The sequence below is a fragment of the Streptomyces smyrnaeus genome (assembly GCF_017676345.1).
GTDB classification, from domain to species: Bacteria; Actinomycetota; Actinomycetes; order Streptomycetales; family Streptomycetaceae; genus Streptomyces; species Streptomyces smyrnaeus.
In genome coordinates, this window is sequence record NZ_JAFFZM010000018.1 from 1 (window position 1) to 57,671 (window position 57,671).

At 71.0% G+C, this 57,671-nt stretch carries 44 protein-coding genes; 10 read left to right on the forward strand and 34 right to left on the reverse strand.

Translation table 11 applies throughout. The annotated features are described in order from the left end of the window. Positions 1-212 precede the first annotated feature (212 nt). The 3 genes from JW613_RS26340 to thyX form a co-directional block, all read right to left on the reverse strand. The gene (locus tag JW613_RS26340) at positions 213-1,898 is read right to left on the reverse strand and encodes a ribonuclease J (RefSeq protein ID WP_209213404.1); all 1,686 of its coding nucleotides are present in this window, start codon (positions 1,896-1,898) and stop codon (positions 213-215) included. 174 nt (positions 1,899-2,072) lie between these two features. After that, positions 2,073-2,972, reverse strand: a complete 900-nt coding sequence (dapA, locus tag JW613_RS26345; protein WP_209213405.1) for a 4-hydroxy-tetrahydrodipicolinate synthase — start codon at positions 2,970-2,972, stop codon at positions 2,073-2,075. A gap of 234 nt (positions 2,973-3,206) precedes the next feature. Continuing rightward, positions 3,207-3,944 (reverse strand): FAD-dependent thymidylate synthase, encoded by a 738-nt coding sequence (thyX, locus tag JW613_RS26350; RefSeq protein ID WP_209213406.1) that lies wholly within the window; start codon positions 3,942-3,944, stop codon positions 3,207-3,209. A gap of 286 nt (positions 3,945-4,230) precedes the next feature. Between thyX and JW613_RS26355 the strand changes: the two genes are divergently transcribed. Both JW613_RS26355 and JW613_RS26360 read left to right on the forward strand, forming a co-directional pair. Next, positions 4,231-4,467, forward strand: coding sequence for a hypothetical protein (locus JW613_RS26355; RefSeq protein WP_099884727.1), 237 nt, complete (start codon positions 4,231-4,233; stop codon positions 4,465-4,467). 129 nt (positions 4,468-4,596) lie between these two features. Further along, positions 4,597-5,148, forward strand: a complete 552-nt coding sequence (locus JW613_RS26360; protein WP_209213407.1) for an SCO5741 family PH domain-containing membrane protein — start codon at positions 4,597-4,599, stop codon at positions 5,146-5,148. 27 nt (positions 5,149-5,175) lie between these two features. Here JW613_RS26360 and JW613_RS26365 read toward each other — a convergent pair whose 3' ends face one another. The 6 genes from JW613_RS26365 to eccD form a co-directional block, all read right to left on the reverse strand. After that, positions 5,176-5,625, reverse strand: a complete 450-nt coding sequence (locus tag JW613_RS26365; protein WP_209213408.1) for a tetratricopeptide repeat protein — start codon at positions 5,623-5,625, stop codon at positions 5,176-5,178. Positions 5,626-5,648: 23 nt separating this feature from the next. Further along, the gene (dapB, locus tag JW613_RS26370; RefSeq protein ID WP_209213409.1) at positions 5,649-6,401 is read right to left on the reverse strand and encodes a 4-hydroxy-tetrahydrodipicolinate reductase; all 753 of its coding nucleotides are present in this window, start codon (positions 6,399-6,401) and stop codon (positions 5,649-5,651) included. Positions 6,402-6,474: 73 nt separating this feature from the next. Further along, on the reverse strand, positions 6,475-7,869 hold the full coding sequence (locus JW613_RS26375) for a M16 family metallopeptidase (RefSeq protein ID WP_209213410.1): 1,395 nt from the start codon (positions 7,867-7,869) through the stop codon (positions 6,475-6,477). Further along, positions 7,866-10,142 (reverse strand): polyribonucleotide nucleotidyltransferase, encoded by a 2,277-nt coding sequence (locus JW613_RS26380; protein WP_209213411.1) that lies wholly within the window; start codon positions 10,140-10,142, stop codon positions 7,866-7,868. Before JW613_RS26380 ends, JW613_RS26375 begins: the two co-directional genes overlap by 4 nt. A 329-nt stretch (positions 10,143-10,471) precedes the next feature. After that, positions 10,472-10,762 (reverse strand): 30S ribosomal protein S15, encoded by a 291-nt coding sequence (gene rpsO, locus JW613_RS26385; protein WP_016470189.1) that lies wholly within the window; start codon positions 10,760-10,762, stop codon positions 10,472-10,474. Between the two features lie 94 nt (positions 10,763-10,856). Further along, complete coding sequence (gene eccD, locus JW613_RS26390; protein WP_209213502.1) at positions 10,857-12,383, reverse strand: type VII secretion integral membrane protein EccD; 1,527 nt, start codon at positions 12,381-12,383, stop codon at positions 10,857-10,859. Positions 12,384-12,679: 296 nt separating this feature from the next. Between eccD and eccCa the strand changes: the two genes are divergently transcribed. Continuing rightward, positions 12,680-16,651: a type VII secretion protein EccCa gene (gene eccCa, locus JW613_RS26395; protein ID WP_209213413.1), complete on the forward strand. Its 3,972-nt coding sequence runs from the start codon at positions 12,680-12,682 to the stop codon at positions 16,649-16,651. Positions 16,652-16,743: 92 nt separating this feature from the next. Beyond that, positions 16,744-17,010, forward strand: coding sequence for a DUF397 domain-containing protein (locus tag JW613_RS26400; protein WP_099884714.1), 267 nt, complete (start codon positions 16,744-16,746; stop codon positions 17,008-17,010). A gap of 153 nt (positions 17,011-17,163) precedes the next feature. Here the strand turns inward: JW613_RS26400 and JW613_RS26405 are convergent, their stop codons facing one another. From JW613_RS26405 to eccB, 7 genes are all read right to left on the reverse strand, one after another. Next, a complete protein-coding gene (locus JW613_RS26405; protein ID WP_209213414.1) occupies positions 17,164-17,475 on the reverse strand; it encodes a WXG100 family type VII secretion target in 312 nt (103 codons plus the stop codon). A 100-nt stretch (positions 17,476-17,575) separates the two neighbouring features. Next, positions 17,576-17,956 carry a WXG100 family type VII secretion target gene (locus JW613_RS26410; protein WP_209213415.1) on the reverse strand — a complete coding sequence of 127 codons (381 nt, stop codon included), beginning with the start codon at positions 17,954-17,956 and terminating at the stop codon, positions 17,576-17,578. A 63-nt stretch (positions 17,957-18,019) separates the two neighbouring features. Continuing rightward, on the reverse strand, positions 18,020-19,258 hold the full coding sequence (locus JW613_RS26415) for a S8 family serine peptidase (RefSeq protein ID WP_245226319.1): 1,239 nt from the start codon (positions 19,256-19,258) through the stop codon (positions 18,020-18,022). Between the two features lie 9 nt (positions 19,259-19,267). Next, positions 19,268-21,103 carry a hypothetical protein gene (locus tag JW613_RS26420; protein WP_209213416.1) on the reverse strand — a complete coding sequence of 612 codons (1,836 nt, stop codon included), beginning with the start codon at positions 21,101-21,103 and terminating at the stop codon, positions 19,268-19,270. Positions 21,104-21,136: 33 nt separating this feature from the next. Next, positions 21,137-21,649 carry a DUF2563 family protein gene (locus JW613_RS26425; RefSeq protein WP_209213417.1) on the reverse strand — a complete coding sequence of 171 codons (513 nt, stop codon included), beginning with the start codon at positions 21,647-21,649 and terminating at the stop codon, positions 21,137-21,139. A 224-nt stretch (positions 21,650-21,873) separates the two neighbouring features. After that, positions 21,874-23,181, reverse strand: coding sequence for a type VII secretion-associated serine protease mycosin (gene mycP / locus JW613_RS26430; RefSeq protein WP_209213418.1), 1,308 nt, complete (start codon positions 23,179-23,181; stop codon positions 21,874-21,876). A 17-nt stretch (positions 23,182-23,198) separates the two neighbouring features. Next, the gene (gene eccB / locus JW613_RS26435) at positions 23,199-24,713 is read right to left on the reverse strand and encodes a type VII secretion protein EccB (RefSeq protein WP_209213419.1); all 1,515 of its coding nucleotides are present in this window, start codon (positions 24,711-24,713) and stop codon (positions 23,199-23,201) included. 247 nt (positions 24,714-24,960) lie between these two features. On the opposite strand from eccB, the gene eccE reads away from it, so the two are divergent. The 3 genes from eccE (at position 24,961) to JW613_RS26450 (ending at position 30,442) form a co-directional block, all read left to right on the forward strand. Beyond that, positions 24,961-26,340, forward strand: coding sequence for a type VII secretion protein EccE (gene eccE / locus JW613_RS26440; RefSeq protein WP_209213420.1), 1,380 nt, complete (start codon positions 24,961-24,963; stop codon positions 26,338-26,340). Continuing rightward, the gene (locus tag JW613_RS26445; protein WP_209213421.1) at positions 26,340-27,044 is read left to right on the forward strand and encodes a hypothetical protein; all 705 of its coding nucleotides are present in this window, start codon (positions 26,340-26,342) and stop codon (positions 27,042-27,044) included. The genes eccE and JW613_RS26445 overlap by 1 nt, the downstream gene beginning before the upstream one ends. A gap of 113 nt (positions 27,045-27,157) precedes the next feature. Further along, the gene (locus JW613_RS26450; protein ID WP_307866041.1) at positions 27,158-30,442 is read left to right on the forward strand and encodes an SCO5717 family growth-regulating ATPase; all 3,285 of its coding nucleotides are present in this window, start codon (positions 27,158-27,160) and stop codon (positions 30,440-30,442) included. A 100-nt stretch (positions 30,443-30,542) separates the two neighbouring features. Here JW613_RS26450 and JW613_RS26455 read toward each other — a convergent pair whose 3' ends face one another. The 9 genes from JW613_RS26455 to rimP form a co-directional block, all read right to left on the reverse strand. Continuing rightward, positions 30,543-31,490 carry a bifunctional riboflavin kinase/FAD synthetase gene (locus tag JW613_RS26455; RefSeq protein WP_099884694.1) on the reverse strand — a complete coding sequence of 316 codons (948 nt, stop codon included), beginning with the start codon at positions 31,488-31,490 and terminating at the stop codon, positions 30,543-30,545. Between the two features lie 149 nt (positions 31,491-31,639). Beyond that, entirely contained in the window at positions 31,640-35,464 is a 3,825-nt protein-coding gene (locus tag JW613_RS26460; RefSeq protein ID WP_209213422.1) for a serine protease, read from the reverse strand. A 304-nt stretch (positions 35,465-35,768) separates the two neighbouring features. Continuing rightward, positions 35,769-36,695, reverse strand: a complete 927-nt coding sequence (gene truB, locus JW613_RS26465; protein ID WP_209213423.1) for a tRNA pseudouridine(55) synthase TruB — start codon at positions 36,693-36,695, stop codon at positions 35,769-35,771. 3 nt (positions 36,696-36,698) lie between these two features. Then, positions 36,699-37,247, reverse strand: a complete 549-nt coding sequence (gene rbfA, locus JW613_RS26470; RefSeq protein WP_209213424.1) for a 30S ribosome-binding factor RbfA — start codon at positions 37,245-37,247, stop codon at positions 36,699-36,701. Between the two features lie 122 nt (positions 37,248-37,369). Beyond that, entirely contained in the window at positions 37,370-37,666 is a 297-nt protein-coding gene (locus JW613_RS26475) for a DUF503 domain-containing protein (protein WP_099884690.1), read from the reverse strand. 196 nt (positions 37,667-37,862) lie between these two features. Beyond that, positions 37,863-40,928, reverse strand: a complete 3,066-nt coding sequence (infB, locus tag JW613_RS26480) for a translation initiation factor IF-2 (RefSeq protein WP_209213425.1) — start codon at positions 40,926-40,928, stop codon at positions 37,863-37,865. A 154-nt stretch (positions 40,929-41,082) separates the two neighbouring features. After that, positions 41,083-41,379, reverse strand: a complete 297-nt coding sequence (locus tag JW613_RS26485; RefSeq protein WP_209213426.1) for a YlxR family protein — start codon at positions 41,377-41,379, stop codon at positions 41,083-41,085. Positions 41,380-41,536: 157 nt separating this feature from the next. Then, on the reverse strand, positions 41,537-42,559 hold the full coding sequence (gene nusA, locus JW613_RS26490) for a transcription termination factor NusA (protein ID WP_099884684.1): 1,023 nt from the start codon (positions 42,557-42,559) through the stop codon (positions 41,537-41,539). A 2-nt stretch (positions 42,560-42,561) separates the two neighbouring features. Continuing rightward, on the reverse strand, positions 42,562-43,122 hold the full coding sequence (gene rimP / locus JW613_RS26495) for a ribosome maturation factor RimP (protein ID WP_209213427.1): 561 nt from the start codon (positions 43,120-43,122) through the stop codon (positions 42,562-42,564). Between the two features lie 323 nt (positions 43,123-43,445). On the opposite strand from rimP, the gene JW613_RS26500 reads away from it, so the two are divergent. The 3 genes from JW613_RS26500 (at position 43,446) to JW613_RS26510 (ending at position 45,648) form a co-directional block, all read left to right on the forward strand. Next, positions 43,446-44,156: a hypothetical protein gene (locus JW613_RS26500; RefSeq protein WP_209213428.1), complete on the forward strand. Its 711-nt coding sequence runs from the start codon at positions 43,446-43,448 to the stop codon at positions 44,154-44,156. Then, the gene (locus JW613_RS26505; protein WP_209213429.1) at positions 44,153-44,632 is read left to right on the forward strand and encodes a ferritin-like domain-containing protein; all 480 of its coding nucleotides are present in this window, start codon (positions 44,153-44,155) and stop codon (positions 44,630-44,632) included. The genes JW613_RS26500 and JW613_RS26505 overlap by 4 nt, the downstream gene beginning before the upstream one ends. Before the next feature lie 62 nt (positions 44,633-44,694). Next, on the forward strand, positions 44,695-45,648 hold the full coding sequence (locus JW613_RS26510) for an aminoglycoside phosphotransferase family protein (protein WP_209213430.1): 954 nt from the start codon (positions 44,695-44,697) through the stop codon (positions 45,646-45,648). A gap of 94 nt (positions 45,649-45,742) precedes the next feature. Here JW613_RS26510 and JW613_RS26515 read toward each other — a convergent pair whose 3' ends face one another. The 9 genes from JW613_RS26515 to JW613_RS26555 form a co-directional block, all read right to left on the reverse strand. Further along, the gene (locus JW613_RS26515; RefSeq protein ID WP_209213431.1) at positions 45,743-47,452 is read right to left on the reverse strand and encodes a proline--tRNA ligase; all 1,710 of its coding nucleotides are present in this window, start codon (positions 47,450-47,452) and stop codon (positions 45,743-45,745) included. Between the two features lie 123 nt (positions 47,453-47,575). Continuing rightward, a complete protein-coding gene (locus JW613_RS26520; protein ID WP_209213432.1) occupies positions 47,576-48,154 on the reverse strand; it encodes a GNAT family N-acetyltransferase in 579 nt (192 codons plus the stop codon). Between the two features lie 73 nt (positions 48,155-48,227). After that, entirely contained in the window at positions 48,228-49,073 is an 846-nt protein-coding gene (locus JW613_RS26525; RefSeq protein ID WP_209213433.1) for a GNAT family N-acetyltransferase, read from the reverse strand. Between the two features lie 224 nt (positions 49,074-49,297). Continuing rightward, entirely contained in the window at positions 49,298-50,455 is a 1,158-nt protein-coding gene (gene ispG / locus JW613_RS26530) for a flavodoxin-dependent (E)-4-hydroxy-3-methylbut-2-enyl-diphosphate synthase (RefSeq protein WP_099884670.1), read from the reverse strand. 169 nt (positions 50,456-50,624) lie between these two features. Continuing rightward, positions 50,625-51,929: a M50 family metallopeptidase gene (locus JW613_RS26535; protein ID WP_209213434.1), complete on the reverse strand. Its 1,305-nt coding sequence runs from the start codon at positions 51,927-51,929 to the stop codon at positions 50,625-50,627. Then, positions 51,926-53,230, reverse strand: coding sequence for a 1-deoxy-D-xylulose-5-phosphate reductoisomerase (gene dxr / locus JW613_RS26540; RefSeq protein ID WP_209213435.1), 1,305 nt, complete (start codon positions 53,228-53,230; stop codon positions 51,926-51,928). Before dxr ends, JW613_RS26535 begins: the two co-directional genes overlap by 4 nt. Before the next feature lie 149 nt (positions 53,231-53,379). Continuing rightward, on the reverse strand, positions 53,380-55,311 hold the full coding sequence (locus JW613_RS26545; RefSeq protein WP_209213505.1) for an acyl-CoA dehydrogenase family protein: 1,932 nt from the start codon (positions 55,309-55,311) through the stop codon (positions 53,380-53,382). Between the two features lie 245 nt (positions 55,312-55,556). Beyond that, positions 55,557-56,258, reverse strand: a complete 702-nt coding sequence (locus JW613_RS26550) for a response regulator (protein ID WP_209213436.1) — start codon at positions 56,256-56,258, stop codon at positions 55,557-55,559. 22 nt (positions 56,259-56,280) lie between these two features. Further along, entirely contained in the window at positions 56,281-57,651 is a 1,371-nt protein-coding gene (locus JW613_RS26555; RefSeq protein WP_245226320.1) for a sensor histidine kinase, read from the reverse strand. Between the last annotated feature and the right edge of the window lie 20 nt (positions 57,652-57,671).

Sequence of the window (57,671 nt, forward strand, 5' to 3'; positions counted from 1 at the left end):
CGGTGTCTCCAACCTTACCAGAATCTTTTCCCGGCTCGTTTCCGAGCTGATTTCGGATTCCTGGCAATCGGTCGCCCTCAGACCGTAGTTGGCCCGGGTTCCCGATGCGGTGGAGATGTAAACGTACTGGAGCGGGGCGCCCGGAGGCAAATCGAGGCGCCCCGCTCGTCGTGGGTCCGCGCTCGTGCCTCGAGCGCGGACCCGACGGAGGGTCAGACCTCGACGACCACAGGGAGGATCATCGGGCGTCGGCGGTAGGTGTCCGAGACCCACTTGCCGACCGTGCGGCGCACCAGCTGCTGCAGCTGGTGGGTCTCCGCGACGCCGTCCTGGGCCGACTTGGCCAGGGCCTCATCGAGCTTCGGGATGACCGCGGCGAAGTCGGAATCGTCGATGCCGGAGCCACGGGACTGGAGATGAGGGCCGCCCACGATCTTGCCGGTGGTGCTGTCGACCACGACGAAGATCGAGATGATGCCCTCGTCACCGAGGATGCGCCGGTCCTTGAGGGAGGACTCGGTGACGTCGCCGACCGAGAGGCCGTCGACATACACATAGCCGGCCTGGACCTTGCCGCTGATCTTGGCCTTGCCGTCGACCAGGTCGACCACGACGCCGTCCTCGGCGATCACGATGCGGTCATGGGGTACCCCGGTCGCCGCGCCCAGTTCCGCGTTGGCGCGCAGGTGACGCCATTCACCGTGGACGGGCATCAGATTCCGGGGCTGGCAGATGTTGTAGAAGTACAGCAGCTCGCCGGCGGAGGCGTGCCCGGAGACATGGACCTTGGCGTTGCCCTTGTGGACGACGTTGGCGCCCCAGCGGGTCAGTCCGTTGATCACCCGGTAGACGGCGTTCTCGTTGCCCGGGATGAGGGAGGACGCCAGGATCACCGTGTCGCCCTGGACGATCCGGATCTGGTGGTCGCGGTTGGCCATCCGGGAGAGGGCGGCCATGGGCTCGCCCTGGGAGCCGGTACAGACGAGCACGACCTCGTCGTCCGGCAGGTCGTCGAGTGTCTTGACGTCGACGACGAGGCCGGCCGGGACCTGGAGGTAGCCCAGATCGCGGGCGATGCCCATGTTGCGAACCATGGAGCGGCCGACGAAGGCGACGCGGCGGCCGTGTTCGTGGGCGGCGTCCAGGATCTGCTGGATGCGGTGCACATGGCTGGCGAAGCTGGCCACGATGATCCGCTTCTGGGCGCTGGAGAAGACCTGGCGCAGCACTGCGGAGATCTCGCGCTCGGGCGGCACGAAGCCGGGGACCTCGGCGTTGGTCGAGTCGCTGAGCAGCAGGTCGATGCCCTCTTCGCCGAGGCGGGAGAAGGCCCGCAGGTCGGTGAGGCGGCCGTCCATCGGCAGCTGGTCCATCTTGAAGTCGCCGGTGTGGACGACCATGCCGGCCGGGGTGCGGATCGCGACGGCCAGGGCGTCGGGGATGGAGTGGTTGACCGGGAGGAATTCGCAGTCGAAGGGACCGATGCGCTCCCGGTGCCCTTCCTCGACCTCCAGGGTGTAGGGCCGGATGCGGTGCTCCTGGAGCTTGGCCTCGATCAGGGCGAGGGTCAGCTTGGAGCCGATCAGCGGGATGTCCGCCTTCTCCCGCAGGAGGTAGGGGACACCGCCGATGTGGTCCTCGTGGCCGTGGGTGAGGACGATGCCGTCGATGTCGTCGAGGCGGTCCCTCAGACAGGTGAAGTCGGGGAGGATCAGATCGATACCGGGCTGCTCCTCCTCGGGGAAGAGGACGCCGCAGTCGACGATCAGAAGCCTGCCGCCGTACTCGAATACGGTCATGTTGCGGCCGATCTCGCCGAGGCCGCCCAGCGGGGTGACGCGTAGGCCCCCCTCGGGGAGGTTCGGCGGCGGGCCAAGCTCGGGATGCGGATGACTCAAAAGACTCTCCTTACCACGCGCGCCACGCACCCGCCTGGGCACGTGGCGCGCGATATTCATGATGCGCACGCAGACGCACGTGTCGTACGTACGTGTCGTGCTTGTTCCGAAGGGTCATGCACTGTCGTGCACTGCTGCCGTTGTCCGGCGGTATGCAGTTGTGAAGTCTGAGACCTACAGATGTACCCCGCCGTGGGCGAGATCGTGCTTGAGCTGCTCCAGCTCCTCCGGGGACAGCTCGACCAGCGGAAGGCGGAGCGGACCCGCGGGAAGGCCCAGGCGGGCGAGCGCGGCCTTGGTCGTGATGACGCCCTGGGTGCGGAACATGCCGGTGAAGACCGGGAGCAGCTTCTGGTGGATCTCGGTCGCCTTGGCGACGTCACCGCTCAGGTGCGCCTCCAGCAGGGCGCGCAGTTCCGGCGTGACGACGTGGCCGACCACGGAGACGAAGCCGACGGCGCCGACGGACAGCAGCGGCAGGTTGAGCATGTCGTCGCCGCTGTACCAGGCGAGGCCGCTGGTGGCGACGGCCCAGCTCGCACGGCCGAGGTCGCCCTTGGCGTCCTTGTTCGCGACGATGCGGGGGTGCTCGGCGAGCCGGACGAACGTCTCGGTGTTGATCGGGACACCGCTGCGGCCCGGGATGTCGTACAGCATCACCGGGAGGTCCGTCGCGTCGGCGATGGCGGTGAAGTGCCGGAAGAGACCTTCCTGCGGGGGCTTGCTGTAGTAGGGCGTCACCGCCAGCAGGCCGTGTGCGCCCGCCTTCTCGGCGGCGCGGGCCAGCTCGAGGCTGTGTGCCGTGTCGTTGGTACCGGCTCCGGCGACCACGTGTGCCCGGTCTCCCACGGCCTCCACGACCGCCTTGACCAGCTGGGCTTTCTCCGCATCGGTGGTGGTCGGGGACTCACCTGTGGTGCCGTTGACGACGAGGCCGTCGTTGCCGGCGTCCACCAGGTGGGCGGCGAGCTGCTGCGCGCCGTCGAGGTCGAGCGCGCCGTCCGCGGTGAACGGCGTGACCATCGCGGTCAGGACCCGCCCGAAGGGCGTCTGCGGTGTGGAGGTCGGAGCCATAAGGTCCACGCTACTCGCAGCGCACCCCGCGACGCTCCCTCGGGGCCGCGGATACGGCGGGGATCTGCCGGGGAAGCGGTGGGGTTCCGGCTCCGGAGGAGTGCGAAGAGGGCCCCGGCACTGCCTGCTCGGGGGTTCAGGCAGTGCCGGGACCGCACAATCACCCTAGATGAAGTTCTTCAAACGTCGCAATACGGACACCTCTCGCACCCCGCCGACCGGGGGCAGGCCGGCTCAGGGTGCAACGCGGCCGTTGGCGTTGAACGCGGCGTACGTCAGCGGCATCAGCTTGGCCCACTGCTCCTCCATCAGCTCCCCCACCATCTCGATCTCGCGCTGCGGGAAGCTGGGCACCTTGGCCTGCTCGTGCTGGGTGCGCAGCCCCAGGAAGTGCATCAGCGAGCGGGCGTTGCAGGTGGCGTACATGGAGGAGTAGAGCCCCACCGGCAGCACCGCACGGGCGACCTCGCGGGCGACGCCGGCCGCCAGCATCTCCTCGTACGTCTCGTAGGCCCTGCGGTAGACCTCCTCCATGGAGCGGCTCGTCAGCTCGTGCTGCTCCTGGGTGCCTTCCACGAATTCGTACTTGCCCGGGCGGCCCTGCTGGACGAGCTTGCGGGACGGGTCGGGGACGTAGAACACGGGCTGCAGCTGCCGGTAGCGGCCCGACTCCTCGTTGTAGGACCACCCGACGCGGTGACGGTGGAACTCCCGGAAGACGAAGAGCGGGGCGCTGATGAAGAAGGTCATCGAGTTGTGCTCGAAGGGGCTGCCGTGGCGGTCCCGCATCAGATAGTTGATCAGGCCCTTGGAGCGCTCCGGGTCCTTCTGCAGCTCGTCCAGGGACTGCTCGCCCGCGGTGGAGACCCGGGCCGCCCAGAGCACATCGGTGTCGGACGCGCTGTGCTTGACCAGCTCGACCGTCATGTCGCTGCGGAAACTGGGGGCGGGCGGGGCGGGGGTTTCGGTCACCGGCTGGTCCTTCCACGTACGTCTGCCAGAGCGGGAGCCAGCCTACGGGGAGGGTCCGACAGCGGGAGCCGGGACGGATGGATAGTCCGCTTTGACCACTCTTAATAGGACAAACGAGTCTCAGGGAGGAAGAAACGCGACCCCGGTGACATAGCTCTGCGTCCCGGTTGATATTTTTCACATGCGTCCGTCGGCAGCGGGCACTCAGACGCCGACCCGGACGTTCACCTCATATCCAACCCAGCTACATGACCGACCCAGAACGATCACGCAGGAGCGCACCTTCATGTCCCGCCGCGGAGAATCCGTTCCGTTCGCCTTCATAGCCGAGGCAGACCGGTTCCGCAGCAATGTCACCCCGCCGCCCCCTGCCCGCCGCAGCTTCCGCCAGGTCGCAGGCAGCGCCCTGGTGGGGCTGACCATCGTCGCCGGGCTCGTGGGCTCGGTCCTGCTCGGCCTACCGGCACTCAGCGACAACCAGACCCCGTCGCACGAACCCCCGGCAGCGGCCGAGGGCCGCTGACCCGACGGCCACCCCCGGCAACGGCACCCGGGGGTGGCCGCCTCGTTCGGGCCTCGCTAATGTCACCGCTCACACCGCTGCGGCGAGCAGCCGCGTGCCAGACCCGTCGTGAGCGAGCGAGGACGTGCCGTGCCCCTGCCCTTTGTGACAGCCGACCGCGAAGACGCCGTGCACGCGGCCCAGTCGGTCACCCTCGCCGAGGCCGACCGCGATCTGTGGCGGCGCCCCTACCGCCCGGGCCCCTGGCGGGTCGGCGGCGGCGCGCTGCTGCTTCTCCTCGCGTCCTATGTGCTCTTCTCCGCTCTGATCATCGCTCTCGCCGGCGGGCTGCCGAGCGGGGCGATATGCGCGGGCGGCGGACTGCTGCTGATCGCCCTCGCGGTGCGCCTGCTGCGCGCCGGGGTGTGGGTCAGCTCGTACGGGCTGCGTCAGGTTCGGGTGCTGCGTACGACGACGCTGCGCTGGGCCGAGGTGGGCACGCTGCGTACGCTGCAGCGGCCGGTGCGGTGGCTCGGGATGCCGCGCACGGTGCAGGGGCAGGCCCTGGTGCTGGTCCCTGCGGGGCGGGCCGTCGGCGAGCGTACGCTGCTGACCAACCAGAATGCTGATTTCCTCTCCCGGCCGCGGGCGTTCGACCGTGCGGCCGATGTCATCGAAGGCTGGGCCGCCGAGTCGCGGTGAGCGGCCAGGGCTCGCCGGCCGGCGGCGCTAGTCGCGGCGAGCGGCCTCGTGCAGGGCGATCGCGTGCTGCATGGCCTTGCGGGCGCGGGGGGTGTCGCGGGCGTCGTGGTAGGCGACGGCGAGCCGGAACCAGGAGCGCCAGTCGTCCGGGTTCTGCTCCGCCTCGGCCTGCCGCCGGGCGAAGACCGCGTCCGCCGAGGCCCGGTCGATTCGGCCCGAGGGCGTGCGTTCCAGCTCGTCCACGGGCAGGCCGCCCTCCGCCTCCAGCTGTCGCGCCAGCCGTCCGGCCCGCCGTGCGAAGCGCGTGGTGTGCCACAGGAACCAGGCCCCGATGAAGGGCAGCACCAGCACGGCGACGCCGAAGGCGATGGTGACCGCTGTGCCCTGCTCGATCAGCAGCACGCCCCTGCTGCCGACCAGGACGAAGTAGACGACCAGGACGGCGGCCAGGAGAAAGTAGGTGATCTTCGCGCGCATGCTGCTGTGCTCCGTCGGTCCGGTCAGTCCAGGTCGAGGAAGTGTTCGAGCCCGAAGGTGAGCCCCGGCACCGAAGGCACCTTGCGCACACCGAGCAGCACACCGGGCATGAACGAGCTGCGGTGCAGGGAGTCGTGCCGGATGGTGAGCGTCTCGGCCTCGTCGCCGAAGAGGACCTCCTGGTGCGCGACCAGCCCCCGCAGCCGCACCGCGTGCACGGGCACTCCGTCGACGTCGGCGCCGCGCGCGCCCTCCAGTGAGGTGGTGGTGGCGTCCGGCTGGGCGGGCAGCTCCGCCGCCTCGCGGGCCTGTGCGACGAGCTGCGCGGTACGCACGGCGGTGCCGCTGGGTGCGTCCGCCTTGCCGGGGTGGTGCAGCTCGACGACCTCGACGGACTCGAAGAAGCGGGCGGCCTGCTGCGCGAAGCGCATCGTCAGCACGGCGCCGATCCCGAAGTTCGGGGCGATGAGCACGCCGGTGCCGGGCGACTGGGCCAGCTGGGCGCGTACGGTCGCCAGCCGCTCGTCCGTCCAGCCGGTGGTGCCGACGACGGCGTGGATGCCGTGGGCCAGGCAGAACTCCACATTGGCCATGACGACGTCCGGGCGGGTGAGGTCGACGGCGACCTGTGCGCCCGCCTCGGTCAGCGTGCTGAGCGGGTCGCCACTGCCGAGGGCCGCGACCAGTTCCATGTCGTCGGCGCCCTCGACGGCCCGTACGGCCTCGGAGCCCATGCGGCCCTTCGCGCCGAGAACGGCTACCCGCAGCTTGCTCATTGTGCTCGTTCCTTACGTGAGACGTGTGAGACGTGGTGAGACGTGATCGAGGAGGAGGGGGACGCCCGAGTCGTCAGGCTACGGCCTCGTGGAGATGAGCGGTCTGGCGGTCGGTGAGCCGCCCGATGGCGGCCACCGACGGGCGCCGGTCCAGCACGTCACGGGCGACCTCGCGGATGTCGTCAGGGGTGACGGCGGAGATCTTGGCGAGCATGTCGTCCGTGGACATCTGCTCGCCCCAGCACAGCTCGCTCTTGCCGACGCGGTGCATCAGCGCCCCGGTGTCCTCCAGACCGAGCACCGTGGAGCCGGACAGCTGGCCGACGGCACGGCGCACCTCGTCGTCGCTCAGCCCGTGCCGTGCGACGCTGTCGAGCTCCTCACGGCAGATCTTCAGCACATCGGGCACCTGGCTGGGGCGGCAGCCCACATAGACGCCGAAGAGGCCGCAGTCGGCGTAGCCGGAGGTGTAGGCGTACGTGCTGTAGGCCAGGCCGCGCCGTTCGCGGATCTCCTGGAAGAGCCGGGAGCTCATACCGCCGCCGAGCGCGGTACTGAGCACCGCGAGCGGCCAGCGGCGTTCGTCGTGCCGGGAGACGCCGGGCATGCCGAGCACCAGGTGCGCCTGCTCGGTCGGCCGGTCGAGGAAGTCGACACGGCCGCTGGTGCGCAGGGTGCGGCTGCCCGAGCGGGGGCCGACCGGGTCGGCGCCCTCGGTGCGTTCCAGGGCTCCCGCCCGGTCGAAGGCGGCCCGCACCTGCCGTACGACCTTCTCGTGGGAGAGGTTTCCGGCGGCGGCGACCACCAGCCGGGTGGGGTCGTAGTGCTTCTTGTAGAAGCGGGCCACCTGGTCGCGGGTGAGCGCGTTGACGGTGTCGACGGTGCCCAGCACGGGGCGGCCCAGCGGGGTGTCGCCGAACATGGTGTGCGCGAACAGGTCGTGCACGCAGTCGCCCGCGTCGTCCTCCGTCATCGCGATCTCTTCGAGGATGACGCCGCGCTCGGACTCGACCTCGTCCGGGTCGATGACCGAGCTGGTGAGCATGTCGGAGACGACATCGATGGCCAGCGGCAGATCGGCGTCCAGGACCCGCGCGTAGTAGCAGGTGAATTCCTTGGTGGTGAACGCGTTCATCTCGCCCCCCACCGCGTCCAGCGCCGCCGAGATCTCCAGCGCGCTGCGCCGCTCGGTGCCCTTGAAGAGCAGGTGCTCCAGATAGTGGGTGGCGCCACTCAGCGCGGGTGTCTCGTCACGGGAGCCGACATGCGCCCAGATGCCGAACGTCGCGGAGCGGACCGTCGGCAGGGTCTCGGTGAGCACGCGGAGTCCGCCGGGGAGCACGCTCTTGCGGACGGTACCCGCGCCGTTCTGCCCCGGGATCAGGGTCCGGGTGCGGGTCTTGGTACGGGCGACGGCCCGCCCTGCCGGGGTGGCGGGGCGGGCCGTCGTACGGAACGTACGCGTCACTTCGCGGTCTCGTCCTCGGTGTCTGCGGAGCCGGACTCAGAACCCGCAGCGGCCGAGCCGGCCTCGGAAGCCTCGGAGCCGCTGTCGGACTCGGACTCGTCCATGACGGGGATCAGCGAGAGCTTGCCGCGCTGGTCGATCTCGGCGATCTCGACCTGGACCTTCTGGCCCACGCCGAGGACGTCCTCGACGTTCTCGACCCGCTTGCCGCCGGCCAGCTTGCGGATCTGCGAGATGTGCAGCAGACCGTCCTTGCCGGGCAGCAGCGAGACGAACGCGCCGAAGGTGGTCGTCTTGACGACGGTACCCAGGTAGCGCTCGCCGACCTCGGGCATCGTCGGGTTGGCGATGCCGTTGATGGTGGCGCGGGCGGCCTCGGCGGCCGGACCGTCGGCGGCACCGATGTAGATGGTGCCGTCGTCCTCGATGGTGATGTCGGCGCCGGTGTCCTCCTGGATCTGGTTGATCATCTTGCCCTTGGGGCCGATGACCTCACCGATCTTGTCCACCGGGATCTTCACGGTGATGATCCGCGGCGCGTTCGGGGACATCTCGTCCGGGACGTCGATGGCCTCGTTCATCACGTCGAGGATGTGCAGCCGGGCGTCGCGGGCCTGCTTGAGGGCCGCGGCCAGCACGGAGGCCGGGATGCCGTCCAGCTTGGTGTCGAGCTGGAGAGCCGTGACGAACTGCTTGGTACCGGCGACCTTGAAGTCCATGTCACCGAACGCGTCCTCGGCACCGAGGATGTCGGTGAGGGTGACGTAGTGCGTCTCGCCCTCGATCTCCTGGGAGATCAGGCCCATGGCGATACCGGCGACCGGCGCCTTGAGGGGCACACCGGCGTTCAGCAGCGACATGGTGGAGGCGCAGACCGAACCCATGGACGTCGAGCCGTTGGAGCCCAGTGCCTCGGAGACCTGCCGGATCGCGTACGGGAACTCCTCGCGGGTCGGCAGCACCGGCACCAGGGCGCGCTCGGCCAGCGCGCCGTGGCCGATCTCGCGGCGCTTGGGCGAACCGACGCGGCCCGTCTCACCGGTGGAGTAGGGCGGGAAGTTGTAGTTGTGCATGTAGCGCTTGCGGGTCACCGGCGAGAGGGTGTCCAGCTGCTGCTCCATGCGCAGCATGTTCAGCGTGGTGACGCCCAGGATCTGGGTCTCACCGCGCTCGAACAGCGCCGAGCCGTGCACCCGCGGGATGGCCTCGACCTCGGCGGCCAGCGTACGGATGTCCGTGACGCCGCGGCCGTCGATGCGCTTCTTCTCCTTGATGACGCGCTCGCGCACCAGGGTCTTGGTCAGCGCGCGGTAGGCGGCGGAGATCTCCTTCTCGCGCCCCTCGAACTGCGGGAGCAGCTTCTCGGCGGCGAGCGCCTTGACGCGGTCCAGCTCGTTCTCGCGCTCCTGCTTGGCCGCGATGGTCAGCGCCTGGGCGAGCTCGTCGCGGACGGCCTCGCTGAGCGCCTGCAGGACGTCGTCCTGGTAGTCCAGGAAGATCGGGAACTCGCCGGTGGGCTTGGCGGCCTTCGCGGCGAGGTCGGCCTGCGCCCGGCACAGCACCTTGATGAACGGCTTCGCGGCGTCCAGACCGGCGGCCACGACCTCTTCGGTCGGCGCCTCGGCCCCGCCCTTGACCAGCTCGATGGTCTTCTCGGTGGCCTCGGCCTCGACCATCATCACGGCCACGTCGCCGTCGGGCAGCACGCGGCCCGCGACGACCATGTCGAAGACGGCCTCCTCCAGCTCGGTGTGGGTCGGGAAAGCGACCCACTGGCCCTTGATCAGGGCGACACGGGTGCCGCCGATCGGGCCGGAGAAGGGCAGGCCCGCCAGCTGCGTGGAGCAGGAGGCGGCGTTGATGGCGACCACGTCGTAGAGGTGGTCGGGGTTGAGCGCCATGATCGTCTCGACGATCTGGATCTCGTTGCGCAGGCCCTTCTTGAAGGAGGGGCGCAGCGGGCGGTCGATCAGGCGGCAGGTGAGGATCGCGTCCTCGGACGGGCGGCCCTCACGACGGAAGAAGGAGCCGGGGATCTTGCCCGCAGAGTACATCCGCTCCTCGACGTCGACCGTCAGGGGGAAGAAGTCCAGCTGGTCCTTGGGCTGCTTCGAGGCGGTGGTGGCCGACAGCACCATGGTGTCGTCGTCCAGGTAGGCCACGGCCGAGCCGGCGGCCTGCTTGGCGAGGCGGCCGGTCTCAAAGCGGATGGTGCGGGTGCCGAAGGGGCCGTTGTCGATGACGGCCTCGGCGTAGTGGGTCTCGTTCTCCACCAGGAATATCTCCTCGTCTGCGTCCGCTGCTCGTCTGCGGCGGACTGTGTGCTCAAGGAGCGCTCCCGGTGCGGGCCGGTCTTCGATCGAAGCTCCCGGTGCCTCCGCGGGGTTTCCACGGGTCCGGGGGCCACTACCGAGGACCGGCGTCTCGGGTGCGCTCCTCCTCATGCTGTCAGTGATGTCTTACGGCTTTGTCTCGCGTGACAAGACTACAAAGCTTCCACGTTCCGCGAGAGGCCGTCGTACTGCGATATGGGGAGCGGCCGTACTGCGATACGGCGAAGGGAGCGGCCCCCGGGTCCGGGAACCGCTCCCTTCGTCACGTACTAGCGGGCGCCCGCCGCGCCGCGGCGGATGCCGAGGCGCTCGACCAGCGCACGGAAGCGCTGGATGTCCTTCTTGGCGAGGTACTGCAGCAGGCGGCGGCGCTGGCCGACCAGCAGCAGCAGGCCACGGCGCGAGTGGTGGTCGTGCTTGTGGGTCTTCAGGTGCTCGGTCAGGTCGCTGATGCGACGGGAGAGCAGCGCCACCTGGACCTCGGGGGAGCCGGTGTCACCCTCCTTGGTGGCGAACTCGGAGATGATCTGCTTCTTCGTCGCGGCGTCGAGAGACGACACTCGTACTCCTCGGGGTTTCATGCCGCCGAGCGCCCCTGGTCTTCTTCACAGGGGAGGCTTCGATACTCGGGAGGCCGGTACAGAGTATCAGTGGCTAGCTGGTGAGACTGCGGGCCGCCGAGTAGACGTTCATCACCGCCAGGCACAGCGGCACCAACGTGAGCAGGAAGAACGTCTCCAGGATCTCCAGGAACCGGCCCCAGAAGGGGGTCAGGCCCTTGTTGGGGACCGTCAGCCCGATGGCGACGGCCAGCAGCGCGGTGACGGCGAGCGCAGCACTCAGCCACACGGTGCGCACCGCGTCACCGTCGGCGGGGAAGTCCACAGCGAGCCCGGTGCCGAGCAGCAGCAGCGCCGCCAGACCGGCGACCAGGGAGCTGCTGACCTGTGAGGTGTAGCGGAAGAGGCGGGAGCGCAACAGCATGGCGATGCCCGTGGCGAGAGTGAGCAGCTGCCCCCAGCCGGAGGAGGAGAAGCTGAGCACCGCGCTGGAGACGACGACCACGGCCGCGCAACCGCCGACCAGGCCGACGAGCAGTTCGTGGCCGCGCCGGGCCTGGGCCGCGATCCGCTCGGCGTCGATCGGTCCCTGCGTCTGCGGTGCGGCGTCCGGGTCGGTGTCGTAGTCGCTCATCCGGGTGCGGGTGGCCTCGAAGCCGATGGGCAGCCGCGCGAAGCGGGTCGAGAGGCCCGGAAGGAACGCGAGGACACCGACGGCGACGGGCGCGCAGATGGCGGCCGTCTCCACCGGACGCAGTTCGGTGACGATCGCGATGAAGGTGATCAGGGTGCCGATGGTCGCGGTGAATGCGGCGGCGACGAACGGGCCGTCCCCGTTGGGGGTGAGCGCGACCAGGATGGCCGCCCCCAGCAGCACGGCCACACAGCCGAGCAGGAACTGGAGCCTGCCGATGCCGAGCCCGTCCTCCAGGGGCAGCAGGCCGCTGCCCGCGACCATCAGGTGCGGCATGGCGGCGAGGCCCAGGGTGACGGCGGTCGGCCGGTCGTCGTAGACGCGGGCCCGTACGGCGGACAGCGCCAGCAGCAGCACCCCGGTGACGGCCGCCAGGACGCCCGCCAGCCCATGCATGTCGTGCCCGGCCGGGTCGGAGAACCACAGCACCACCGCCATCAGCGCCAGCAGCACACCGCCGCCGATCAGTCCGGCGGCGCGCAGCATGTCGTCGCCCCACAGCCGGCGGTCGCGGGTGACCGCGGAGGCGACCGCGTCGGAGACGTCGTCGAAGACGGCGGGCGGCAGCGACTCGGCGAACGGGCGCAGGCTGAGCACCTCGCCGTCCAGGATGCGCTGGGCCGCGAAGGAGCGGGAGCTGTCCAGGACCGTGCCGTCGCGGCGCACCAGGTGGTAGCCGACGGGCGCGCCCTGCGCCGGGCTCTGCCCGGAGAGCCGGAGGATCTCCGGGTACAGGTCGGCGACCGGGATGTCCTCGGGGAGCGCGACGTCGATCCGGCTGTCCGGTGCCACGATGGTCACCCGGCAGAAGCCGGTGTCCAGTGCCGATCCGGCCGCCCGGCCGGACGGACCGGCCGCACCTCGGGCACCGCCGGAGCCCGGCTGCCCGCCGGATCCGGTGGCCGCGGCGGAAGCCGTCGTACTCACCTGTGTGTCCCCCTCGAAGAGCCTGCTGGGCACCTGCTCGAAAGTGTGCTGGGCGTCGGTGTGCCGGGCTGAGCCAGAAAGCCCGCCGGGCAGCGCCGCGGTCATCGCGGCAGCGCGCGACACCCTACCGCTCCCGGTCAACTCACCGGGCCACTAGGATCGCCAGCCGCGGAGGGGGACCGTCCAGAGGGGACCGTCGCCACGGGGTGCCTGCACCGACCGTCCCTTCCGCACCAGGGACGCAGGGAACCTAGCCGCAGGGAACCCAAGGGAACGCAAGGGAAATTGGTGCGCGAGTGACCCAGATCGTCGTCAAGCGTCCGCCTCGGGCACTGCCCCCCGAAGTGCCCGAAGCAGAGCTCAGGCTGGAGCCGCCGCCCGAGCTGCCCAAGGGGCAGCAGGAGGGCATGTGGATGCAGTTGCTGCCGATGCTCGGCATGGGCGGCTCCAGCGTGTACTTCCTCATGCCCGGCATGAACTCGCACCCGATGATGAAGATCATGGGCGTCCTGATGCTCTTCTCGACGCTCACCATGGTCATCGCCATGGTGGTCCGGATGCGTCGAGGCACCCAGGGCGAGATGGCGCAGTCCCGGCGCGACTACCTCAGATATCTGGCCCAGACCCGCCGCACCGTCCGCAAGACGGCACTCAAGCAGCGCGACGCCCAGTTCTATCTGCACCCCGCGCCCGACCAGTTGTGGTCCCTGGTGGCCGAGGGCAGCAGGGTGTGGGAGCGGCGCCCCTCCGACGTGGACTTCGGACAGGTGCGCGTCGGGCTGGGTGTACAGCAGCTGGCCACCCCGCTGATCAGCCCGGAGACGGCACCGGTGGACGAGCTGGAGCCGCTGACGGTCGGCGCGATGCACCAGTTCATCAACACCCACGCCACCGTCGACGGGCTCCCCATGGCCGTGTCGCTGCGCGCCTTCTACCACATGACCGTCAGCGGCGACCCCGACTCGGTGTACGCCTCCGCGCGCGCCATGCTCTGCTCGCTCGCCGCGACGCACTCCCCCGAGGACCTGGTGATCGCCGTCGCCGCGGGCCGCGAGTCCTACGACGCCTGGGACTGGGCCAAGTGGCTGCCGCACGCCCAGGCCAAGGACCAGTCCGACGGCGCGGGGACACGTCGGCTGATCGTCAACGACACCCTGGAACTGGAGGAGCTGCTCGCCGCCCGGCTGGAGGGCCGGCCCCGGTTCAGCTCCGCCGCCGAGCCGGTGCTGGAGCAGCCGCACATCGTCGTCGTCCTGGACGGCACAACGGTGCTCCCCAACTCGCTGCTGGCCGCGCAGGAGGGGCTGCAGGGGGTCACCATCGTCGAGATCGTCCCCGGCGACATCGACGTGGCACGCGGCGGCCTGTCCGTCGTCGTCCAGCCGCGCACCCTGCGGCTCGAATCGGGCCAGGGCATGGTCTACGACGGGACCCCCGACTCCCTCTCCTACCAGGCGGCCGAAGCGGTGGCCCGGCAGCTCGCACCGCTGCGGGTCGGCTCCGGCGACGACGGCGACGAACCCCTGCTGGCCAAACTGGAGTTCACCGACCTGCTCAATCTGGGCGACGCCGCCTCGGTGGACGTCTCCCGCACCTGGCGACCGCGCTCGCAGGCCGAGCGGCTGCGGGTGCCCATCGGCGTGGGCGAGGACGGCCAGCCGGTGATGCTCGACCTCAAGGAGGCCGCACAGGACGGTATGGGCCCGCACGGGCTGTGCGTGGGCGCGACCGGTTCCGGCAAGTCGGAACTGCTGCGCACCCTGGTGCTCGGCCTGGCCGTCACCCACTCCTCGGAGACGCTGAACTTCGTCCTCGCCGACTTCAAGGGCGGTGCCACCTTCGCCGGCATGGCACACATGCCGCACGTCGCCGCCGTGATCACCAACCTCGCCGACGACCTGACCCTCGTCGACCGCATGGGCGACTCCATCCGCGGCGAGCTCAACCGGCGCCAGGAGATGCTGCGCGACGCCGGCAACTACGCCAACATCCACGACTACGAGAAGGCCCGCGCGGCCGGCGCCCCGCTCTCCCCCATCCCCTCACTCGTCCTGGTCATCGACGAGTTCAGCGAGCTGCTCACCGCCAAGCCGGACTTCATCGACATGTTCATCCAGATCGGCCGCATCGGCCGCTCCCTGGGTGTGCACCTGCTGCTGGCCTCGCAGCGCCTGGAGGAAGGCCGGCTGCGCGGACTGGAGACCTACCTCTCCTACCGGGTCGGTCTGCGGACCTTCTCCGCCGCCGAGTCCCGTGCCGCGCTCGGCGTCCCCGACGCCTACCACCTGCCCTCGGTGCCCGGCTCCGGCTACCTCAAGTTCGGCACCGACGAGATGACCCGCTTCAAGGCCGCCTACGTCTCCGGCGTCTACCGCGCGGGCAGCAACGACCTGCCCACCGGCCCGCTGGCCCCCGGCCGGCGCCCCGTCCTGTTCACCGCCGCCGAAGTACCCCTCCCGGCACCCGACCCGGAAGCGGCGCCCGTACCCGCACAGCCCGTCACCGGCGCCGACGACGACGCGCTCGCCGACACGGTGCTCGACGTGGTCGTACGCCGCCTGGAAGGCCAGGGCACCCCCGCCCACCAGGTGTGGCTGCCGCCGCTGGACAACGCCTCGCCGCTGGATGAGCTCCTGCCGTCGCTCGCGCCCGTGGAAGGACGCGGCCTGACCGCCACCGACTATCCGCGGCAAGGGCGGCTCGTCGTGCCGGTCGGACTCGTGGACAAGCCGTTCGAGCAGCGCCGCGACCCGCTGTACCTGGACTTCTCCGGCGCCGCCGGCCACATGCTCGTCGTAGGCGGACCACAGTCCGGCAAGTCCACCCTGATGCGGACACTGATCTCGGCGTTCGCCCTCACCCACACCCCCGCCGAAGTGCAGTTCTACGGGCTGGACTTCGGTGGCGGCGGCATGTCGGCCGTCTCCGGACTGCCGCATGTGGGCGGTATCGCCTCCCGCCTCGACCCCGAGCGGGTACGACGCACCGTCGCCGAGGTCTACGGCATCCTCAACCGCCGCGAGGAGTACTTCCGCGCCAACAACATCGACTCCATCACGACCTACCGCAGGCGCCGCGCCCGCGGTGAGATCACCGACCAGCCGTGGGGCGATGTGTTCCTGGTCATCGACGGCTGGGGCAACTTCCGCAACGACTACGAGGGCCTGGGCGACATCGTCAACGACATCGCGGCCCGCGGTCTCGGCTACGGCGTCCACCTGGTCATCACGGCCGCCCGCAACATGGAGGTACGGGCCGCCCTCAAGGACCTGCTGATGAACCGGCTGGAGCTGCGGCTCGGCGACACCATGGACTCCGAGTTCAACCGCAAGGTCGCCGCCAACGTCCCGGCCGGCGTACCCGGCCGGGGCCAGACGATGGACGCGCTGCACTTCATGGCCGGCGTCCCGCGCATCGACGGCATCGGCTCAGACGACGAACTCGCCGACGCCAGCGCCGAGATGTGCAACGCCGTCAGCGCCCACTGGCAGGGCGACCCCGCACCCCAGGTCCGGCTGCTCCCCAGGGAACTCCCGGCCGCCCGCCTCCCCGGCGGCGGCGCACACCCCGAGCGCGGCGTCGCCTTCGGAATCGACGAGAACAACCTGGAGCCGGTCTTCGTCGACTTCGAGACCGACCCGTTCTTCCTCGTCTTCGGCGAGAGCGAGTCCGGCAAGACGGCACTGCTGCGGCTGCTCGTCAAGCAGATCACCGAGCGGTACTCGGGCGACGAGGCGAAGATCGTCGTCGGCGACTACCGGCGCTCCCTGCTCGGCGCCATCCCCGACAGCCATCTGCTGGAGTACGCGCCGATGTCCAACACGATGGAGACGCATATGAACGCGCTCCGCGATCTGATGGACCGCCGCGCCCCGTCCTCCGACGTCACCCCGCAGCAGCTGCGCGACCGCAGCTGGTGGACGGGCCCGCAGATCTTCATCGTCGTCGACGACTACGAGCTGGTCGCCACCTCCAGCGGCAACCCGCTGGCCGTTCTGACCGAGCACCTGCCCTTCTCCCGCGACGTCGGCGTCCGCTTCATCATCGCCCGCAGCGCCGCCGGCGCCTCCCGGTCGATGTTCGAGTCCTTCATGACCCGCATCAAGGAACTCGGCGCCCAGGGCGTCGTGTTGTCCGGCGACCCGAGTGAAGGTGACCTTCTGGGCAACGTCCGCCCCCGCCCCATGCCCCCGGGGCGCGGCTTCTTCGTCTCCCGTAAGCGCGGCACGCCGCTGGTGCAGCTGGGGTGGATGCCGGACGAGACCTGAGCCGGTCCGAACACGTGGACGCGGCGCACGGTAGCGCCGCGTCCACGTAGGCTGACACTCCGAAGCCGGATGCCGGAGGAAGGAGCACTGCTGTGGGTACTCAGCAGGAAAAGGAAGAGCTGTACGCCATGGACATCTCCGACGCGGTCTGGGAGAGCGCCCCCGGCAGCCCGGAGGACGAACGCGTCGAGATCGCCCATCTGCCCGGCGGCGCCGTCGCCATGCGCAACTCGAAAGAACCCGACGTCGTCCTGCGCTACACCGCGGCCGAGTGGGAGGCATTCGTACTGGGCGCGCGGGACGGGGAGTTCGACCTGGAGCCGGCGCCACGGAACGGGGCAGCCGCCCCTCAGGACTGAGTCGGCAGGGGGGCCGGCTTCGTCGAGCTCCGCCGCACCCGTACTACCGCACCCGTACTGCGAATGGGATGCGAATCGAATGGGAGGGGTGGGCGCCACTGCGCCCACCCCTCCCATTCGACTCTCAGCTCCGCCGCACGGAGGGGAGTATCACTACCCGTTGGGGTGGAACCACCTCGCGGACGCCAGGTCGGTCTCCTGGTAGCCGTCCCTACCCAGCCGAATGACCCGGACGATCTCGGTCAGAGCCTGCTGAACAGCCTGGCTCTTCGTGTCCCACTTGTGCATCGCTTCCTTGTAGGCGGTCTGCGCCTCGCCCTCCCACGCCTCGGAGATGGACGCGACCTGCTTGCGGATGTCCCCCAGGTCCTCCATCAGCGTCTTCGCGAAGCCCTCGATGGACGTGGCCGCCTCATCCAGGCTGGCATAAGTTACTTTCAGCCCGTCCTGGTACCCTTTTGGCATTTTCTCTCCAGTGCCATGTCGTTCCGCCGCTTGTTGAGGTCGCCCTACGCGACCCTCAGCTCATAAGCCCGTGTGCAGCGCCTTCGATGCGGCGCCCGATTCACCGAGCAGGCGGAGGCGAGTACATGTCGAGCTTGGACACCGACTGTCCGGACGCGTCCGTGCCCAAGCCGCCGCCCTCAACCACGTCGACACCCTTGAGGGCCTGCGCGATGTCGAGTTCGTTCGCCCCGGACTTCTTCCGGGTGGCCTGGATCCCTTCCAAGAAGTAGGCCAGGAGGTTGTTGATTTCCTTCATTCGATTGTTGATCTCGTTCTGCTTCACATCGAAGGCGTGCGCGCCGATACCCTGCCACTGGCCTTCGATGGCGTCGATGACGCCCTGAAGCCCCCGCACTTGGCTGTTGATGCTTCCGATCTTCTCGATGAGATCCTTCTGCTTCTTATCGAGTTGATCATCGCTGAGTTTCTGGTCGGCCATGACCTTTCCGTCCCTTCGTCGATCCTTGAACGAGTCGCTTTGAAGACGCGGAACTGCTCCGTACTAGTTCCGCCGGATACGTACAACCGCGAAGCCGCACCCCCCGAGGATGATGACACCCGCCGCGATGCCGATGGCGGGGAGGAGCCAACTGCCGCCCTCGTCCTCGGTCTTGGAGTCTGCCACCTTCACCTTGTCGGGGGCAGCCTCTTTGTCCGAGTCGCCCTTGCCGGAGCCCTTGCCGGAGTTCTTGGCATCCGAACCCGACTCCTTCGACTTGGTGTTGAGGGTCCGCTCCCCGGTGAGCGGACTGATGTCCGGATCACCGGGATCACCCTTGCCCTCCAGGAGATTCATGCGAGGGCGGACGGCCCCGTGACCTACGTAAATGCTGGGCTTGTCCGCCAGGTCACCTGTCTTCAACAGCACGCGGAGAACCTGGTTCGCGGTCCAGTCCGGATGGTGCGACCAGATCAGGGCGGCGGAGGCGGAGGCAATGGCGGTGGCAACACTTGTACCACCGCGCGGGCAATATGCCTGCTTCTCTCCGTCACACAACACCGGGACCCCCTCGCCTGGTCCCGAAAGGTCTGTCTGTTTGCCGTAAGTGGAGGATTCAGCAACCCTGCCGGTCTTGTCGATCGACGCTACGGCAGCTACGTTCGGATACGCAGCGGGATAATTCTCCTGGTTCCCTTTCTTGGCATCATTCCCCGTGCCGGCCAGTAGCAGTTTGCCCTTCTTCGTGGCGTAGTCGAGCGCCTTTTTGAAAGCCGGGTTGGCTCCGCCACCGAAAGACATGTTGATGATCTGGGCGTCGCTGTCAGCAGCCGCTCTGATGGCTTTGGCATCCACGCCCAATTTGCCTGGCCCCCCAACCCCTTTTAGGTTGGTCTTGATGGGGATGATTTTCGCTTTCGGGGCAAGCCCTTTCAGCGTGCCGCCTTTCCCTGAACCCGCAATGAGCTCGGCCATCGTCGTCCCGTGCCCGACATCGTCACGCGTCTCATCGCCTGGCGCACCAGAGAGATCTTTCCCGGGAAGGACTCGACCGCGAAGCGCCGGAGTGGAAGCGTCGACGCCGGTGTCGACAACGGCCACCTTGATATCCTCGCCCGTACTGACCTTCCACATCTTCTCAGCCTGCATCGGCTTGAGATACCACTGCTGAGACTGGACACTGTCGGCGCCAGCGACGGGTGCCAATGCGGTGAGCGAAACCGTCCAAGCCCCAATTGCTGCGAGCCCAGTGAAGAGACGGCGCCTCATTCGGGGCTTCAGTGATGCTGTCGTCATCGTCATTTTCACTGGTTACTCGATAACTGGCGGAACGCTGCCACGCTGTGCGCCCGGCCGGGTCTGTTCGTCTTCTGTCAAGTAGTCCGGGCGCCGCGTCCGCTGGCGGGGGGTGTCTTCGGGAGTGACCGGCTCCCCTCCAATAACCAGGCCCCCGCCTCCAGGCGTGGATGCTCGCGAATCACGGTCCTGTCCAGCGTCACCGTTGGTGGGCTCCCCGACGATGCCATCGCGGTTCGTTGCTCTCCTCCGACCCGCCGCATTCCGCCCACCGCCGTTGCCTGCTGCTCCCCCTGCACCCAGAGCGCTTACTGGCGGAACCATGCCCATCGGACGCCGAGCCGCTGAGGAGTTCTGTCCGTCGACGACCGTCCCCCTCGGTACACCGGAGCCGGATGAGTTCGAGCCTGGGCCCGGCTGGGTCGGGGTACCGCCCACGATCCCGCCACGTTGAGCGGCTCGACCGACACCGGGACGTCCACCAGTGTTCGGGCCTCCCGTCGTTGTGGGGGGCACCCCCATCATCCCAGGGCGACCGAGCCCACGCGGCCCGCTGTTGCCCGCTTCCCTGGCTGTCGGCCCCGGCATCATCGGGCCGACGGGTCCAGGCCTCATCGGCCCCGGGCGCCCAACGGGGCCGTTCGGGCCTGTCGGCCCGGTACGACCCGTGTTCGTAGGCGGCGGCACGAACGGACGCTGCTGGGGAGGGCCGCCGGGACCCACCCTGCCGGGAGGCGGCGGACTACCTGGCGGGACGTAAGCGGGAGCGGGGCCGGGAGGGCCACCACCGGGCGGCAGGCCGGGCTGACCGGGGGCCGGAGGCACGTGCGGCGAAGGAGCGCGGTCCATCGGCTGCGTCACAGGAGCGGGAGGGGCGCTGTCGATGTTCGTGGCGACCGACATGTCCGGGTAGACCGGGCTCTCGGGGACTCGGGGAGTATCGATCAAGTCCGCCCTGCCGACCCCTCCGTCGGGCGTCGGTACGTGAGCGGACGCCGCAGACCCCGCACTGCCGGGCGAAGCACTTCCCGGGACGTACGAAGCTGGTGCTGCCGGTACTGCCGCGCTTCCCTCGGAGCCACCGGAGGGGCTGCCCTCGTACGGGGATGTCGGTACCACTGGCGGCACTCCCACATTCGGCATCGTCCCGAACGTCGGCTTGTTCTTCTCCGCGACCTGAATGTTCGCGAGCGCCACCTTGTAGTAGGAACTCAGCTTGTTCATCTGCTGAATGGCCTCTTGGCGCTTCTGCTCGCGCTCGCGTACCTCGGGCTTGGATTTGCTGGTGATCTTGGGAGGAAGATAGGGCCCGTAGACCTTGTCCTCCTCCGGGTCCCGCTTCGGCATCGACGACTTGACCATGGACAGACCGAAGCCCGCGGCCTTGAGCTGCGTGCCCGCAGCTCCCGCGTACTCACTGAGCTTGAGAGTCTCCCGGCGAAGGCTCTTGGCCCACTTGGAGAACTCCTCTTTCGTTTTGCCCTCCCACTCCGACTCCACCTCGTCGAAGTAGGTCTTCAGCTCCTCCTCGGCCTTCCTGATGGAGCGGGCGGCGTCCCACAGGGCGTCGCCGACATCCTCCAGGTCCTGGGGAGAGGCGTCCTCGACGAGATCCACCATCTGGTTGAGACGGTAGGGCTCGAAGTCCGTGTTTCCGGCCGAGCCGGCAGCCGGCGGGGCCAAGGGTCCGGCGCCGGGCGCACGGAAGAGTTCGGGCTTCCGCGTCGTCGTGGGAGGCGGAAGGAAAGGGCTGAATTCTGCCGGAAGTGTGGGGTCTTTCGGCATCTCGTCAGCCGAGTACCCCTTCCCTGTGAAAGGGTCAACCGGCTCGTTGTTCCCCTTGCCGCCCATGCGTCCTCCTGGTTCCGGGCATATGCCAGCCGATCAGAGGCCGGTCTTCTCGGACTTGCCTTCGGGCTTGTCGTCCTTGGGCCCTGCGTCACCCTCGCCGTCCGGATGCTTCAGCTTCTTCTCCGTCGCCTCCACCCGGGCCTGGATCTGCCAGAAGAGGCGCTTCTCGTCCTCCTCCAGGTTGTCGAAGCCGCGGTCGGCGCCCTTGATGGCGATACCCGTCGCGTCGATCTGATCCCGGAGGTTGGAGGAGAGGAGTGTGAGGGTTTCGTGCACCTCGCTGTACTTGGCGAAGAGGTCGTCGGCTTCCGCGTAGGGAATGCTCTCCCCGCTGAGCGACTTCCGGGTGACGCGCCTGCACGAGACCTTGTGTTTCGCCGCAGGAGAGGTGTCCAGTTCCGAGATGACACCGTCGATCCGCTTTTTCAGCTTCTTCAGCGCTTCAGCACGCCGTTCCAGGTCCCCCTTCGGGGACGACGCCGACACCTTCCCCGATGACGGGACTGGTGGCGGCATCTCCTTGCCGTCCGGCCCCAGCTGTCCCATGGGCTCCCCCCTTCTGCCCGGTTCTCATCCGCTTGCTCGACGGTCTTCGTGGTCCGGTCGGGCAGCGCTCACGTCACTGTAGTAGCTGGGTGCAGCCCGTTCCAACTGCAAATAAGCTGCTGACAGTTGCTCGTAGCAGGACCGTAACGTGTGACACGCGCGTGGCATATACCTCTTTTCTACCAGCCGCCTGTGACACCGGCGGATCGGCGGGCGGTGGACCGTCAGCGGGTGGCCGCCGGGCGCTTGCGGCGGCGCCAGTCGCGGTAGACCAGGGAGGTGCCCGCGATGACCGCGACGAGGGTGCCGCCTCCTACCAGGACGTAGGTTCCGAGCCGCTCGTTGCGTTCCTGCTCGGTTTCGCCGAGCTGGAGCTTGGCCGGTGTGGGTTTCTTGGCCGTTTCGACGCCTTCTTTGGCCACGGGGCGTTCGATGCGCTTGTCGTCCTCGGTGAGGGCTGCCACCGGGTCGACGACGCCCCAGCCGACGAGGCGGTCGTGGCCGGGGATGGAGCGCTCCGCGGTCTGCTCGATCTGGGCGACGATGTTCTGCTGGGACCACTTGTCGCGGCCCTCGTCGTGCTTGGCGCGGAGCAGTGCCGCGACGCCCGACACATAGGGGGCGGAGAAGCTGGTGCCGTTGTCGACGCAGTGACCGCCCTTGGGGACGGTGGAGACCATGTCGACGCCGGGGGCCGCCACGTCCACGAAGTCACCGGCCTGGGAGAAGGGGGCGCGCTCGTTGTTGCGGTCGGACGCGGCCACCGCGAGGACACCCGGGTAGGAGGCCGGGTAGGTTGCCTTGTTCTTGCCGCCCAGGCCGTCGTTGCCCGCGGAGGCGACGACGACGACGTCCGCCTGCACGGCGCGCCGCACCGCTTGTTCCAGCGAGGAGTCGGGCTGCAGGGCCTCGGCCGTGTCCTGGGAGATGTTGATGATGTCGGCGTCGGCCTGAACCGCGTAGTCGATGGAGTCGGCGAGGGTGGCGGCGGTGCCGCTGCCGTTGGCGTCGTTCTGCTTGATGGGAATGATCGTGGCCTTCGGCGCCAGTCCCACGAAGCCGGTGTCGTCGGCGGGGCGTGCGGCGATGATGCCGGCGACCTTGGTGCCGTGCCCGACCTCGTCGGTGGTGCCGTTGGCCTTGCCGCGAGGCGTGGCGCGGCCCGTCTCCACGTCCTTCTTCGGTTTCTTGGGGAGCAGGTTCTTGCCCGCCTCGGCGTCGACGGCGTCCTTGAGCTGTTTGTTCTCGATGTCGACGCCGGTGTCGATGACGGCGACCCGGACACCTGCGCCCTGATCGGTGTCCTGCCACAGCTCGTTGAGCAGGACCCGCTGCAGCGACCAGGGGCGGCCCTTGAACGGCTTGGCGGGAAAGCTGCACTGCGTGCTGGCGTCCGCGGCTGCCGGAGGGGCCGCGGTGACGGTCAGGGTGGAGGCTGTGACGGCTGTCGCCGCCGCCATCGCGCCCAGTCGGCGCAGCCCCCGCAGCCGACGCGGTCCGGTGCCGCGCCTCGCCTCGGTGGTCCTGGTCATCGTCGTCGTCACCACCCTCAGGAGCCCTGCGGCTGAAGTGCGTCACCGGTGGACAGCCGCGGGCCCGTGGGCAGGAACGCGGCCCATTCGGCGGGGATGGGCGCCGGTTTGACGTTCTCGTAGCCGAGCCTGCGCTGCGCGTTCTGGCCTTCGGCCTGCTGTCGCTCGGACTTCTTGCCGTCGTCGCCGATACCCGACTCGCCCTGTTCGCTGTCGGTGTTGTTCTGCATCGCGTAGCGCAGTCCGGTGTCGGTCACCAGGAAGATGCCGCCCACGTTCGGACTGCGGCCCTTGAACTGGCGGAAGAGCTGTCCGGTTCCGGGCGTGACGTAGGCGCTGGAGGTGCCGGCGGGGAGCTGTTCGGGGAACTCCTTGCCCACCCAGGTGGTGAGCGTGGTGGCGCCGCTCTTGCCGTCGACCTTGCGCAGCACGTTGCAGGCGACGTTGCGGCTGCCGGAGCGGGTGCTGGCGGAGTTGACGGCGTAGCTCTTCTCCTCGGGCCACTTCAGGGTGTCGCCGAAGGTGCCGGACGGGGAGAAGGCGCTGGCGTTGACCTTGATCGCCTCGCCGTTCTGCTTGAGGGGCAGCAGCTGCTTGGAGGAGAGCAGCAGCTGCGCCATGAAGTCGCTGATCTGCAGGACCTTGCCGGACAGCACGACGTAGTGCTGCATGTGGTTGCCGGACGTCGACTGGATGACGGTGCCGACCAGGTTGGTGCTCGAGTCGAGACCGGGGACACCGGCGTCCGCGCCGATCTGCCCGGGGACCTGCGGGAAGGAGATGTTCTGGCCGGTGTGCAGCGTGGCCAGCCACTCGCGGGAGACGCGCTGGGGTTTACGGTTGCCCGCCAGAACGCGCAGCAGCGTCTCGTCGCGCGCGATGCGGTACTTGCGGCCGGACTTGTCGACGACGTACAGCCGGTCGTCGGGGCCCTGGACGAAGATGAGCTCGCCACCGCGCAGCCGGTTGGCGCCCTCGACCTTCTTCTTGTCGCGGTCGGCCAGTACGAAGGCCGCCTTCTGCACGGCACGGTCGCCCTGGCTGGGGCGCTCGCAGACCGCCCAGCGCTTCTTCTCGCCCGCTTCCTTGCCCTCGGGGAGGCGGTCGGGCGCGTAGGGGATGCCGAGGGTGGCGCCGTGCGGTATGTCGCCCTTGTCGAGGACCTTCTCGTCGACCTTGACGACCTCTCCCTTGCCCGGGTCGAGGAGCAGTTTGGCGGAGGCGAGGTTGAGCACCGGGTGGAGCTGGGCCTTGCCGTCGGTCTTGAGGACCACGTAGCGGGTGGTCGACTCGGAGCCGATGATGACCTTCTCCTCGGGCGTGTCCCAGCCTTCGGGGGCCTTCGGTTTGAACATGCCCCAGGCGCCGAATCCGGCGAGGATCAGCACACCGACGACGATGCCGGGCAGGATGCCGCGCAGCGGGCGGGGGGCGCCCTCCTCGGTGCCTGTCGGTGACGGCTGGAGGAACGCCGCCACCAAGCGCTTCTTCGCGAAGGTGTAGGCATTGAGCTCGTCGCGCCGTGATGCCATGAGTGAAAGACGCTCCCCTGAAGTCCCTGCTGTCCCCGCACCGTCCGGCCTCGGGGCCGTGACGGCCCCGGCCGGCCCGGAACGGTACCGCTCACCGGTCCGCGCGACGCCCGCGGGCGCTGCCGATTGTCGGACCGGGCCCCTACTATGCCGGTTGGGGATTGCCTTGTGCCGCTCCGGTATCGTGATCGCCCGCCCAACGCCCCCAACGAGTGGGGCGAATTCGGACATGAGGGGGCCTTCTCGGATGGGATCTGCGACGCGGGCGCGGGGTGCGGCCGGCACCACGAGCCGCTCCGGGCCGGGTGCGTCCCGGCGCCAGGGAGCCGCCGCGTCCGCATCCGCGGCCTCCCGCCCCGCCGGCCGGGTCCCCGCCTCGACGGCCCTGCGGACCGAGTCGCGTACGAGCCGGCTGGGACCGTTCCAGTTGCAACAACTGGTGCTGCTGGAGCTGGCGGGTGCGGTGCTGTTGATCGCTGCGGCCGTCGACCGGCTGCTGCTGGTGCCGGGCGTGGTGGTCGCTGCCGTGCTGGTGGCGCTGGCGGTGATGCGCAGGCATCACCGCTCGGTCCACGACTGGTTCAGCACGCTGCTGGCGCTACGGGCCCGCAGGCGCGCCGCGGGCCAGCCGCTGACGCCCGCGACGGTGCTGGACGAGGAGGGCGAGCGGATCGACGCGGGCTTCCTCCCACTGGTGGAGTGCGCTCCAGCGCTGCGCACATACGCCTACGTCGACAAGAAGCGGCGCACCATAGGGATGCTGGGCGACGGCACGTTCCTGACGGCTCTGGTGCGCATCGAGGCCGCTCCCAGCGCGCTGCGCCCGGCCTTCGGCGCGCGCGCCCTGCCGCTGGAGCTGATGCACGACGCGCTCGACGTGGACGGCATCGCGCTGGAGTCCGTCCAGGTGGTGCAGCACGTGCAGCCGGCTCCCGCGCCCCATCTGCCGGACCAGTCGGTGGCGCGGCGCAGCTATGCGCCGCTGCAGGAGCAGACCGGGTCGCCCGCGCTGCGGCTGACCTGGGTGGCGCTGAAGTTCGATCCGGAGCTGTCCCCCGAGGCGGTCGAGGCACGCGGCGGCGGTCTGGAGGGCGCGCAGCGCTGCCTGGTGCGTGCCGCGGACCATCTGGCCAGCCGGGTGACGGGCACCGGTTTCGTGGCCACGGTGCTCAACGAGCAGGAGCTGATAGCCGCGGTCGCGACGTCCGCCTGTGTGAGCCCGGCGGCCACGGCCAGGGCGAGCCGACCCGACGCGGCGCCCGCGCGGCGCACCGCCGAGTCCACGCGCGCCTGGCGGTGCGACGACCGGTGGCACACCACCTACGGCGTCGGCCGCTGGCCGGAGTTGGGCCGTGCCGCCACCCCGCTTCCACGGCTGGTGGCGCTGCTGACCTCCGCTCCGACGTTCACCACGACGTTCAGCATGACGCTGGGCCGCTCGGCTCGCCGCAGCGCGGTCACGGTCAGCGGCCATGTGCGTCTGACGGGCCGCTCGGACAACGAACTGGCGACGGCCCGACGGCATCTGGAGCGGGCCGCCCGCTCGGCGCGGGTCGGGCTGGTGCGGCTGGACCGCGAACAGCTGCCCGGCGCCTTCGCGACGCTGCCGCTGGGGGGTGTGCGCTGATGGCGAGCCGCTACACGCAAGGGCTGCTGGGTCCGCGCCGTACGGAGCACGCCGTGTACGCGGACCACTTGGGCGCGCTGTCGCTGCCCATCGGGGACGACGGCGTGGTGGTCGGGAACGACGCGGAGGGCCGCCCCCAGGTGGTCGGCTTCCACCATCCGTCCCCGTACGACGTGGTGCTCATCGGCGGCCTGTGGACGGCCCAGGTGCTGGCGCTGCGGCTGGCCGGGGCGGGCGCACGGGTCGCGGTGGAGACCGGCCGGGCCCAGGTGTGGACGAACCTCGTGCAGGCGGCAGGAGCGGGCCAGGAGTGCATCACGCTCTACGACGTGGGGCGGGTGCCGCCCATGGGCCCCACGGTGAGCAGTCCGGTGCTGATCGTGCGGGACTGCGGCATGCGTCCGCCGCGCGGCCGTGTCGCCTCCATGCCGTGGCAGTCCGTACTGACGCTGCTGCCGTATCTGAGCCCTGTCGCTCCCCGGCTGCTGCGCGGAGCGTCGCTGGTCGGCATTCAGCGGGTCTCTCCGGACGAGGCACAGCAGATCGGGCGCGTCATGCAGTTGCCGCAGCAGGAGGTGGAGGCGCTGTCCACCCTGGGCGACGGTGTCACGCTGTGGTGCACACGGCGCGAGAGGCAGTACGCGCTCACGCAGCCGACCGACGCGGAGTCGGGACTGCTGGGGACTCCGCGCCGACTGGACTGACCACCGGTCGCGGGACCGCGCTCCCCGCGCGACAGTTGCGATGATTAGGCTGGACTGACGCGCGTGGGCGGACGCGCGGCAAACCGGGGTGAATGACCACAGCAGGAGGCATTGTGAGCAGCGACCGGGACGAGATCCGCGTCCGCGGGACCATGCCCGGCTCCGACCAGCTCGACGCGGAAGCGGATGCCGAGAGCGAGACGGAGTCGACGGGCCAGTTCACCATCGACTACACGCCGCCTGCCTGGTACACGCAGGACGCGGCCAGCAGGCCCGAGCCCCAGGAGACGACACCCGCGAGCGCGCCCGCACCGACGTCCGGGCCGGGACAGGGGACCCCCTCGGCAGACGAGTCGGCCTACGGTGGTGCACGGTTCAACGACACCGACTGGTGGGCCGGTTCGGCCGCTCCGTCGGCGCCGTCCACCCCACCGGACTCCGCTGCCCCGCGGCCCGACCACGAGGCGCCCGGCTCCCCGGAGAGCGGCAGCCCGTCCGACGACCTGCCGGCCTTCCCCTCGCTCCAGCCGTTCAGCGAACCGCGGGCCGAGGAAACGGAGTCGGAACCGGAGCCGGATTCGGGGGCACAGCCACAGGACGCCGTGGACGCGGCGAGCGGGCTGGACGCGCAGCAGGAGAACGAGCGGACGGCCGACGCGGCCGACGACCTCGGTCCTGACTCCTTCGGCGCCGACGCGGGCGGTTTCGGCACTGCCGCGGACCGCGTGGGCGAGGACCGCACCGGCGCGGACCGTCCGGACGACGAGCGCGGAGACGGCGAGGAGCTGTCGAGTGCCGCCTCGCCGAGTTGGCGCGCACCGTCCACAGCGGCGTCCGAACCGGAGTCGCAGCCGGACGCCGTACCCGAAGGCGCGCCGGAGCCGGAACCGGAGCCTTCTGAACCGACGCAGGCGTCGACTGACTCGGAGGCCTCCGATGACTCGGAGGCCTCCGAGGAGTCGCGCACCTCGGCCGATGTCGGCGACGGCGCCACCATGCGCTTCTCCGCCGCCGCGCTGCGCCGGGAGATCGCCGCATACGCCGCCAAGGAGCAGCAGGGCGGCGACCAGCCCGCCGCGAGCCCGCCACAGGACATCTCGGCACCGGAGAGCGCGGACAGCGGCGCCGACGGCCAGGACGACGCCAGCGAGGCGGAGGAGCCGCAGGACGCGGTTCCCACCACGTACGACTTCGACTTGGAGGCTCCCTCCGGCGAGCGCCGGTACGCCGAGGCCCCGCCCGCGCAGGCGGCCGCCGAGCCGCAGGACGCGGAGCCGCGGGACGCCGTGCCGCCCCATCCGCTCTCCCCTGCCCCGCCAGCCGGGGGAAGCGGCAGCACCATCGGGGGCGCGCAGGGGCTGCCTCCGCTGCCGCCCGACTTCCAGCCCGCCGCTGCGGCACCGCCGCCGGGCCCGGCATGGCAGGGCGCCGACGCGCGTCCTGGTGCGGAGGCGGCGCCGCAGGACGAGACCGCACATCCGCCGCAGGGGCACGGTCAGGGCGGAAGCCCAGGACCGGAGCAGACCGGAAACCAGGGGCAGGCACCGGCGCAACCGCCAGCCGCACAGGCGCTGCCTGCGGCACCGTACGCGCCGCAGCAGCCCCACCATGCTCCGCAGAACCCGCACGCTCCGCAGAACCCGCAGGTTCCGCAGAACCCACAGCCCCCGAACAGCCCGCAGGCCCCGCAGATCCCGCAGCAGGCGCAGGGGCAACCTCCGCAGCAGGCGCAGGGACAGCAGCCGGGCGGGCCGCAGGAGAGCCGCTACGGCTACCCGCAGGCAGGGCAGCACCCCCACGGCCCCCACGGCGCCGCAGTGCCGCCCGCGCAGCAGCAGCCGGGCGACCCGGTGCCCGGTCAGCCGCACCCCGGTCAGCCCTACCAGCCTCCTGGGGCGAGCGGGCCCGTGCCGCCGCACGGTCAGCAGCAGGCCGGAGCTCAACAGCCCGGTCAGCCCGGGCCCGGTTACGGCTACCCCGGCCAGGCAGCGCAGCCCGGCGTGCCGCCCCAGGGGCAGGGTCAGCCACCCGCACAACTGCCCGCACCGGCGCAGCAGCCGGCGCAGGCCCAACAGCCCCAGGCCCCGGGAGCAGCACAGCCGCAGCAGCCGGCGCAGCAGCAGCCCCCGGCCCAGGCTCATCAGGCGGCCCAGGGCCTGCCGCCCGCCCAGGCGCAGCAGCCGCTCCAGCCGCACCCGGGCGCTGTGGATCCGCGCCGGGTGGACCAGTCCGGCTCACCGCTGGGCTACACGGCCGCGGTCGAGCTGTCCTCGGACCGGCTGATCAACAACAAGAAGAAGCCGCGCCCCCAGTCGGGCAACAAGAGCTCGCGTTTCAAGTTCGGTGCCAAGAAGGAGGAGGCGGAGCGGCAGCGCAAGCTGGATGTGATCCGCACTCCCGTGCTCTCGTGCTACCGGATCGCCGTCATCAGTCTCAAGGGCGGTGTGGGGAAGACGACGACCACCACGGCGCTGGGCTCGACGCTCGCCAGTGAGCGCCAGGACAAGGTGATCGCCATCGACGCCAACCCGGACGCGGGCACGCTCGGCCGCCGGGTACGGCGCGAGACCGGAGCCACCATCCGGGACCTGGTCACGGCGATCCCGTACCTCAACAGCTACATGGACATCCGCCGGTTCACCTCTCAGGCGTCGTCCGGGCTGGAGATCTTGGCCAACGACGTCGACCCGGCGATCTCGACGACGTTCAACGACGACGACTACCGGCGCGTCATCGACGTCCTGGGCAGGCAGTACCCGATCATCCTGACGGACTCGGGCACCGGCCTGCTCTACTCCGCGATGCGCGGGGTGCTGGATCTCGCGGACCAGCTCATCATCATCTCCACGCCGTCGGTGGACGGTGCGAGCAGCGCCAGTACGACGCTGGACTGGCTGGCCGCGCACGGCTACTCGGAGCTGGTGCAGCGGAGCATCACGGTGATCTCCGGGGTGCGCGAGGTCGGGAAGATGATCCGGGTCGAGGACATCGTGGCGCACTTCGAGACCCGGTGCCGCGGCGTGATCACCGTCCCGTTCGACGAGCACCTGTCGGCAGGTGCCGAGCTGGATCTGAACATGATGCGGCCGCGGACACGGGAGGCGTACTTCAACCTGTCCGCGATGGTGGCCGAGGACTTCGCACGGGCCCAGCAGGAGCAGGGGCTGTGGACGGCGGACGGCAACCCGCCGCCGCAGCTCGCCCCGCCGATGCCCGGCCAGGGTGGGGTCCCTGGCCAGGCCGCCCAGCCCGGACACCCCGGCGCGGCAGCCGGCCCGCCGCATGCCCAGCAGCAGCCCCCGCCGTACGGAGCGGGCGGTGGCTACGGATACCCGGGCCCGGGACACCCCGGGAACCCGGGCCAGCCCCAGCCCGGCAGCGGCTGGCAGCAGCAGTAACACCGGTACCAGCAGCGGCAGCACGAGGGAGGGGCGGCGGACAGTGTCCGCCGCCCCTCCCTCGTGCTCTGCCCGTGTCGGGGCCTCGTGCGCGGCTCCCTCAGCCTTCGGCCGCCGCCGTCACCGAGCGCCGGGCCTCCTCGACGTCCTGGGCCATCCGGTCCTTCAGTGCTTCGAGGGTGTCGAACTTCTCCTGGCCCCGGATGTACTCGAGGAAGTCGACGGCTACGTGCAGCCCGTACAGCTCCAGGTCGACACGGTCGATGGCGTACGCCTCGACGGTCCGCTCGGTGCCCTCGAACTGCGGATTGGTGCCCACGGAGAGGGCGGCCGGCATCGCCTCGCCCTCGACGTTCAGCCAGCCCGCGTACACACCGTCGGCAGGGATGGCGGTGTGCGGCAGCGTGTCGACGTTCGCCGTGGGGTAGCCGAGCTCGCGTCCGCGCCGGGCGCCCGGTACCACGACCCCTTCGACGCGGTGCGGTCGTCCCAGCACCTCGCTCGCGCCGCGCACATCGCCCTCGGCCACCAGTCGCCGCGCCATCGTGGAGGAGAACGCCTCTCCGCTCTCCGTACGCTCGAACAGGTCGACGACGACCACGTCGTAGTCGTACGTCTCACCGAGCTCGGCCAGGGACTCGACGGTACCGGCCGCCTTGTGCCCGAAGCGGAAGTTCGGGCCTTCGACGACGCTGCGTGCGTGCAGCTTGTCGACGAGCACCTTCACCACGAAGTCGGCGGGCGACAGCTTGGAGAAGTCGGAGGTGAAGGGCAGCACCAGGACGGCGTCCACGCCCAGCTCGCCCATGAGTTCGGCGCGTCGGTGGTGCGGTGCGAGCAGCGGGGGGTGGCTGCCCGGCCGGACGACCTCGCTGGGGTGCGGGTCGAAGGTGACGACGACGGCGGGGACGCCCAGCTCCCTGGCGCGCTCCACCGTCCTGCCGATGATGAGCTGGTGCCCCCGGTGCACCCCGTCGTACGAGCCGATGGTGACGACGCTGCGCCCCCAGCCCTCGGGGATGTCCTCCAAGCCACGCCAGCGCTGCACGTCTGCTCCTCGTCGCTACCTAGTTCGCCAGTACCTGTGCCGATGGTGCTGTCGGCGGGTCTCGCCGGTCCAAGGGTGCCATGCCCCGCCGTCCCGGCCCGCACGGACCCACCTCCGGCGGTCGGCGCATGGGCGGCGCCGTCCGCCGGTCAGGGCCGCCGGGCGTCCTCGTTCAGCACGGGTGCGTCCAGCAGGTCTTCACCTGGTGGCTGTGCCTCCAGCGTGTCGCACAGCCGGCGGGCGCGAGGCCCCAGCACCGGCGTCCACTCCTGCGGCGCCCGCGCCACCCAGACACGGAGGGCCCTCGCGAACCCGGGCAGCTCCCGGGCCAGGCCGGCGAGCGCCCGGTCGAAGGAGGCCGCGCCCTGCGCCGTGTCGGCCATCAGCGTCCCGATGCGCCGCACGAACCTCGCCTCGGACCCACAGTCGGAAGCTCCGCCGGACCCGTGGCCGGAAGCAGCGCCGGAAGCACTGTCGGAGTCGCCGTCGGGCACGGTCGTGCCCCGGGGCCGCACGACGATCGCGCGCCGCGCCACGGCGTCCAGCGCGGCCTCCAGGACGGAGTCGTCCTTCTCCTGGGCGAGCAGGAGGTCCAGCAGCTCGTCGCGCAGCGGCCCCTCCCCCGCGCCGAGCGCCCCGGCCAGCCGGGCCCGGAAGACGGGTTCCTCCTCGCACAGCAGCTCAGCCACCAGCGGGCGCAGCACGGCACGAGCGCCCGGACCGTGCCGCAGGCGACGCCCCACGAAGCGGGCCACGTCGTCGCGGGCCCGCCAGGGACGGAGCTCGGCGTGCTCGCGCACCAGCAGCGCGGCGCGGCGGGCCAGCGCCGGGGTGTCCACCCGGGCGAGAGCTCGTACGGCCTCGGACTGCGCCGCGGGGTCGGCAGGCCCGGTGAGCAACGCGTGGAAGGCGGCGAGCACCGGCTCCGGGTGTGTGGCCAGCGCGGTACCCAGGGCGGCCGCCAGCTCGGCGTCCCCCGACTCGGTGAAGCGGCGCAGGGCAGCAGCCATGTGCTGGGAGCGGCTGCGCGGGTCACGTACGAGCACGGCGAGCGCCGCGGTGTGCAGGGTCCGGTCCGCGGGCCGGTGCACGGGACGGCGCAGCAGTGCACGCGCGGCCGACCGCAGCAACTTGCGGTCGGCGTCGGTACGGGCCCGGCGCGCCGCCAGCACCCCGTAGCCCGCGGCGGCCGTCTGACGTCCGGCGTGGGTCTCGTGCGCCCACCGTTCGACGGCTCGGCACATGGCGGGGAGTTCGTCGCGTACCAACTCGGCCAGGAGTTCGTCGGCGCGCGGGTGTGCGGCGTCGACGAGAGCGTCGGTCAACTCGTCCGCCGCACGGCGCCGGTGGGTGTACAGCAGCGCCTGGGCGGCGGTTGCCACAGTGGGCACTGTGCGGTCGTCCATGTCCGTACGCCGCCTCAGGGGCCGCAGGTCGCTGAACCACTCGCACAGCAGTGGTTGCACAGTGCGGGGTTCGGCCGTGAGGAGTTCCTCCAGCAGGTCCAGACAGCGGCCCCGTTCGCACGGTTGGTCCGCTGGGGGGTCGGCAGGCAGCAGGTGGCGCAGCAGCTCCGCCTTCTCGGTGGCTTCCAGCCGCAGTCCGGCCCAGAAACCGGGCCCGAAGCGGTCCCGCAGCAGTGCGCTGTCCTGCCGCTCGGCCACGCGCTTGGCAAGGCCTACCAGCACCCGCACATACGAGCCCACCTCGGGCAGTTGCGGCAGCGTCTCGGCCAGCAGGTGCGCGGCCCACCACACGATCTCGCCGTTCGGCGCACTGTCTTCCGCGCCGTCGAGAGTGTCGTCGTCCGGGCCTGGCTCCGCGACTCCGTCCAACGCGCCGTCCAGCGCGTCGGCCAACCGGCGCAGCCGCGGGGCGAGCGCCTCCGCGCCGTCCCTGCGGTCGCACAGCAGCAGCGCCTGGACGACCGGCCCGATGCGGTGCCGGGGCACCGGTGCGGTACCGGTGACGTCCGGGCCCCGGTATTGCACCAGTGCGTCCAGCGCCACATCGAGATCGAGGTGGCAGCCCTGCAGCCAGTCGGAGAATTCCTCGTCCACGAACCGGTATCCCTCACCTGCGGGGGCCAGCGCCCCCTCCGCCAAGACCGCGGACGCCCAGCCGTCGTGCCGGGGGAAGAGCTCGTCGAAAGCGGCGCGGCTCAACTCGCCCTGCCCGGAGGCGAGACAGCGGCGAGCGGCCTCGTGCAGCCGGCCTGCGACCCGGGCGGCGAGGCGCCGCACCGAAGCCGGGTCCCCTGCCCCGCCGACCGCTGTTCCTGCCGACTGCTGCAACAGCCCGGCGTCGCCCTCCTCCTCGCCTCGCCAGGCGAGGCGCTGCGCACCGCGCAGGCACAGCAGATCGAGGAAGGCGGAGAAGATCTCGTGGCGGGCCGGGGCGGGTTCGACCACCTGCGCCGCATCGACCGCCTCGGCCACATCCGCAGCAGGGTCCGGCGCATCGGAGCAACCCGGCGTGACCGGAGGGTCCAGCGGGCCCGGCAGCGTGCGTCCGCACAGGGCGCCTTGCGCGGCACGCACCTGGGCCAGCATCCGGATCGCCAGCGGGTGGCCGGCGTCCCGGGGTGCGAGGACACCGTCCGGTAGTCCGTGGGCGGCCCGGACCCGGACGGCCTGCCGCGGCGCCAGCTGCCCCACCCGGACACTGCCCTCGGTACCGGCGAGTGCGTAGAGCATGTCCTCGGGGAAGAGCGCGGCTGCCTGGTCCCAGAACTCGGGGCGGCAGGCGACCGCCAGCCGCGCGCCGGAAGCCCGCAGCCAGTCGGCCGTACGAACGGTCCACTGCCGCAGCGTGTGCGCGTGCGCGAGGCGGAGTGGCATCTCCTCCGGCGCGTCCAGCATGATCAGCAGCGGCCGTCCCGCAGCACTTGCCAGGCGCGCGACCGCATCGGGGTCGACATCGTGCGAACCGTCTGCCGGTCGACCGGTCGGCGCCGGATCAGCCGGTGCGGCAAGCTCCGCAGGCACGGTCCCGCTTCCACCCGGCTGCCAGGGTGGGGTCACGCTTCCGCTCGCCGCTGCGAGTGCGCGGCCGACCGCTTCCCGGAGACAGGTGTCGTCCGGCCGCAGTTCGGCGCCGCGCAGCCAGACGCTCGGCGCGGCTGCCGCCGCACGCGCCCGGCGCGCCGCGACGGCGGCGAGTTCGGTGGTGCGGCCGGTGCCGGGAGCGCCCACCAACGCGAGGACAGCGGCCCCGCTGTAGGAGAACAGGTCGAAGTGCTCGGCGACTTCGGGCCGGGTCACCGCGTGTGCGCAGCCTTCCGTCGCGGGGCCCACGGAAGCCGCGGCCAGCCGCAGTACACCGGCCAGGTTCAGATCGGGACCGAAGCCGGGCGCGGAGGCACCGTTGCGGCGCAGCAGTACGCCCAGCGGCCCGTCGGGCGCCGACGCACCTGCCGTGTGCAGCGGCACCGCGAAGGGGCCGGGCTGCCCAGTTGTGGCGTGCAGCGCGGTGCCCAGCACTCCGAGGACGGCCCCGGTGGCAAAGTCCGCGACGGGGGCGCCGGACGCCCAGCGGGACAGTCGCAGCGGGACGGCGGCGGCTGCCGGCAGTTCGAGCCGCAGCACCCGTTCGACGGAGTGGTAGCGGGCGGTCGAGGTGTAGACGGCCGGTACGGTGCCGCTCAGCGTGGTGGGGAGCGGTCCGTCCTCCGTCAGCACCACGGCCGGGTTTTCGGGGTGCGGCCGCTCTCCGCCGATGACCAGCGGTTCCATTCGGGGCAGCCCAGGCGTGTGGATGAGCGCCAGGTCCCACTCGGGCAACGGCGTGATGTCGCGGCTCTCCGCGACGAACGTGGTCCCCTGCGCGTGCAGGACGGCTCTGCTGAGGCCGTCCACCGCCTCGTGGCTGGTCACCACCGTGCCGAGGCGGTCGGCGACGAACCCGAGGCCACGCGCCCGTCCCGCCAGATCGCGGACGCGAACCAGCGTGGGTCTCCCGCACACCGTCGACATCGCTCGAACCTCCGCGCCGGCCACACCGCCGCGTCGACCGTAGAGCGGGGTTGATCAGCGGCAACAGGCCCGGCGCCGAACGCGCCCCCGCGCGCGCCCGCGCTTCACCCCGAGCGCCCGCCCACCCGGGTGAATGCGCCGGCGCTCAGGCATATCCCGGCGCATCACTCACCAGAGGACGGCGCCGTCGGCCGCACGGCAGGCGGAATGTCACCCACACGAAGACGGGCCCGTCCCCCACACGGAGACAGACCCGTTGCCGGCCTGGGAATAGGAGAGCTCGCGGTACGGCAGCAGCCGTCCCTCACACGAAGACGGCGAGGCTCTTGGCCCTACCCCCCTGCTCCGCCACCAGCGCGACGAACTGCCCTCCGGGCCCGAACACCGCTACCGGGCCCCGTCCGACGGCATCCGCCGGCATCCGCAGCTGGACGCCGTTGCCGATCCGCCGCGCCTGCTCCTCGTCGACGTCCCAGCGGGAGAACGCGGCAGCAGCCGCCTCGCCCAGCGGCAGGACGGGCAGCGGCTCTTCGGCGTCCACGTGCTCCTGCAGCCGTTCCAGGGTGTGCGCGCCGTCCAGCCCGTACGGGCCGACCCGGGTGCGCCGCAGCGCGGTCAGATGGCCGCCCGTTCCCAGCGCTGCGCCCACGTCGCGGGCGAGCGCACGCACATAGGTGCCGGACGAGCAGACCACCGACACCAGCAGGTCGGTCACCGGTGTGCCGTCCTCGGCGGTCTCCTCGCGTACGTCGTGCACCACGAAGGAGGAGACGGTGACCGGCCGGGCGGCCAGCTCCACCTCCTCTCCCTCGCGCACCCGCGCATAGGCTCGCTTGCCGTCCACCTTGACGGCACTGACGGTCGAGGGGATCTGCGAGATCTGCCCGGTCTGCTCGGCCACGGCGGCGTCCACGCGCTCCCGGTCGAGGTCCTTGGCGCCCCGGGCCGCGGTGATCTCGCCCTCGGCGTCCTCCGTCACGGTCTCCTGACCGAGCCGGACGGTCGCGACGTACTCCTTCTCCGTCAGGGCGAGGTGGCCGAGCAGCCGGGTGGCCCGCTCGGTGCCGATGACCAGCACACCGGTGGCCATGGGGTCGAGGGTCCCCGCGTGGCCGACGCGGCGGGTGCGGGCCATACCGCGCAGCTTGGCCACCACGTCGTGCGAGGTGAACCCGGCGGGCTTGTCGACGATGATCAGCCCGCCGGGGCCGTTGTCTCTCCTACGTGCCACGGATCAGGCGCTCTCGTCCTTGCCGCCGGCAGCGCCCGGGCTCTCCCGGCCGTCCGAGGACTCCGAGGCGGCCGAAGCATCCGAGACTTCCGCGTCGTCAGCGTCGTCCGCCTCGTCGTCGAGCCCGGGCTCGCCCGGCTTGCGGTAAGGGTCGGGCTCACCGGCGTACGAGGCGCCGGAGGAGGCCTTGCGGACCTCCTCGTCGGCGGCCCGGGCCCGGGCGAGCGCCTCGTCGATCGTCTTGGCGGACTCCGGCAGCGCGTCCGCCACGAACGTCAGGCTGGGTGTGTGTTTGATGCCGGCCGCCGAACCGACGGCGGAGCGGAGCACGCCCTTGGCGCTCTCCAGACCCGCGGCAGCCGCCTTGCGGTCCTCCTCGTCGCCGTAGACGGTGTAGAAGACCGTCGCTTCCCTGAGGTCGCCGGTGACCCTGGTGTCGGTGACGGTCACATGTGTGCCGAGCCGCGGGTCCTTGATCCCTCGGTGCAGCTTCTCGGCGACCACCTCACGGATGAGGTCCGCCAGCCTCTTCGCCCGCGCATTGTCGGCCACTGGTCCGTCTCCTTGCTCTGCGCCATGCGCTCACGCGCTGCTGCGTTTTCCCTGCGTTTGTGCCACTGCCGCACCTGTGCCACTGCTGCGCCTGTCGCGGCGGTGCGTGTCGCGGCGTGCGTCTATTCATCGTCCTCGCCGTGGAACCGCCGCCGCACGGACAGCAGTTCCACCTCAGGACGCGCGGCGACCAGCCGCTCGCAGCGGTCGAGCACGTCGCTGAGGTGCCCCGCGTCCCCGGACACGGCCGCCAGCCCGATATGGGCCCTGCGGAAGAGGTCCTGCTCCCCCGTCTCGGCGACGCTGACCGCATATTTGCGCTGCAGCTCGGCGACGATGGGGCGGACGACGGAGCGCTTCTCCTTGAGCGACCGCACGTCGCCGAGAAGCAGATCGAAGGACAGCGTCCCTACGTACATACAGTGCGGGTCATGCCACCCGTGGGGCCTTGGGGTGCCACCAGCGGAGGCTGGGGGCGTGGCTTCACTGGCACCGTACACGCAACGGCCGGGGCCGATCGACGGAAATATCTTCCGCCGGTCGGCCCCGGCCCGCGCATCGCGCGACCACCGTCCCCGGTGGACCGCGCTACGCGCGGACAGCGCTCATCGCGGCTCAGCCGCGCGGCTTCTCCCGCATCTCGTACGTCGCGATGACGTCCTCGACCTTGATGTCGTTGAAGTTTCCGAGGTTGATACCGCCCTCGAAGCCTTCGCGGATCTCGGTGACATCGTCCTTGAAGCGACGCAGGCCCTCGATGTTGAGGTTCTCCGCCACGACCTTGCCGTCCCGGATGACGCGGGCCTTGGTGTTCCTGCGCACCTCGCCGGAGCGGATGATGACACCCGCGATGTTGCCCAGCTTGGACGAGCGGAAGATCTCGCGGATCTCCGCCGTACCCAGCTCGACCTCTTCGTACTCCGGCTTGAGCATGCCCTTGAGGGCCGCCTCGATCTCCTCGATGACCTGGTAGATCACCGAGTAGTAGCGGACGTCCACGCCTTCGCGCTCGGCCAGCTGCGTCGCGCGCCCCTCGGCGCGGACGTTGAAGCCGATGACGATGGCGTCGGAGCCGGTCGCCAGGTCGATGTCGGTCTCGGTGACCGCACCCACACCGCGGTGCAGGATGCGCAGGTCCACCTCTTCGCCGACGTCGAGCTGGAGCAGCGAGGACTCCAGGGCCTCGACCGAACCGGACGCGTCGCCCTTGATGATGAGGTTGAGCTGCTGCACCTCGCCTGCCTTGAGCACCTTGTCCAGGTCCTCCAGGGAGACGCGGCGGGTCCGCTTGGCGAAGGCCGCGTTGCGCTCGCGCGCCGCGCGCTTCTCGGCGATCTGTCGGGCCGTACGGTCCTCGTCGACCACCAGGAAGTTGTCGCCGGCGCCCGGGACATTGGTGAGACCGAGCACCAGGACGGGGGTCGAGGGACCCGCTTCCTTGATGTTCTCGCCCTTGTCGTCGAGCATCGCGCGCACCCGGCCGTAGGCGTCGCCCACGACCATGGTGTCGCCGACCCGCAGCGTGCCGCGCTGGACCAGCACGGTGGCCACGGCGCCTCGGCCGCGGTCGAGGTGGGCCTCGATCGCGATGCCCTGCGCGTCCTGGTCGGGGTTGGCCCGCAGGTCGAGCGAGGCGTCCGCGGTCAGGACCACGGCCTCCAGCAGCTCCTCGATGTTGAGCCCCTGGCGCGCGGAGATGTCGACGAACATCGTGTCGCCGCCGTACTCCTCGGCCACCAGCCCGTACTCGGTCAGCTGGCCGCGGACCTTGGTCGGGTCGGCACCCTCGACGTCGATCTTGTTGACCGCGACGACGATCGGCACCTCGGCCGCCTTGGCGTGGTTGAGCGCCTCGACGGTCTGCGGCATCACGCCGTCGTTGGCCGCGACCACCAGGATCGCGATGTCGGTCGACTTGGCACCACGGGCACGCATGGCGGTGAACGCCTCGTGACCAGGGGTGTCGATAAAGGTGATCTTGCGCTCTTCGTCGTTCACCTCGGTCGACGCCTGGTAGGCACCGATGTGCTGGGTGATGCCGCCGGCCTCGCCCTCGATGACGTTGGTCTTCCGGATCGCGTCCAGCAGCCTCGTCTTACCGTGGTCGACGTGACCCATGACGGTCACCACCGGCGGACGCGGCATGAGCGCCGTCTCGCCGCCCTCGTCCTCGCCGAACTCGATGTCGAAGGACTCGAGAAGCTCGCGGTCCTCCTCCTCCGGGCTGACGATCTGGACGACGTAGTTCATCTCCTCGCCGAGGAGGTGCAGCGTCTCGTCGGAGACGGACTGGGTCGCGGTGACCATCTCGCCCAGGTTGAACATCACCTGGACCAGCGACGCCGGGTTGGCGTTGATCTTCTCCGCGAAGTCCGTGAGCGAGGCACCACGCGACAGCCGGACGGTCTCGCCCTTGCCGCGCGGCAGCATCACACCGCCGACGGACGGCGCCTGCATCTGCTCGTACTCCTGGCGCCGCTGCCGCTTCGACTTGCGGCCACGGCGGGCCGGACCGCCGGGACGGCCGAACGCACCCTGTGTGCCACCACGGCCGCCGGGGCCACCCGGACGACCGGCGAAACCGGGACGGCCACCGCCACCGGGACGACCGGCGAAACCGCCGCCACCACCCGGACGACCGCCGCCGCCACCACCGGGACGACCGGCGAAGCCGCCGCCACCACCGGGACGACCACCGCCACCGGGACGGCCACCGCCGCCACCACCGGGACCGCCACGGCCGGGACCCGGACGCGGGCCCGCGGCAGGACGCTGCGGCATCATGCCCGGGTTCGGCCGGTTACCGCCGGCACCACCCGGACGCGGGCCGCCGCCCTGCGGGGCCTGCGGACGCGGCATGTTGCCCGGCGTGGCACGACCGCCACCCGGAGCCTGCGGACGCGGACCCGCCTGGCCACCGGCGCCGCCGCCCTGGCCCTGGCCCGGCTTGGGCGCACCCGGCTTGGGAGCGCCGGGCTTGGGCGCACCGCCGGAGCGGGGCGCCTGCGGACGGGCCATACCGGTGGAGCCACCGGAGGTGAAGGGGTTGTTGCCCGGACGGGGACCGGAGGGGCGCCCACCCGGCTTGGGGGCCTGACCGCCCTGCGGACGGCCCTGGCCCTGACCCTGGCCGCCCGGCTTGGGAGCCTGACCCGGCTTGGGCGCCTGACCCGGCTTCGGGGCCTGGCCGCCCGGCCGCGGCGCCTGGCTCGGCTTGGGGCCACCCGGCGCGGCGGGCGGCGCCTGGAAGTCCGGCTTCGCGGGCGCTGCGGGCTGCGCGGGCCCCGGCTTGGGGGCACCGGGCTTCGGGGCGCCGGGCCTGGGGGCCTCGGCACCGCCCGTGTCGCCCTGTGCGGGGCTCGGGGCAGGGGTCACCGGGGCCTCGGGACCCGGCTTGGGGGCACCGGGCTTCGGTGCGCCCGGCTTCGGCGCGCTCGCACCCGGCTTGGGTGCGGCGGGCTTGGCGGCTTCCTTCTTAGGCGCCGCCGGCTTCGCTGCGGACTTCTTGGCGCCACCGCCGGAGCCCGCGTCGAACGCGTCTGTCAGTTTGCGGACCACCGGCGCCTCGATCGTCGAGGACGCCGAACGGACGAATTCACCGAGCTCTTGGAGCTTGGCCATGACGACCTTGCTCTCCACTCCAAGTTCTTTGGCGAGTTCGTATACCCGGACCTTAGCCACTTTGCTCCTTACGGCCCGGGGATCGTCCGCCGGACCTTCGCTACTGATGCATGGGCGTACTCATCGCGTACTCATCGAGTGCTCATCGCAATCTCGACCTACTTCCCACTCGCGAGGTACCTCTCCCCGCACGGAGGTTCCGTACGGGCTGTGCTTACGGTCTTTCGGTGCTTGTCCGTGCTTCCCGCTCCACATGCTCCCGCAGATCCGCGAGGTCGAACGGACCCGGACCCCGGAAGGCCCGGTTGAATGCCCGGCGCCGGACGGCCTGCTCGAGACAGGACGGAACGGAGTGCACATAAGCACCCCGACCGGGCAGCCTACCGCGAAGATCGGGGATCAGGCTGCCCCCGATAAGCACCACTCGCAGCAGAACATCCTTGTCGGTGCGCTCCCGGCAGCCCACGCAGGTCCGCTGAGGGCACACCCGACCACGCGTCCGGCCAGACACTGGTTAAGTCTACCTCCCCGAAGCCCCGAAACCCGTTGGGGGGTAAGGGCGCCGTTACTCATTCGCAGCCGGGCCGTGCACATCCGGCCGCAGGCTGTCACCCCCACCGGGCCGAACCCGGCACCGGCTCCGGCTCCGCTCCGGGCCCGGCTACGACTCAGTCCTGCTCGGCGGGGCGGTCCTGGGACCGGCCGTCCCCGGCCGCTTCGGCGGTGTCCGGGCGGATGTCGATACGCCAGCCCGTGAGCCGGGCGGCGAGGCGGGCGTTCTGCCCTTCCTTACCGATCGCCAGTGACAGCTGGTAGTCGGGCACGGTGACCCGCGCCGACCGGGCCGCCAGGTCGAGAATCTCCACCTTGCTCACCCGGGCCGGGGACAGGGCGTTCGCGACCAGCTCGGCCGGGTCCTCGGACCAGTCCACGATGTCGATCTTCTCACCGTGCAGCTCCGCCATGACGTTGCGCACACGGCCGCCCATGGGCCCGATGCAGGCGCCCTTGGCGTTGAGTCCCGAGCGGGTGGACCGGACAGCGATCTTGGTGCGGTGGCCGGCCTCTCGGGCGATGGCCGAGATCTCCACCGAGCCGTCCGCGATCTCCGGGACCTCCAGCTCGAAGAGCTTCTTGACCAGGTTGGGGTGGGTACGCGAGAGGGTCACCGACGGTCCGCGCACGCCCTTGGCGACGCGGACCACATAGGTGCGCAGCCGGGTGCCGTGCGCGTAGGTCTCGCCGGGTACCTGCTCCTGCGGCGGCAGGATGGCCTCCAGCTTGCCGATGTCCACCAGCACGCTCTTGGGGTCCTTGCCCTGCTGGACCACGCCCGCCACGACATCGCCCTCCCGGCCCGCGTACTCGCCGAAGGTGACCTCTTCCTCGGCGTCCCGCAGCCGCTGCAGAATGACCTGCTTGGCCGTTGTCGCAGCGATCCGGCCGAAACCGGTGGGGGTGTCGTCGAACTCCCGCGGCTCGGCGCCCTCTTCGAGCTCCTCGGAGCTCTCCTTGGCCCACACGGTGACGTGGCCGGTCTTCCGGTTCAGCTCGACGCGCGCGTCCCGCCTGCTGCCCTCGGTGCGGTGGTACGCGATGAGGAGGGCCGACTCGATCGCCTCGACCAGCAGGTCGAGGGAGATCTCCTTCTCCCTGACCAGCCCACGCAGGGCACTCATGTCGATGTCCACGGCTACGCCTCCTCCTCGTTCTCGTTCTCGGCGGCTTCGGCGTCGCCGGCCGCGGACATGTGCCGCGGCTTGTCCGCGGCCTTGCGGTTGAACTCGATCTCGACCCGCGCCCTGGCGATCTCGTCGAAGGCGAGTCTGCGGGCTGTGGGCTTGCGCCCCTTGACCCCGGGCACCTCCAGGTCGACACCCTCGTCGTCGACCGCCGTGATGCGGGCCGTCAGCTCGCCGCCCCCGGCCGCCTCGGTCAGCTGCGCCTTGATGAGCCGCCCGACGGCGCGGCGATAGTGCCGCAGCTCGGTCAGCGGGCGGTCGGCCCCCGGCGAGGTGACCTCCAGCACGTACGGGGCGCCGCCCATCGCGTCGCTCTCGTCGAGCACTTCGGAGAAGGCGCGGCTCAGCTCCGCGCAGGTGTCCAGCTGAACCCCGTCGTCAGCGTCCACGACGACACGCAGCACGCGTCGTTTTCCAGCCGGGGTCACCTCGATCTCTTCGAGATCCAACCCCCTCTTGCTGACGAGCGGTTCCAGCAGTCCGCGCAGCCTCTCGCTCTGGGTGGTGCTCATCCGGGTGACTCCTCGGCCGCGTGTGCTGTTGTAGGGGGGCCTTGTGACAGGGGCGTGTCGCCGACCAAGCCTATCGTCTGTGGCGGGCTGCGCCGACCCGGTCGCGGAACGCGCGGCCGTATCGCCGCGCAGCCGCCGCCCGACGCCACCGGGCGCTGTCCGGCGTCCGGGTACGGACCGGCCGCGCAGGGGTGGCCCGGGGCGGCCGGGGGAAGAAGCCCGGGTACCCTCGCGGGGCGTGACCAGCGCCCCACTGCGGTCACAAGTCCGGGCGAGGCCGCAGTCCGTCTGGCCGTTCGTTCGCCCACACCCAGGGAGTGCACATGTCGCTCACGCCGTCGCCGGCGGCGGCACGACCACGCCGCAGGTCGATACTGACCGGCGCGCTGGGCGCCACCTCGGCGGGTTTCGCCCTGCCGCTCGTCGCGGCCTGCTCGGACGAGGAACCGACAGCGAGCGCGGACGCGGAGCGCGCGGACGCGACGCGACGGCTGCGTGGAAGCGCCGCCCGCGACAGCGAGCAGCTGCTGGCCCGCTACGACGGGACGGCGAAGGTCCACCCGGCGCTGGCCGCACGGCTGCGCCCCCTGCGCGACGAGGTCGCCCGCCATGTGCGGGTGCTGCGCGGCAGCGAGTCCAGCACCAGGGCGCCCTCGTCGAAGCCGCCGAGTCCGCGCGACCCGCGGTCGCCGTCCCGCACACCCGGACCGACGCGCTCCGGACAGCCGGGCGGAGGCACCAGCCCCTCCGCGCAGCCGCCCAGCCCGGACACCGAGTCCGTGCCCAGGACGCAGCAGGCGGCGCTCGCGGCGCTGGCCAAGGCCGAGCGGCGACTGGCCGCCGCACGCACGAAGTCGCTGGGCGACGCACCTGCCGAGGTCGCCCGGCTGCTGGCGTCGGTGGCCGCCTGCGGCTCGGCGCACGGCTACCTCCTCGACGAGCACGGCAAGAAGGCGACCGGCGAGAACGGCACCGGCGACGGGAACGGGGCGGGCGGCGGGAGCCCGAGCCGCCAGGGGGCGGTGGACGGATGAAGGAACTGACAGCCCTCCAGGCCGCGTTGCGCGCCGAGCACGCCGCCGTCTACGGGTACGGAGTCGTCGGCGGACGGATCGACGAGGACCGCAAGAGCGAGGTGCGCGAGTGCTACGAAGCGCACCGGGCCCGCCGGGACGCACTGCGCCGCACCGTCCGCTCGCTCGGCGGCGAACCGGAACCGGCCGCCGCCGCCTACGCGCTGCCCTTCGCCGTACCCGACAGCGCGGCAGCCGTGCGGCTCGCGGCCCAACTGGAGGACCGCGTCGCCGGGGTGTACGCGGACCTGGTGCGGGCGAGCGAGGGTGCGCGACGGCGCACCGCCGCCGACGCGCTGCGTGAGGCCGCGGTCCGCTCGGTGCGCTGGAAGGGCAGCAGTGTGGCTTTCCCCGGCCTCACCGAACTGGGGGCCGGGGACTCACCGGCTGCCCCCTCCGGGACACCGAACGGCTCCGACGCCCCCGGCAAGCTGTGACCCCCGCCGTGCGCGTATACCGCGCGCGTTCTCCGAGAGTGCTGAAGAAAGGCCCGTGAGGAATGGCTTCCGTGCTGCCCCTCGAACCCCCGCAGCGGCTGGTGCGCGCCTTGGCGGCCCAGCAGGGTGCCGCCGCGGCCACCGCGGCTCAGAACTGGCTGCGAGGGCTGCCCGCACTGCTGGAGCGGTGGCTGGAGCGATGGGAGCTGGTGCCGGAGCGGGTGGTGACCCCGGGCGGGCGCAGCAGTGCGGTGGTGCTGGTGCGGCAGGCGGACGGTACGCCGGCCGCGCTGAAGCTGCTCGCCCCTGACGGTGCCCCCGCGCCGGTGCGCGCCGCCCGCGAGAACGAGGTGCTGAGCGTGTGGCACGGGCTGGGTGCCGTACGGGTGCTGCGGGCAGCGCCGGAAGAGGGCGTACTGCTGTTGGAGCGGCTGCGCTGCGAGGTGTCGCTGCGGTCCCTCCCCGAGGCCAAGGCGACACTGGAGGCGGTCTCGGTGGTGCGCCGTCTGTGGGTGCCGCCGCCCGCCGGCCACGGTCTGGAGACGGTCGCCGAGCACACCGCCACCGAGACGGCACTGATGCGCTCCTCGGTGCCGCCGGACGCCGAGCCACTGGTGGCCGCCGCGCTGGAGGCCCGTGAGGCGATGCTGGCCGAGGCTCCCGAGGGCGACCCGGTGCTGCTGCACGGGGACTTCCGGCAGGGCGCCGTGCTGGCCGCCTCCGAGCCCGGTGAGCGGGCGCACTGGCTGACCGTCGGACCCGACCCCCTGGTGGGCGAGCCGGCCTACGACCTGGCGCGGCTGGTGCGGGACCGGCTGCACGACCTGATGGCATCCACGGGCGCCGCTGCCGCCACCCGCCGCCGCGTCAACAAGCTCGCCGACTCACTGGACGTCCCGCGCGAACGGGTGCGCCAGTGGACGCTCTACCGCGCGGTCGAGTCCGCGTGCCGGCAGTACGCGGGCGGCAGCGCGGCGGACGCGGAGATGCTGCTGGAGTTCGCCGCCTGGCTGTGACGCCGGCTGGGACGCCGTAGGGCCCCGCCGGGGCGGGGCCCTGTCCTTCGCGGCTGCTTGCCGACTCTCAGCCGGGCAGGCTCAGGTGACGCCGTCAGTCCTGGGTGAGCCGCGTGATCGCGTCGTCGATGGGCAGCTCCTCGCGCTCGCCCGTACGGCGGTCCTTCAACTCCACGCGGCCGTCCTTGATGCCGCGACCCGCGACCAGGATGGTCGGCACGCCGATCAGCTCGGCGTCGGTGAACTTCACACCCGGGGAGACACTCGCACGGTCGTCCACCAACACCCGCACCCCGGCCGCGCCGAGCCGCTCGGCGATCTCCAGGGCCGCCTCGGTCTGCTGCGCCTTGCCCGCCGCGACCACGTGCACATCGGCCGGCGCCACCTCGCGGGGCCAGCACAGCCCCTGCTCGTCGGCGTGCTGCTCGGCGAGCGCCGCCACCGCGCGGGAGACGCCGATGCCGTAGGAGCCCATCGTGACGCGGACCGGCTTGCCGTCCTGACCGAGCACATCCAGCTCGAACGCGTCGGCGTACTTGCGGCCCAGCTGGAAGATGTGACCGATCTCGATGGCACGGTCCAGCTCGATACCGGCACCGCACCTCGGGCAGGGGTCGCCCGGCTCGACCACGACGACATCGAGGTACTGGTCGACCTCGAAGTCCCGGCCGCAGACCACGTTGCGGGCGTGCTTGCCCTCCTCGTTGGCGCCGGTGATCCAGGAGGTGCCGGGCGCCACCCGGGGGTCGGCCAGGTAGCGGAACGCCTTGCCGGCCATCCCGCCCTGCGGGCCCACATAGCCGCGGACCAGGTCCGGACGGCCCTCGAAGTCCTCGGCGGTGACCAGCTCGACCGTGGCGGGTGCCAGGTGCTCGCCGAGCTTGCCCAGATCCACCTCGCGGTCGCCGGGCACACCCACAGCGGTGAGTTCGCCGTCCACCTTCACCAGCAGGTTCTTCAGCGTCGCCGAGGCGGGCACGCCCAGGTGCTCGGCCAGGGTCTCGATGGTCGGGGTGTCCGGGGTGTCGAGCTTCTCCACCGGGTCGTGCCCCTCGACGGTGGACGGCGACACGGCGACGGAGACGGCCTCGGTGTTCGCCGCGTAGCCGCACTGCGGGCACTGCACATAGGTGTCCTCGCCGGCCGCGGCGGGCGCCAGGAACTCCTCGGACGCGGAGCCGCCCATGGCACCCGAGACGGCCGACACGATGCGGTAGTCCAGACCCAGGCGCTCGAAGATGCGCTTGTAGGCGACGCGGTGCGCCGCGTAGGACTCGGCCAGGCTCTCGTCGGAGACGTCGAAGGAGTAGGAGTCCTTCATCGTGAACTCGCGGCCGCGCAGGATGCCGGAGCGCGGCCTGGCCTCGTCCCGGTACTTGGTCTGGATCTGGTAGAGCGTGACCGGCAGGTCCTTGTAGGAGGTGCACTGGTCCTTGACGACCTGCGCGAAGATCTCCTCGTGGGTCGGGCCGAGGAGGTAGTCGCCGCCCTTGCGGTCCTTGAGGCGGAACAGCAGGTCGCCGTACTCCTCGTAGCGGCCGGAGACCTCGTAGGGCTCCTTGGGCAGCAGCGCCGGGAGCAGCACCTCCTGGCCGCCGATGGCGTCCATCTCCTCGCGCACGATGCGGGTGACGTTATCCAGCACCTGCTTGCCGAGCGGGAGCCACGTCCAGATCCCGGCGGCGGTACGACGCACGTACCCGGCGCGGACCAGCAGCTTGTGGCTGAGCGTCTCCGCGTCGGCCGGGTCGTCACGCAGCGTCTTCAGCATCGACCGGGACAAACGCTGGACACGGGCTGCCATGGGGACTCCTGCTCGGGGCTGTACTCGCGATGAGTGACGGAACACGTCGATGCGGAGCCTATCGGCCCGGACCGGTGGCACGGAAACGAGATCGCCTCCCCACGTCGGCCACGGGTCACCGCGTCAGCCGGAAGTCCCCCGCACCAACGGCAACCACGCCCCCATCACCGCATAGGGCTGCGCGGCGCTGGGGAACTGCACCCGGCGGGCCAGGTCGTGGTAGCCCAGGCTGCGGTAGAGGGCGCGGGCGGGGCTGTCGAGGTCGAGGGCGGACAGGAGCGAGCGGGGCTCGGCGGCGGAGTCGGTGAGGCGGGTGATCAGCTCGCGTCCGATGCCGCGGCGCTGGAAGGCGGGGTGCACATGCAGCTCCGTGATGACGAAGGCGTCGTCCAGCCAGCCCTCGCGGCCCTGCTGGCGCAGATACGGCTCCACGACCGTCGACCACCACTGGGAACGGTCGTTCGGCATCCCGTAGACGAAGCCGACGAGCCGGCCCTCCTCGGTGGTGGCGCCCAGTGCGCGCGCGCCGGGGGAGGTCATATGGCGCAGCACGATGTGTCTGCGTACGCCGATCTCCTCGTCGGTCAGCCCGAAGGCGACGGCCTGGACGGCGAGTGCCTCGTCGACGCGGGCTGCGAGGTCGAGCGGGCCGGTGACCACTCTCCGGGGATCCGGGAGCTGTCCCCCGGCTGTGTGCGGCATGGCGGGGAGGCTACTTCCTCGGCCGTGTCCGCGCGAAGAGGCGGCGCAGCTCGGCGGCCCCCCGGCGACGGTCTCAGAACAGCACGCTCATGAATGCGCCGACCTCGCGGAAGCCGACGCGGTGATAGGCGGCGCGCGCCGGTGCGTTGTAGTCGTTGACATAGAGGCTCACCAGCGGGGCGACGTCGCGCAGGGCGTAGCCGACGACGGCGGCCATGCCGGTCTCCGACAGACCCTCACCGCGCCGCTCGGGGGCCACCCAGACGCCCTGGATCTGACAGGCGTAGGGCGTGACGGCGCCGATCTCCGCCTTGAAGACGACGCGGCCGTCCTCGATGCGGGCGAAGGAGCGTCCGGTGCTGACCAGTTCGGCGACCCGCGCCTGGTAGACGAGCCCGCCGTCACCGGCCAGCGGGGAGATGCCGACCTCCTCGGTGAACATGGCCACGCAGGCGGGCAGCACCAGGTCCATCTCGCTCTTGGCGACCCGGCGCACCAGCGGGTCGGGCGCGATCTCGCCCGGCACCCGGTCGGTGACGAGCAGCGGCTGGTTGGGGCGCACCTCACGGGCCGGGCCCCAGTGCGGCTCCAGGTAGGACCACAGCTCGGCGGTCGGGCCGGCCGGGCCGACGATGGACGAGCAGCGGCGGCCCTGGCGGCGGGCCCGCTCGGCGAACGCGCGGACGGACTCGGGCCCCGCGCACAGCGGAACGAGGTTGGCTCCGCTGTAGCAGAGGGCCTCCAGCCGGCCGTCCTCGTACCAGCCCCACATCTCGCCGCCGAGGCGCCAGGGGTCGAGCCCGGAGCTTTGCACGCGGGCTGCGACGAACGCGTTGTTGACCGGCTCCCGGCGCAGAACGGCGAGCGCGTCCTGCAGCTCGGCCGGTTCGACGACCTTGAGGGAAGTGGTGGTCAACAACGGTCTCGGTGCCTCACCGTGCGGCCCGCGGGCGCCGTGCGGCCCGTGGGCGTAAGGAACGATCTGCCTGGCACTGTACCTGGGCGTACGGCAGGCCGCCGCCGCGTGGCCGTGTCCGGCCGCGCGGCGGTGCCGCCGAGCGGGTGCCGCCGTGCGGTCGCCGCAGCGCGGTCACCGTCGCGCGGGTGCTGTGCAGGCGCGCTGCACTGGTCCGGCGGCTGGTGTCAGCCCGCGGTCGTCACCACCGGCTCGCCGGAGGCGACCCCGTCCTTCTCCATCTGCTCGGCGATCTTCATGGCCTCGTCGATGAGCGTCTCGACGATCTTGGACTCGGGGACGGTCTTGATGACCTCGCCCTTGACGAAGATCTGGCCCTTGCCGTTGCCGGAGGCGACCCCCAGATCGGCCTCGCGGGCCTCCCCGGGACCGTTGACGACGCAGCCCATGACCGCGACGCGCAGCGGGACGTCCATGCCCTCCAGACCGGCGGTGACCTCGTCGGCGAGCTTGTAGACGTCCACCTGGGCGCGGCCGCAGGACGGGCAGGAGACGATCTCCAGGCCGCGCTGGCGCAGCCCGAGGGACTCCAGGATCTGGATGCCGACCTTGACCTCCTCGGCGGGCGGCGCCGAGAGGGAGACCCGGATCGTGTCGCCGATGCCCTCGCTGAGCAGGGCGCCGAAGGCGACGGCCGACTTGATGGTGCCCTGGAAGGCGGGGCCGGCCTCGGTGACGCCGAGGTGCAGCGGGTAGTCGCAGCGCTGGGCGAGCAGCCGGTAGGCGTTGACCATCACGACCGGGTCGTTGTGCTTGACCGAGATCTTGATGTCGCGGAAGCCGTGCTCCTCGAAGAGCGAGCACTCCCACAGCGCGGACTCGACCAGCGCCTCGGGGGTGGCCTTGCCGTACTTCTCCAGCAGGCGCTTGTCGAGCGAGCCGGCGTTGACGCCGATGCGGATGGGGGTGCCGGCGGCGGAGGCCGCGGTGGCGATCTCCTTGACCTTGTCGTCGAACTGCTTGATGTTGCCGGGGTTGACGCGGACGGCGGCACAGCCGGCGTCGATGGCCTGGAAGACGTACTTCGGCTGGAAGTGGATGTCGGCGATCACCGGGATCTGCGACTTCCGGGCGATCGTGGCGAGGGCGTCGGCGTCGTCCTGTGTGGGACATGCCACACGGACGATCTGGCAGCCGGACGCCGTCAGCTCGGCGATCTGCTGCAGCGTCGAGCCGATGTCCGCGGTGCGCGTCGTGGTCATGGACTGCACGGAAACGGGCGCGTCTCCCCCGACCGCGACCGTCCCCACCTGGATCTTCCGGCTGACCCTGCGGTCGGCGAGCTTGGCCGGAACGTCCGGCATTCCGAGCGAAATCGCTGTCATCAGCGTGCAACCCCAACGGTGTCGTTCAAGTCCCGGGTTCGGCGGGCTCCAGGCATCCGAGATTACGGCACCGGCCTCGCAGGGAGCACATCGTTCACCGAAGAATGCCGCAAATGGTGACGCCCGTGCAGGAATCGCACGGGCGTCACAGCCTGGAACAGCCGTCCGGCTACCCGGTGAGTCTGACCGGATTCACCACGTCGGCCACCAGCACCAAAAGGGTGAAGCACAGGAAGATCCCGGCCACCACATAGGCGACGGGCATCAGCTTGGCGACGTCGAAGGGGCCCGGGTCCGGCCGGCGGAAGACCTTGGCCAGATTCCGCCGCAGCGACTCCCACAGGGCGCCGGCGATGTGTCCGCCGTCCAGCGGCAGCAGCGGCAGCATGTTGAACAGGAACAGGCTCAGATTGAAGCCCGCGACCAGGAAGAGCATCGTCGCCACCCGCTGGCTCGGCGGGATGTCCAGCGAGAAGACCTCACCGCCCACCCTGGCGGCACCCACCACGCCCATCGGCGAGTCCTGTTTGCGCTCGGCGCCGTCGAAGGCCGCGTTCCACAGGTCGGGCACCTTGCCCGGCAGGGCGATCAGCGCCTCGACACCGTTGGCCATCATGTCGCCCATCCGGTCCACGGCCTGCGGGAAGGACTGCTGGACGATGCCGCTGGCCGGGGTGAAGCCGAGGAAGCCGGCGGTGACGTACTCGTCGGGGACGTAGGAGCCGTTGCCGTCGGACTTGGAGACCTTGTTCTTGATCAGGTCGGCGTGCAGCGTGCGCTTCTCGCCGTCCCGCTCGACGGTGAGGGTGGCCGGACCCGTGGTGTCGCGGATGCGCTGCTGGAGGGCGCCCCAGTCCTCGACGCGCCGCCCGTCGAAGGAGACGATCTTGTCACCCGGCTTGAGGCCCGCGGCCTTGGCCGGGGAGTCCTTGGCGTCCTCGGGGCACTTGTCGGTCTGCGCCGAAGCGGGGATCACACACTCCGAGACCGTGGAGACGGTGGTCGTCTGGGTGTTGATGCCGAAGGTCATCAGCACCGTCAGGAAGATCACCACGGCCAGCACCAGGTTCATGAACGGCCCGGCGAACATCACGATGACGCGCTTCCACGGCTTGCGCGTGTAGAGCATCCGGTGCTCGTCGCCGGGCTGCAGCTCCTCGTAGGCGGCGGCACGTGCGTCCTCGATCATGCCGCGGAACGGCGAGGAGGAGCGCTGCCGGACGGCGCCGTCGTCGCCGGGCGGGAACATGCCGATCATGCGGATGTAGCCGCCGAGCGGCACGGCCTTGATGCCGTACTCCGTCTCGCCCTTGCGCTTGGACCACAGCGTGGGTCCGAAACCCACCATGAACTGCGGCACCCGGACCCCGAACAGCTTGGCCGTCGAGAAGTGTCCCAGCTCGTGCCAGGCGATGGAGAAGAGCAGGCCGACGACGAAGACGACTATGCCGAGGATGGTCATGAACGCCGTCATGCGCGGGCCTCCGCTGTTGCTGTGGCGGACCGTACCGCCAGTTCACGGGCGCGGGCGCGCGCCCAGGTCTCTGCGGCCAGGACATCGGGAAGGGTCAGCCCGGTTCCGTCCGGTGTGCCGTGCTCTTCGACCACAGCCGCCACCGTATCCACGATGCCTGTGAACGGCAGCCTTCCGGCCAGAAACGCCTCGACGCACTCCTCGTTCGCCGCGTTGAAGACGGCGGGCGCCGTGCCGCCCAACGCGCCCACCCGGCAGGCCAGCGGCACGGACGGGAACGCCTCCTCGTCCAGCGGGAAGAAGTCCCAGGACATCGCCTCGGTCCAGGAGAAGACGGGTCCGGCGTCCGGCACCCGCTCCGGCCAGCCGAGCCCGAGCGCGATCGGCAGCCGCATGTCCGGGGGGCCGCACTGGGCGAGTGTGGAGCCGTCCGTGAACTCCACCATCGAGTGGACGGCGGACTGCGGATGGACCACGACCTGGATGTCCTCGAACGGAATGTCGTAGAGCAGATGCGCCTCGATGACCTCCAGCCCCTTGTTGACCAGGGTGGCCGAGTTGACGGTGATCACCGGCCCCATGTCCCAGGTGGGGTGGGCCATCGCCTCCTGCGGCGTCACATCGGCGAGCTCGGCCCTGCTCCGCCCCCGGAACGGGCCGCCCGAGGCGGTGACGAGCAGCTTGCGCACCTCGGCGCGGGTGCCGCCCATGAGGGCCTGGAAGAGCGCCGAGTGCTCCGAGTCGACGGGCACGATCTGGCCCGGCCCGGCCACCGCCTTGACCAGCGGGCCGCCGACGATGAGGGACTCCTTGTTGGCCAGCGCCAGTACCCGGCCCGCCTCCAGGGCCGCCAGGGTCGGGGCCAGACCGATGGAGCCGGTGATGCCGTTGAGCACCGTGTGGCACGGGGAGGCGGCCAGTTCCGTGGCGGCGTCCGGACCGGCCAGCAGCTCGGGCAGCGGTTCGGCCGTGCCGTAGGCCGCGCCCAGCGCCGCGCGCAGGGCGGGCACCGTTTCCTCGCGGGCCACGGCCACCGTGCGCACCCCCAGCCGGTGCGCCTGCTCGGCCAGCAGTTCGACCCGGCCGCCCGAGGCGGCCAGCGCGGTGACCCGGAAACGGCCGGGGTTCTTCAGTACGACGTCGACGGCCTGCGTGCCGATCGAACCCGTCGAGCCGAGGATCACGATGTCGCGCGGTGCGCCCGTCTGCGACGCTGCTGCCGTGCCACTGCCGTTGCCGGAGGGCTCCGAAGGCTCAGTGCCGGGGTAGCGCAGATGCGGGTCAGCGAGGGAGTCGGTCATGCCCCCATTGTGTCCGCTCCCGGCAGCCGCCCGGACAGCGCACCGGGTGCGAGGCCGGGTGCATGCGGCTCCCCCGCGCCCCGCCCCCGCTCACGCCGTCTCGTGCGCGAGCGGGAGGGGGCGTGGCCCGGAGCGCCGCCGGCGTGCGGTCACGGGATGCGGCGGTGCACATTCTCCTTCTTGGCCGGTCCCGGCGTGGCGTCGGCGATCCACGGCCCCTCGGTGGACGCGTCGATGACGCCCTCCTCCAGCCAGGTGTAGGAGCCGTCCAGGACCTGGCGGACGACCTTGCGGTCCAGGTCGTCGGTGTTGCTCCACAGCCGCCCGAACAGTTCTTCGACGCGGATGCGGGACTGCTGACAGAACGCGTCCGCCAGTTGGTGGGCGGCCTGCCCGTCGGCGCCGTCGCGGCACAGCTTCTCGGCGCGTACACAGGCGGCGCTCATCGCGAACAGTTCGGCGCCGATGTCCACGATGCGGCCGAGGAAGCCCTGCTTGGTCTCCATCCGGCCCTGCCACCGGGACATGGCGTAGAAGGTGGAGCGGGCCAGCTTGCGTGCCGCGCGCTCGACGTAGCGCAGATGCCCGGCGAGGGTGCCGAACTCCCCGTACGTACGCGGCAGCTGGCCCGGTCCCGCGACCAGCTTGGGCAGCCACTTGGCGTAGAAGGTGCCTGCGGCCAAGGCCGCCTTGCGCTTGTCGGCGAGGGGCTTGTCCGGGTCGATGAGGTCGCCGGCGACGGACAGATGCGCGTCCACGGCCTCCCGGGCGATCAGCAGATGCATGATCTCGGTCGAGCCCTCGAAGATGCGGTTGATCCGCAGATCGCGCAGCAACTGCTCGGCGGGAACGCCGCGTTCGCCGCGCGCCGCCAGCGACTCGGCGGTCTCGAAGCCCCGGCCGCCGCGGATCTGCACCAGCTCGTCGGCGATCTTCCACGCCATCTCGCTGCCGTAGAGCTTGGCGAGTGCGGCCTCGATACGGATGTCGTTGCGTTGCTCGTCGGCCATCTGGGAGGACAGGTCGAGCACCGCCTCCAGGGCGAACGTCGTCGCCGCGATGAAGGAGATCTTGCTGCCGACGGCCTCGTGCTTGGCGACCGGCCTGCCCCACTGGACGCGCGCCTGCGACCACTCACGGGCGATTTTCAGACACCATTTCCCGGCGCCCACACAGGTGGCGGGCAGCGACAGCCGACCAGTGTTGAGGGTGGTCAGCGCGATCTTCAGCCCCGCGCCCTCGGGTCCGATCCGGTTGGCGGCCGGGACCCGGACCCGGTGGAAGCGGGTCACGCCGTTCTCGATGCCGCGCAGCCCCATGAAGGCGTTGCGGTTCTCCACGGTGATCCCCGGGGAGTCGGCCTCGACGACGAAAGCGGTGATGCCGCCCTTGTGCCCGTCGGCCCGGCGCGGATCGTCGGCGGCGGGCTCGGGGACGCGGGCCATGACGACCAGGAGGTCGGCGACGACCCCGTTGGTGGTCCACAGCTTCACCCCGTCGAGCACATACTCTTCCCCGTCGCTCTCGGGAACGGCGGTGGTCGCCAGCCGGGCGGGGTCGGAGCCGACGTCGGGCTCGGTCAGCAGGAACGCGGAGATGTCGGTACGGGCGCAGCGGGGCAGGAAGGCGTCCTTCTGCTCCTGGCTGCCGAACAGCTTCACCGGCTGCGGCACACCGATGGACTGGTGCGCGGACAGCAGCGCCCCGACGGCCGGGCTGGCGGAGCTGACCAGGGCGAGCGCCTTGTTGTAGTAGACCTGGGTGAGCCCGAGGCCGCCGTACTCGGTGCCGACCTTCATACCGAGCGCCCCGAGCTCCTTGAGGCCGCTGAGCACCTCGTCGGGGATACGGGACTCGCGTTCGATCAGTGCGCCGTCGATCTTGGCATCGGCGAACTCGCGCAGCCTGGCCAGGAAGTCCTCACCGCGCGCGACGTCGTCGGCCGCCGGTTCCGGGTGCGGGTGGATGAGGTCGAGACGGAAGCGGCCGAGGAACAGCTCTTTGGCGAAGCTCGGCTTGCGCCAGTCCTTCTCTCGGGCTGCCTCGGCGACTTCGCGTGCTTCACGCTCGGAGACGGTCATCTCGCTCACCTCGAAACGGTGTGGAGGCGGATACGCGGTGCGGGACGGACGGTGGCTGCTGACGACTGGTCGCTGTCTGCTGTTGGGGTCGGCCGGCTGGTGTTCGTGTCGGCTGTCTGCTGTTCGTACCCGTTTCAGTGCTGCCCGCGTCGGGGAGCCACCGGCGACTACCGACGGGTGCTACTCGGTCGTATGTACCCGATTCATCCCCGGCGTACCAGACGCCGCGCACGAAAGCGCCCCACCTACCGCACCCGCTGCTCCCCCGAGCCGTCCGCATGGCCGCCGCCCGGGGTCACCAGTCCGGTCTCGTAGGCGAGCACGACGGCCTGCGCGCGGCTGCCGATGTCCAGCTTGGCCATCGTGCGGTTGAGGTGCGTCTTGACGGTCGACTCACTGATGACGAGTGTCTCGGCGATCTCCGCGTTGGACAGCCCGCCCGCCACCAGACGGAGCACGTCCAGTTCGCGGCTGGTGAGCGCGTCGAGCGTCTCGGGCGGCGGGCCTGCGGGGTCGGTCCGCGGGGCGTACGCCTCGATGAGGCGGCGGGTGACGCTCGGTGAGAACAGCGTGTCGCCCTCCGCGACGGCCGCGATGGCCGCCAGCAGCCGCTGCGGCCCGGTGTCCTTGAGCAGGAAGCCGCACGCCCCGGCGCGCAGCGCGGCGTAGACGTACTCGTCCAGGTCGAAGGTGGTCAGCACCAGGATGCGGGGCAGCGGCTCGCAGGCGGTCTCCAGGATGCGCTCGGTGGCGGTGATACCGCTGGTGCCCGGCATCCGGATGTCCATCAGGATGACGTCGGGCCGCTGCTCGGCTGCGAGTTGGACGGCCTCGTCACCGTCGGACGCCTCCCCGACCACCTCCATGTCCGGCGCGGCGCGCAACAGAGCGGCGACACCCGCCCTGATGAGCACCTGGTCATCGACGACGAGCACCCTGGTCGTCACCGTGTGTGTCCCCTCTGTGCCGTCAGGCGGGGAGGATCAGCCGCACCTCGAATCCACCGCTCGCCCGAGGCCCGGCGTGCAGCCGGCCCCCGTAGATCCTGGCGCGCTCCCGCATCCCAATCAAGCCGTGCCCGCCCGGAGGCGGCGCACCAGTGCCCGGCGGAGCGGGGACCCGGCGACCCGCACCGCCCGCGCCGTCCGTGCGGCCTCTCCTGCCGCCGCTGCCGGTACGGCCACCCTCGCCGCCCGTACGACCGCGGTCGGCGCCCGTACGGCCCTCCTCGGCGCTCCTACGGCCCTCCTGGGCGCTCCTGCGGCCGTCGTCGGTGACCGTCACGGTCAACTGGCGGGGCTCGTAGGCGACGGTGACGGACGCCTGGGCCGGATAGGCGTGCTTGAGCACATTGGTGAGCGCCTCCTGGACGACGCGGTAGGCGCACTGGCCCGCGCCGGGCGCGAGGGAGCGGGGCTCTCCTGTGACGGTGAAGCGGACGGGGACGCCGGCGCCGCGCACCCGTTCGGCGAGTTCCGGCAGCTGGTCGAGGCCTGGTGCAGGCCCGAACTCCGTCTGGTCGTCGGTGCCCTGGACGAGTCGCGGACCGCCGTCCCCCGGCCGGTCGCCGCCTTCCACCCGCAACACGGCCAGCAGGCGGCGGAGTTCGCCCAACGCCTCGGTGGAGGTGTCGGCTATGGTGCCGAGCGCTCCGCGCGCGGTCTGCGGGTCGGTGTCGAAGACATAGCCGGCCAGGCCCGCCTGCACGGATATCACCGACATGTGGTGCGCCACCACGTCGTGCAGCTCGCGGGCGATGCGGACCCGTTCCTCGGCCACCGCGCGCCGCTCGGCCCCCGCCCGCTCGCGGCGCAGCTGGCCGGTCAACCGGGCCAGCTCGACGTTGCGCTGCGCGGACTTGCGCGCCAGATAGCCGAAGCCGCAGATGACGCTGGTGTAGAGCACGCTCTGGCCGAGCACGGTGGCCCAGGAGCTCTCCACACCTGTCGTCCCCGCGAAGTTCCACACTGCTGCGAGCAGCAGCGCACACAGCGCCGCCTCGCGCAGCGGGCGCATGGACGCGACGGTGTAGAGCGCGAGAAGGGGGCCGAGGGTGTTGACGACGGGCCAGTAGTCGAGCGCTACGTACACCGTCCAAAGGGCCAGGACCGTCAGGCACAGCGTGAACGGGATCCGGCGGCGGGCCACGAGCGGCAGGTTCACCGCACAGGTCAGCGCCACCCCCGTGGCATCGAGACCCGACCAGCCCGTCGGGACCCGGTCGTGGCCCAGCAGCAGGCTGACGGCGGTGATGGCGAGCGCGATGGCGCTGTCGTACGCCCAGGCCGGCACGCGCTCAGCCCTGTGGCGCAGTCGGGTCCAGGCCGTCGTGCTCCGCATCGTCGCAGCGTAGCGATCCC

Coding starts and splice junctions, on each gene's coding strand:
- dapA (WP_209213405.1), bottom strand. CDS start 2,972: ATGGCTCCGACCTCCACACCGCAGACGCCCTTCGGGCGGGTCCTGACC.
- JW613_RS26355 (WP_099884727.1), top strand. CDS start 4,231: ATGTCCCGCCGCGGAGAATCCGTTCCGTTCGCCTTCATAGCCGAGGCA.
- JW613_RS26365 (WP_209213408.1), bottom strand. CDS start 5,625: ATGCGCGCGAAGATCACCTACTTTCTCCTGGCCGCCGTCCTGGTCGTC.
- dapB (WP_209213409.1), bottom strand. CDS start 6,401: ATGAGCAAGCTGCGGGTAGCCGTTCTCGGCGCGAAGGGCCGCATGGGC.
- JW613_RS26405 (WP_209213414.1), bottom strand. CDS start 17,475: ATGCCAAAAGGGTACCAGGACGGGCTGAAAGTAACTTATGCCAGCCTG.
- JW613_RS26410 (WP_209213415.1), bottom strand. CDS start 17,956: ATGGCCGACCAGAAACTCAGCGATGATCAACTCGATAAGAAGCAGAAG.
- JW613_RS26415 (WP_245226319.1), bottom strand. CDS start 19,258: ATGACGATGACGACAGCATCACTGAAGCCCCGAATGAGGCGCCGTCTC.
- JW613_RS26420 (WP_209213416.1), bottom strand. CDS start 21,103: ATGGGCGGCAAGGGGAACAACGAGCCGGTTGACCCTTTCACAGGGAAG.
- JW613_RS26425 (WP_209213417.1), bottom strand. CDS start 21,649: ATGGGACAGCTGGGGCCGGACGGCAAGGAGATGCCGCCACCAGTCCCG.
- mycP (WP_209213418.1), bottom strand. CDS start 23,181: ATGACCAGGACCACCGAGGCGAGGCGCGGCACCGGACCGCGTCGGCTG.
- eccB (WP_209213419.1), bottom strand. CDS start 24,713: ATGGCATCACGGCGCGACGAGCTCAATGCCTACACCTTCGCGAAGAAG.
- eccE (WP_209213420.1), top strand. CDS start 24,961: ATGGGATCTGCGACGCGGGCGCGGGGTGCGGCCGGCACCACGAGCCGC.
- JW613_RS26445 (WP_209213421.1), top strand. CDS start 26,340: ATGGCGAGCCGCTACACGCAAGGGCTGCTGGGTCCGCGCCGTACGGAG.
- JW613_RS26460 (WP_209213422.1), bottom strand. CDS start 35,464: ATGTCGACGGTGTGCGGGAGACCCACGCTGGTTCGCGTCCGCGATCTG.
- JW613_RS26475 (WP_099884690.1), bottom strand. CDS start 37,666: ATGTACGTAGGGACGCTGTCCTTCGATCTGCTTCTCGGCGACGTGCGG.
- rimP (WP_209213427.1), bottom strand. CDS start 43,122: ATGAGCACCACCCAGAGCGAGAGGCTGCGCGGACTGCTGGAACCGCTC.
- JW613_RS26500 (WP_209213428.1), top strand. CDS start 43,446: ATGTCGCTCACGCCGTCGCCGGCGGCGGCACGACCACGCCGCAGGTCG.
- JW613_RS26505 (WP_209213429.1), top strand. CDS start 44,153: ATGAAGGAACTGACAGCCCTCCAGGCCGCGTTGCGCGCCGAGCACGCC.
- JW613_RS26510 (WP_209213430.1), top strand. CDS start 44,695: ATGGCTTCCGTGCTGCCCCTCGAACCCCCGCAGCGGCTGGTGCGCGCC.
- JW613_RS26515 (WP_209213431.1), bottom strand. CDS start 47,452: ATGGCAGCCCGTGTCCAGCGTTTGTCCCGGTCGATGCTGAAGACGCTG.
- JW613_RS26520 (WP_209213432.1), bottom strand. CDS start 48,154: ATGCCGCACACAGCCGGGGGACAGCTCCCGGATCCCCGGAGAGTGGTC.
- ispG (WP_099884670.1), bottom strand. CDS start 50,455: ATGACAGCGATTTCGCTCGGAATGCCGGACGTTCCGGCCAAGCTCGCC.
- JW613_RS26535 (WP_209213434.1), bottom strand. CDS start 51,929: ATGACGGCGTTCATGACCATCCTCGGCATAGTCGTCTTCGTCGTCGGC.
- dxr (WP_209213435.1), bottom strand. CDS start 53,230: ATGACCGACTCCCTCGCTGACCCGCATCTGCGCTACCCCGGCACTGAG.
- JW613_RS26545 (WP_209213505.1), bottom strand. CDS start 55,311: ATGACCGTCTCCGAGCGTGAAGCACGCGAAGTCGCCGAGGCAGCCCGA.
- JW613_RS26555 (WP_245226320.1), bottom strand. CDS start 57,651: ATGCGGAGCACGACGGCCTGGACCCGACTGCGCCACAGGGCTGAGCGC.